We start from the raw sequence: 57,671 nt of genomic DNA, 5'->3' as shown, positions 1-57,671 counted from the left end.
CGCGGGCCTTTTCGATCTCCTGCTTGCCGGAGGTCTGCCGGGCCTGCAACGGATCCTGGGAAGAGTCGTTTTCCTGGGGCTGTGGCTCCCCCTCCTGCGGCTGCTGCTCCGGAGTCTCCCCCTGCGGCTGAGGCTGCGGTTTCTGGCCCGGTTGAGGCTTGCCGGATTGCGACTTCGACGGTTTCGACTCGGAAGGCTTCGATTTTGAGCCGGACTCCGCCGGTTTTGACTCTCCTTCCGCCGGTTTGGATTCCGAAGGTTTGCTCTCTCCCGGCGGCTTCCCCGACTTGTCCATCGGCGATTTCTCTCCGGGCTTAGACTCGCCCGGCTTCGAAGCCTTCTCGCCGGGTTTGTCGCCGGGTTTCTCACCCTCCTTCGGCTTGCCGTCCTCGGTCTTCCCGTCCGGACTCTCCTTGCCGTCGGGAGATTTCTCCCCCTCCGGCATCGGAGGCTGGTCGCCAGGCGGTTTTCCCGCATCCGACTTCTGCTCACCCGACTTCCCCGACTGCCGGTCATTCTTCGCGTTCCGCGAGGCGTCCTGCTCCTTGATCTTGTCGATCAACTTCTGCGTGGCGTCGCCGACCCGCTCCTGCTCCTGCTCGGTGCCTTCACCCAATCGACCGCGCTCGGTCGCCGCCCGCACGTCCTTCTCGCGACCGATCAGCTTGTCGACGTCCTTGATCAACTCCTGTATCCGCTTCTTCTCCGCTTCCAGCTCGTCCTTGCGGTCCTCGCTCTGCAGCAGATCCAGCAGCGCCAGCATGTGCTGCGTCACTGACTCCTGCTGCTCGATCGCGTCGCCGAGCTGCTCCTGCTTGAGCAACTGCACGAGCTGCTGCATCTGGTCGGGAATCCGCGACTCCTTGCTCCGGCCGATCGCCCTGACAAGGAGATCCGCCCGCGTCGGGTCGGTCTTGCGCAGATATTCCGCGAGCTGCAGCAGCGTGTTTTCAAATCGCTGATACCGGAGCGTGAGCGCTTCCTGATCCGAAGCCAGCGGGCGGGCTTCCGTTTCCGCCGGCGCCGCAGCCGGTTCCTGCGCCCGGACTGCCGACAGCGTCATCAGCAGACACAGACCGCCGCAGAGAAGCTGTCGCCAGATCATGAAAATCCTCCCCAGCGGGGTTACGCAGGGCTGCCGTCAAAAATCCGAATTCCGAAACAAATCCCAAACTCAAACGAAGACGAAGACGAAGAGAGGCAACCACGAATGACACGAATCTCCACGAATTTCAAAACGATCTTTCAGAACGACCTGATTGAAGTCGTCCTCTACTTCTCAGTGCCCTGCGTGTCTTCCGTGGTTCATTTTCCGAATTCTTCACTCTTTATCCGTGGCCATTCGTGTGATTCGTGGTTGCCGTCTTCTGTATTCTATTCCAGCGCCCGAAGCGCCGCCTCTTTTCGTTTCTGCCGCGTCTTTTCGATCAGCTCCCGCTCGGCCGCAATGATCGCCTTCAGCGATTCGATCGCTTCGTGGAACGTCTCCAGCTTCCGCATTTCGAGCAGGATCTGTTCCATGTGTTCGATCATCGTCCCCAGCTCCGCGATCGACTCGTCGACCGGTCCCGTCGGATCGGTCCCCTTCTCGTTCGCCAGTCGATACAGCCCGAGGGCCGCGTCAATGGCTGGATAGTCGGTCCGGGTGATCGCTTCCAGCGGCGCCACAATCTTGAAGTCGATCCGGTCGAGCATCTGCGGCGTGTCCGCCGAGTTGTTCACCAGCTCCTCGCGGATCTCTCCGAACGCCTCGTGGACGCCGGCCGTTTCTGTGGCGTTCTTTCGCACGCCATGCAGCGAGCGTTCGGCGCTGCCGATCAGCGATTGCTCCAGCGTCGTGATCTGCGCCTGGTCGGGTGTCGCAGCGGCGCGCAGCGCTTTCAGCTCGTCGATCCGGCCGCGATGCAATATCAGGTCCTTCTGCGTGTCCTTCGTCTCGCTGAGGATCTGCTCGAACCGCCGGCGGAGATTCAACTCCTTGCCGTACAAAATCGACAGCAGCTCCTCGACCGGCACGACGGTGAAGACAAACTTCTGGCTGCGAGTCTCGTGCGGACCATTGATGTCGTCCCCGTCTTTCGCGGCGATCGACAGCGTCAGCCGCTGCTGAATCTGCAGATCGAGCGGCAGCACGTCGAATCGGGCGTACGGCTCCGCTTCGCTCCGCGCAAGCGGAAACTCGCGGACGCCCGCTTCCGGCGGCGTTCCCAGCTCGCGCGGCTTCCACTCGGTCTCCTGATCGATCACGAACTCAAATCGGGCCGACTGCAGGCCGTAGTCGTCGGTGATCAACCCCGCGACCGGAATCCGCGCCTTCCGGGTAATCGAACTCCCGATCCCGCGCAGATTGGCCTCAACGACCGGCGGCTGATCCGCGATTCCGTTGACGGCCAGGCGGATCGGTTCCGTGTTGGCGATTCCGTCGACGTCTTCCAATGTGATCCGCAGCACCGCGTCCGGCGGCAGCGCGATCGGCCGTTCGAGAACCTTGCGGGAATCAGACGCCGCCATAATCTGTTCCGGCAGCCGGTCGTTGGCGTTCTGGGCCAGGACAAATCGCACGCTCCAGATGCGACCGTCTTCGGCAAAGGCATTCGCGGGCAGCTCAGCACGGAACTCTTTCTCTCCGTCCTCGGCCTTCAGCGTGATTTCCGCCGTCGGGTCGAGAATCGCCTTGTCATCCGGCGTCGAACCACCCGCGACGAGCGAAAGCTCGAACCGCCGTCCGCTCACATCCCCGTCGATCCGGACCGACTGCAGCGGCTTGTTGGCAAAGCCGCTCAGCACGAAATCGGTCTCGACCGGAACCGAAACCTGCGAGCCTTCCACCGTCACCTTTGTCCGTATGCCTTCGGCCGAACCGTTGTTAAGACCGGTGTACTCCGGATAACGGCAGGACAGCTCCACGCGATCCAGGCTGGGAGGATCGACCACTTCGGCCACGTACGGTCGAGCGGTGGTGAAGTCCCCCCCCGTGATCCAGATCTCGGCCGAGTCCAGCAATCCCGGCAGCGCGTGCTGGAACGGCTGGTCTCCCAGTCGCGTCAAATAAGCCCGCCCGCTCCCCCGCCCGCCGGCCAGCCGGTAATCGATCCGCACCCGATCGGGCGCCACTTTGCCTTCTGCCACGAGGACCTGCAGCACGAGGTCGGTCCCCCGTGCATGTCGAAGCCGACCGTCGACAAAACTGCGAACGCGATCCCCCGGCGGCGCAATCGCCTGCAGCACCAGCACCGTTTCGCGGTTCCAGTACAGATCCTGCAGCCCCAGATAGCCCCGGGCCCAGCGGTCCATCGCCGAGGCGTTGACCGCCAGCAGTCCCAGGATCGAAACCACCAGTACCGCTGCGGTGATCACCGCCTTGCGGAGCGGACGCTGATTGAAGACTTCGCTCAGGTTGACCTGCTCGGCGGCCCGGGAGGCGTCGCTCATCGTCCGTTCGAGCATCGCCTGCGTGAACGGAGAGCCCAGCTCGCCATAGCTCTCGGCGGCTTCCACCGCGGTAATCAGACGGTCGTCGAGCTGCGGAAACCGGCGTTCGAGCACCAGCGCCAGCGACCGGGGTCGATAGGACCGCAGGAAGCGAAAGACAATTGCCGCCAGACCGGTCGCCGCCAGACCGCATACCGTGCCGACCAGGACCATCGCCCGCAGCCAGCGCGGCGGTTCCAGCTTCATGAGCTGGAACCAGGCCCAGTCGAACAGGAAGCTTCCCCAGAAGATCGCCCCCGCCAGAACCAGCAGCAGCGCCACTCCTTCAATCAGCACGTAACTGCGGATTCTGCTCCGCAGCCGGCTCAGCAGAGCGGCAATTTCCGGCGGCAGCGTTGGTTGCGTTGATGCAGGCATGGCAGTCCGGTCAGGCCAGTTTCAGCAGCTTGCGAATCAGCCACTCGAGGCTCAGCAGGGCCACCAGCAGGTACATCACCCACGAACGGTCCCACAAGGTTCTCAGACGCTCGTCGACGAGGAACGGTTCCCCCTTGCTGGGAAGCAGGCCGGCCAGTTTTGTCGCCGCCTCGTCGATCGTCAGGTAGCTTCCTCCCGTTTCCGCCGCCAGATCGGTCAGCAGCCGGCTGTTCTGGCGGATGTTCTCATCTTCCAGCTTCGGCAGCACCACGGTGATTTCTTCGGTGATCTGGTCCCGGGACTCCGGAACCTCCAGCTCCAGCTTGTACACGCCCGGCAGACTGGCCCGGAAGTCTCCCGTGTATTCGCCCGGACGCGATGCATCCCGCGCCAGCTTCCGGGCCGGCACAAGCGGCCTCCCCGTCGGATCCGTCACGTCCAGCGTGACCGCGTCGCTTTCCAGCGGTTGAAACCGGGCATCCAGCAGCCGCGCCCGGACCCGCGCGGTCTGGCCGAGCACCAGTCGACGATTCTCGGGCAGCAGCATGCCTCGCCGCGTCCCCCGCTTCATCCGCCCCTGCCCCGCCTCGCGGATCGACTTGATCCAGAACCGGTCGTAGTCGTTCTCGTCGATCGCCCGCAGCCGCCACATCTCCGCGCTGCCGAGGTAAAACGTGCGTCCCTGTCCGTAGAACTGCGACGCCATCAAAATCTGCGCCTCCGCCGTCGAACGTGGATCGGCCAGCCGGGCGAGAATCGTCGCCCCGGCTTTCGCCCCGTTCGTCGGGAAGCAGCGATAGAATCCCGGGAAATCCTTCCATCTGGCCACAGACGTTACGGGATTGTCGGTGAGCTGCAGAAAGCCCGCCCGCTGTCCTTCGGGCGTAAACTGAATCGGCCACGGCTGGTCGTGCGGCTGATCGAACTGGGCCGCCGAGATGTACGAGGTCAGCAGCACCGGCGACATCTCCCGCAGCGGACTCAGGTCGTCCGCACCATCGGTCGCGTCCGGGTTCGCCGACTGCGCGAGCTGCGCGGTGTAGACCTCTCCCGCCACCAGCACCAGCCCCCCCGCTTCGTTGAAAACCCACTCGGAGAGCATCTCGCGCGACGCAGCCGGCACCTTCTTCCAGTCCGGATCGAAGGCGATGATCACGTCATACTCGAAGAGCTGCTCCCGGGTCTCCGGGAATGCGAACAGCAGGTTCCGCGACTCCTGGCTCGTGCCCGCTTCCGCGGTCTGCAGGTAAACGTCGACTTCGATCGATTTATGCCGGAACAGCATGTTTCTCACGAACTGATAATCGCGCTGCGGCCCCCCCGCAACCAGCAGCACCCGCGTCGGCCGGTCGAAGACGTTGACCGATACGCTCTGCTGATTGTCCTCGTGGTTGGCCTCGATCTGACCGCCGACCGTCTTCACGCGGACGACGTACTGCACCTTCCCCGCCTGCGTGGGATTCTGCGGGAATTTGACTTCAACCGGCACGCCGTCCTGGCCGAGCGTCGCTTCCTGCTCTTCCACCAGCGCCGGCTCCGCATCGCGGTCCGATTTCGCCAGCAGCTCCACCTGCACGGATTTGCCAACAAACCCCTGGGCCTGCAGGAACGCCGTGATTTCGAAGGGATCCCCGAGTTGCACATCGGTCGGCGTCTGAATGTCCGAAACCGCCAGATTGACCGGCGCCTCGGTGCTCCCCACGCCAATCGTCACCAGCCGCGTCTTGCTCGAGATCGCCCGATCATGAGCCGTCGTCGGATCAATCCCCGCGTTCGACGCTCCGTCCGAAATGACCACGATCCCCGACAGCGTCCGACCGGCGAGCTGCCGGATCAGTTCGTTGAGCGTCTCTCCCAGCCGCGACTCCAGCCCGCGCGGCTCCAACCAATCCGACCAGGTCGCGGCTGGCTCCGGCCCATTAGAGGTGGATGGCGCCATTCCTTCGGGAGGCGTCTCGGGAGTCCAGCCGAAGACCCGCTGCGGACCTTCCAGGGCGGAATCGAAGGTGTAGATGCTGACCTCGTGTTGCTTCCGCAACTCCGCCAGCACCGGCGTCCGCTCGAGCAGATCCTGTACGACGGCAGCCCGCGAAGGCCCCCCTGCCGGCGTTGACGAGCCATCTCCCGTCTTCGCCGGATGACGCATCGAGAGCGAGGTGTCCACCAGGAACGCCACCCGAGACGGATGATATGACAGCTTCTGCGTCCGGTCCTGCGGATTGAGCGCCACCACGAGCAGCCCGCCCAGCACCGCCAGCCGCAGTCCCGACAGCACGACGCGCCAGACGCGGGAGACTTCGACCGTGTCGCGGACGTACCACCAGACCACCCAGGCTGCAACGGCCAGTCCGCCGCCAACCAGCACCAGCCAGCCCAGCGGGCTTTCAGGCCAGTCGAATTCGCGCGCTGTGAGCGTTCCGGCTGTTTCCGCAGCCGCCAGCAGTCCGCCGGTGAACAGGCCTCCCATCATGCCGTTGCGCTCGCCAGGGGAGGATGGAAACTCAATCGATACGCCATCAGTTGTTCCGCAATCAGCAGCACCAGCAGCAGCCACAACAGGCCCCGCCGGATCTCCGAACCCGCCTCTTCCCCCTGCACCCAGTCGAGCCGTCCCGGCTCCTGAATCTGCACCGCCGGGTTGTCCCCCAGCCGCTTTCGCAGATTCGCCGTCGTCGCCAGCGTCAGGTCTCCTTCGCGCGGCGAAACATTGAACGTCATCAGCCGGTCCTCGCTGACCTGACTCTGATTCAACAGCCGCACCGTATAGATCCCCGGCTCGTCCGTATCCCGGAAGACGGCGCTGAGCTGCACCCCGCCGCCGGACCTCGTGACCTTGCTTTCCTCGGGAGCAGCCTGCAGCCGGATTGTCGACTGTCCATCCGCAAGCGGCGCCAGGATCTCCACGGCCTCCAGGTACTTCGCCGGATCGAGTTTAATCTGAATCGGCTCGCCGACCGCCTGCTGTCCCAACCCCCGGTCGCTCTTCGCCACATACTTCAGCAGGTCGAGCTGGAACACGACATAGCTCGGATTCACCGCCCAGTCGTTCCAGTCAGGCTGCGCCGTTGTCAGGCACGCGACCACCTTGCCGCGACCGCGCTGCTGCTCGAAGATCACCGGCTCGCCGGTCCGCAGCCGGGCCAGCGTCGTCACGTGATCTTTTCGTTGCACATCGTCCCGCACCCAGTCGTCCGCGACCGGAAAGAACTTCTTGATCCCCACGCTCTGCAGGAAGGGGTTGTCGTCGCCGGTCAGCACTTGAAAGATCGGATGCTCGGCCACGGCAAGGTCCGGTTCGGACGTCGTCAAATCCGCGGCCAAGTCCCGCGGAGAGGTCCCCAGCCGGACCGGAAACAGTCCCTCACCCTCGCGGTACAGTTCGCTGTTGTAGTACGCCGTCCGCACGGAATCCCCGGTGAACCACACCAGTCCGCCACCGGCAGTGACATAACGGTCCAGCAGGTCCGCGGCGTCCGCGGCCAGCTCGGGCACGTTCACCAGGTAAATCGCCCGGAAGTTCTCCAGCGGCCGTCGCCGCAGCCCGTCCGGATTCTCAATCGTCGTTGAAATCCCTGTGCTCGTCGGATCGGACGCCAGGGCATCGGCGATGTAAGCGGCCCCTTCCCCTGTCGGCGACCCGTCGACAATCAGCACCGGCAGCGACTCGGACACGTCCACCGCCAGATACCGGGCGTTATCCTCGGGCAGCACGTCCGGATCGAGCGAAACCCGCAGCCGGTGCCGGGACGCCGACGCCAGCCGTACGTCGAACTCGTGCTCGACTTCGCTCCGGGGTTCGATCTTATCGAAGACGATATTGATCGGAATCTTCACGCCGTCATCGAAGACCGCTGCGCGGACGTCCCGCACGAGCTGATCCCCCTGATTGCGGAGCTTCACCTTCAGCCGGAGCGGCACGCCCGCGGCGGCAACCTGCACCGCCCCCGTCAGGTCCGTCACCGACAAATTGTTCTGCGACTCGCCAACCGTCTTGACCAGGTTGACCGTCACGTCCTTCGCCGTGATCTCTCCCACGGCTGTCGACAGGGCTTTCTGGTCCTTCCAGTCCCGCTCGCGGAAGTCCGACACCACGTGCAGATGCTGCACCGTCGCCTGTTCCTGCGCCAGGAACCGGCCCGCCGCCTGCAGACCCTCCAGCAGGCTCAGCTCCCGATGCGTGCAGTGAAACGTCTGCGGATCGAGCTTGGTCGCCAGTTCGGCGACGAGCGCCTCGTTGACATCCCGCTCGGAAAAGAACGGCTGATCGGGACGCGACAGCAGCAGCAGCGAAAACCGCTGGGTATCGGGCCGCTGCGCCCCTTCCGACGCCAGTTCGTTGATGATCTTCAGCGCCTCGGCAAACGCCGTCGTTTCGCCCCGGCGTTCCCGCATCGACAGGCTGTCGTCGAGCAGCACCACATGGTGCGACTTGGTCCCGCGGAACAGCGACAACTGACCGGGGTCGAGAATCAGCCGGGCGATCAGCATCACGATCCCCAGTACGATCAATATCCGCAGCAGGAGCAGCAGGAGCTGTTCCAGCAGCAGCCGACGGCGGTTTCGCTGCTCGCTCTGCAGCAGAAATTCCATCGCCGCGAACCGTACCGTCCGGTACCGCATGCGGTTGATGAGATGGATGATGACCGGGGCCGCCAGAAGGGCCATCCCTCCAGCGACAAACGCAGGATTAAAAAAGTGCGATCCCAGCCAGGCATCCATTCTGTCGCTCAGACTCCTTTGCGCGCGGAAAGCATCAAGCGGAATGCCAGACAAATGCCACGTTTGTGTTCTCTGGCCCTCCGCTTTCAGCCCTCCACTTTTCAGCTCGTTCCACGTTTCGACCTCGTTCCCAGGCTCCCGCCTGAAAACGCACTCTTCCGAGTGCTCAGCCTCATCGTCTTCTCCACCTCACTCCTTGACTTCGTCACTCCCTCTCGATTCGCGTTCATTCGTGAAACTCGTGGTTCACTCTTCTCTTCGGCCTTCTCCGCGTCCTCCGCGTCTCCGCGGTAAAACTTCTTCTTGTTTCGGTCGGAACCTGCCAGCATATCACGCCACGCGTGCTATCGCTCTTACGCCGTGTTCCGCATCCCCAGCCGGTGCGTCAGGTAACTCCGCAGCACGGCGTCCAGGTGTTCGCTCGTCCGGATCGTCTGGTAATCAATCATCTGCCGGGCGCACGAATGCCGCATGTCCTCCAGGAACTTCTGCATCGCCGCCAGGTAACCCTCGCGCAACGACCGCGGGTCGCAGATCAGATCCCCCGCTTCTTCCATCCCTTCGAATTTCGTCGTGCCGACGTAGTTGAAATCCAGCTCAGCGTCGTCCAGCACGTGAAAGACCATCACGTCGTGACCGCGCGTCCGGAGCAGCTTCAGTCCCTTCAGCAGCCCCGCCCGATCGGCGAACAGGTCGGAGACCAGCACGATCAGCCCCCGCCGCGACTGCTCGTCCGCAATCTGCCCCAGGATCCGGCCCATGTCCGTCTTTTTCGCCGGGGCCTGGGCGTCGAGCGCTGTCAGAATCCCCTGCAGATGATTCTGCTTGCTGCTCGACGGCACCCGGCTGCGGATTCCCGCGTCAAACGTGACCATGCCCACCGCGTCCTGCTGACGGAGCAGCAGGTACGACAGACTGGCGGCGATCTGGCAGGCGAACTCGTACTTGGAGAGCTTCCCCGACCCGAACTGCATCGACTCGCTCAGGTCGACCAGCAGCGTCGTCCGCAGATTGGTCTCTTCTTCGTACTGCTTGATGTAGTACTTGTCGGTCTTGGACCAGACCTTCCAGTCGATCCGGCGGATATCGTCCCCCGGGACGTATTCGCGGTGCTGGACGAACTCGATCGACTGGCCGAAGTACGGACTGCGGTGCAGACCGGATAGAAACCCCTCGACCACGTTCCGGGCGAGGATCTCCAGCCGTGCGATCCGCGAGACCGCCTCAGGCGGCAAAAATCTTCTGGAGTCTCGGATCACGGGTCAGCTCGCCTTCCTTTGCCGGTGTCGTCTTCAGCAGCTCTTCCACCACGCGATCCGTCGTGATTCCTTCGCTCTCGGCGGAGAAGTTCGTCACGATCCGGTGCCGTAGGACGGGACTCGCCAGCGCCTGCACGTCCTCGGTCGACACGTGCGTCCGACCGTTCAGCAGCGCCCGCGCCTTCGCCCCCAGCAGCAGGAACTGCACCGCCCGCGGCCCGGCCCCCCAGCTCAACCACTCGCTGACGAACTCGGGAATCCCCTCTTCGCCGACGCGCGTCTGCCGGACGAGGGCCAGGGCATAGTCGATTACGTGCTCGGTCACCGGCACCTGGCGGACCAGCTTCTGCAGCTCCACAATCGAAGGACCATCCAGCACCGGCTGGATATCGTCGATCTGGATCGATGTCGTCCGCCGGGCGATTTCGCGCTCTTCGGAAAACGACGGATACTTGACGAACACCTTGAACATGAACCGGTCCTGCTGCGCTTCCGGCAACGAGTAGGTCCCTTCCTGCTCGATCGGATTCTGCGTCGCGAGCACGAAGAACGGGTCGGCCAGCGTGTGCCGCACCTGGCCCACCGTCACCTGCCGCTCCTGCATCGCTTCCAGCAATGCGGCCTGCGTCTTGGGGGGCGTCCGATTGATTTCGTCCGCCAGGACCATGTTGTGGAACAGCGGACCGGGAATGAACCGGAACTCCCGCTTCCCCGTCTCCCGGTTCTCCTGCAGCACTTCCGTCCCGGTAATGTCCGCCGGCATCAGGTCCGGCGTGAACTGAATCCGAGCGAACGTCATCGACAGACACCGGGCCAGCGTGCTGATCATCAGCGTCTTCGCCAGCCCCGGCACCCCTTCCAGCAGGCAGTGCCCCCGGCTGAACAGCGAGATCAGAAGCTGCTCAATCACCTCGTCCTGGCCGACGATGACCTTGGACATCTGTTCGCGGATCGATTGATAAGCCTTTCCCAGCTTGTCGATCGACTCCTGCAATTCGGCAGACGAGACGGTGTCGCTCATGGGGCTCCTGCTCTCCGCGACCGCGGGCCGGTCTCCAGGAATGAAGATTTGCACAAAGTTTAGGCATCCTAACGGCCGAGACCACCACTTGCGACCGTTCCGGGCACCTGCCAAAAAACTATGCAGACGCCGTGCCGCTCCATCGGAGATCCGCGCAAACTCCCGTCAGGCCGGCACGTAAGAAGACAGACGCAGCTCCGCAGGCAACCTCACCCGCCCGCCGACGTCAGTTCCTGCAGCCGGGTCGCCAGCCGGTCCGCCGCGTCCCGATGCTCTCCCGCCACGTCGTGCACGCAGTGGCTGTCATCGGGCTGAACAAACAACTGCAAGGCCGGAGCCGGGTCGCCGTGCGGCTGCAGTGCGATCCAGGTCGGGCTCCAGAGCCCCCGGCTCCCGGCGGCAGTCTGGAACGCGATTTCCGCATCCCCGTAGGGATCATCCAGCAGACTCCGCCAGGTGGTAGCCGCGGCATCCCCGCAGGCCTCGGCGATCGTCCCGGCCAGTCCCGCCAGCGAGACCGGCCGCCGGATCCGCTCCCCGACAAAGTCGCTCCATCCGGGGGCCGCTCCCAACGGACAGACCAGGGCCGGCACCTGCATTCGCTGGAGATCCGCATGCCCCGCCCGCTTCGCCATCGTCCGCCAGGCCGCTCCCTGCAGCGCCGCCACGATCAGCAGCACCGGCCGCTCCGCCGCCCGGGCTTCGAGTTCTGCGACCAGCGTCCCCAGCCAGTGATCCAGCAGCGAAACCGCCCCCGCATAAACGGCAGGATGCAGCGGCCAGTCGGGGCTGTCGAGATCCGGCGCGGGAATCCCCCGCTCGTCGCACTCGTCGACATACAGCGTGGCGAACCCCTCGGGAGGCTCGCACGGGACATCCACCCCGCCGCCATGCAGCCACAGCCGCAACGGCGTAGCACCCGACAGTAGCCGGACGCGGTCGACCCCCGCCTGCATCAGCCGGGCCACAGGAAAGTCGGCCGGAGCGACTTCGCGCCCCGTCCGCCCCGCGACGACCTGCGTCGCCCGGTCGAACCACCGCGAAGCGCCGGCCTCGACAATGATCTCAAACGGCTTGGCCACCGAGCGCCAGGCCAGCGCGGTCTGGACCGATGGCGCGACGCAGCGGTCGAGGGCGATCCCCTCCGCCGCCAGACGGTCGAACGCCGGCGTCTCGATCCATTCGTTGCCGAAGCAGCCCACGGCCCCGACGGCGAGGGTATCCCACGTGACGACGATCACATCCATCCGCGGAATCTTCCTCGGCCTCAAGCCGGCACAGCGCCCGGCGACTTCAGTTCGTGCACTGGGCGTACTGCCGACGCCAGCCGGGATTCCTCAGAATGCGTTCGAGCTGACCTTCGTGCAACTGGTCGAACCAGCTCCCGTCGAACTCGAAGACTTCGTACAGCCGCCGGCAGCGTTCCTGCAGCGAATCCGCGGCCTCAAAGGTTTCGTCCTCTTTGAGATACCGACTGGGGACAATCAGCACCCAGGATCGATCGCCGGTCCGCTCCCAGGTCGGTCGCACCCAGCGATACCCGTCTTCCCTCAGCTCGCTCTGCGTCATCACCCGGCCTCCTTGCCTCGACGTCAGACACCCGGATTCCTCTCCAGGCGATACGGGAGCGGATTATCAGGCGGGACCGCGGCGGGGTCAAGCAGAGTTCGCCGATTCGAGTCGCGAATCGGCAATAAGATGCGGTTGGCGCTCAGCGTCGCAGGAACAGTTGTGCCGGCCGCGCCCGTCCGCCTCCCCGGAGCCGGAAGCGTCAGCGCCCGGAGTCTTCGCCGTAATCACATCAAAACTACAACAATTCCCCAGATTGGGTGGCATGCCCAGAGTCCGCGATGGGCGTGTCATTCAATCAGCCGGTGGCTCGGGTTGGTCGTCTGCGATCGACCGGGGCGGCGCAGCCTTGGGAAGTCTCTCGCGCGACGAATCGGAACTCGCCCCGAAATCCGCCCCTCCCATCAAACCTCCCCCACCGCGCGGCACCGCTCCGCCGCAGTCGGCCAGTCGGCGTCACCCTGCGGCATCCGTGGCAGGAACGCGATCCAAAGGGTTACTTCGAGACGCGAATGACCCGGGCGGAGGCTTCACCGGCGTCAAATGCCTGCTCCAGCGCGGAGCGAGCCGCGGAAATGAGGTCGCCGCGAGGGGTTGGCACGTACTTGCGACTTTTGATGGCTTTTCCAAGATCGAACTCCTGGACTGAAAGTGTTTCCCACAGCGGGGTCAACTTCGGCCATTGAAGAATCGGCGCGAACAGCCCGTCGACCCAGTGCTTCGTGTGCAGGTAGTCCTGGCGCGGAGATCGTGTGTCGTTGAACGTAACCTGGCCGTTGTTGACCTCGAACGTCAATCGATAGTGGCAGCCAACCTCCGCATAGTAGACCTTCTCAACGCGCGTGACCGGCGGGGATGTCATCTCGATCTGCAGTCTCAGGGTGATTCCCGCGGGGAGTGCCGCCGCGGCTGCCGACAGCACTGCGATTCCCGGCGCATCCGGGGCGGCTGTTCCGGTCGGTGTCGGTTCGGGGCGGCCCTCCAGCATCGCCAGGCAGGCATTGCCCTGTCCGCTTTCTGCGTAGATCAGCGCGGTGCGTCCGTATCGATCCGCTTTTTTCGGGTCCGCACCGTGGTCAAGCAGCCAACGGACGGCGTCGGTCCGGCCGAGTTGAACAGCCCGATGCAGGGCCGTTCCGCCTTCTTCGTCGATCGCCGTCTCGAGATTCACCCCGGCGACTGCGAGTTCATCCAGCAGGTCCGGATGGTCCCAGACCTTCGGTGATCCGAGCACAAAGTACCATTGATCCTTCGGCAGCAGTGGCATCAACTTCCGAAACCGCGGCACGTCCATGAACAGGAATTGCCGCCACGCATCCCGCAGTGACTTCGGTCGGACGACCTTCTGCTTCACGACGGCTTCAAGGAGCTCGTCCGACGCCTCGGCGGCCAGAAGATCGACGACCGTCGGTTGAAATTCCCCTCCGGGTTCAATCAGTCTCTCCGCAACATCGCCGCCCCCCGCCGCCCAGGCCAGAAACGCCGGCACATCGTCCTGCCGTATGCACCGCAGCCATTCCGGAATCGCGAATTCCGGTGCAGGTTGGAGCTTTCTCCAGAGATCCGGGAAGCTCGCGCCCGCGATGACCGGGTTGCGAACAATCTCATCGAGAGCGACTTCCAGCGCATCCCCCGTTTCCAGGAGCGGCTCGAGCATCACGTCGGCGTCGAACAGACCAATCTTGCCTGTACGTTTCCCCGACAGAATGAGCGCCAGCGTGGTCGACCGATTGATCGGGTCGAAGGTCCCCTTGCGCAGCAGGGCGATGGGGAGAAGATGTGAAGAAATCCTCGTCCCGTTGCTCAGGTGCAGACAGGCCTCCAGGCTGTCCGGAGTGAACGGCGCGCTGAGTGTTCCGGTCAACGTCAGGAATCGAGCGACGCACCAGTTGTCCTCCATGCCGTCCCGAGTTCGGATGAGGTAGTTCTTCGACGGAACGCCGCCGTTGTACCGCAGCAGGAATTCCCGGTAGTCCGCCGGCAAAGCAATCTTGAATGTCGACTCGAATCGCAGAATGTCCTCAGCCCTCAACGGCGTTCCCGAGTCAGCCATTGTGACATCACCCGGCTCAAACTCCGCCCCCGCCTCCTGCGAACCGGCGTCAAAGTCGATCTCGCACTCCAGCTCCTGTCCGTGTTCCTGGTCCCACTCAACGGACAGGTACGCCGTCAGAGTGAAGCCCCGGCCCTCGGGATCCGCAGTCGAGAGCATCAGCGAGCCAGACTCGACGTGCCGCAGGATTCCGGCGTCGCTCGGTTCGCCGTCGTCATCAAGGTCGTAGTCCTCCAGTTCGGACTCATCCATCTGTCCCTGGTAGTTCTCGCGAAACGAGTCGAGCGTCTGCTGCCGCCACTCGTCCTGCAGACGGGGAAACTCCGCCCGCAGCCGCTCGACCGCCTGAAGGCCGGCGCGAATTGCGGTTTTGGACTTGGCGATGACGTCGACCGTGAGGTCGAACGTCGTCCAATCGCATTTCAGTCCGCGCGGCGAACTCCATTCCAGCGTCGTCGATTTGCGCTTCGATTCGGCGGAAAAGTCGCCGATCTCCTCCGCTGCGCGACGGAGCGCAGCGTCGCCAATGACATCGGGGGAAACGAAATCGGCGTACTGGGCTTCGAATCCCTGGAGCTTCGGCCAGAAGGCCAGAAGCTGACTGCTGCGGTCCTCCTCGGCGACCCGGCGGAGTTCCAGCGATTTCTCGCGGAACAGTCGCAGGAGTTGCTTCAGATGCTGGGCCGCCTTCTTCTCCTTCCCCTCCGTCTTCTGTTGAGTGATCTTGGGGATCTTCTCCATGATCTTGGTCAGCGTTTCGATCGCGTCGGCCTGCGTCTGATGCGACACCCAGCGAGCTCGCATGGCGTCGAGTTCCCGCATTCGCCGTTCGACCGTATATCCCGCCTCAAGCCGCGGATCGCCGTGGCGGTCGACGTCGGCCTGGAGCGCCTCGCGATGCCGTTGTGCAAACTGCTCCAGCAGGTCCCGAACTCGCTTTCGATCTTCGGTCTGTTGCGCTGGAGCAGCGGACGGGCTCTCGGAATCGTCCGGATTCGGGTTTCCTCTTCGGCCAGGCAGCACCTGGCCCAGCGACTTGCGCAGCGAGGCGACCATATCGAATGCATTCACCGACTTCGCGAGCGCGTCGATGTCGGGCGCTCCTCCCTCCCACATGCTCTGGAGGGCCTCGAACGGAGAGTTGCTGCGCGATGAACCGACGGCCTCGGCCAGGCCGTTGGCCCCGATCTCGCGCAGCGCCGCGACGGTCCGCTCGACTCGTTCGGTCTTACCAGGGCCGAACTCATAGACCCGATAGGTCCGCCAGTCGTCGACGTCGAGAGCGGGATTAGCATCGTCGAGAAAATCGCTGACGATTGCGACGGTCAGCCCGGCGGGGGAAAGGGCTTTGCCATAGACCCGGTAACGATCGACGTGCGACAGATTCGCCAGGTAGAGGCCCGACAACCCGCACCACTCCGCATAATTCTCAGCCGCATTCAGCATGTGACGCCTTTCATGATGGTCCCATCGGCGCGATGGGTCAGAAAAGAGATGACAGCGCATTGGCTTCAGACAGTTGCAGTCGATGCGTCCGTGGACCTGTCCCGCTCGCGCACGACGTCAGTCGGATTCCTTGTTCTTGAAGTCGAACGTTTTGTGGCCCTTGACCTTGATCAGGACGATCGGCATCGCCATCAGGCACGCCCCGGAAATGCCTGATTGCACGCACACGGCCGCCGTCAGCACGCCGTCGGCCCACGCTCCGTAGTACACCCAGCCCGCGACCGGATAAAACAGGAGGACCGCCGTTGTGACGCCGGGAGAGTAGATCCGCGTCGCGACGACTGGCAGCACGTGGAACAGTGTGGCGTTGATGATCATCAACGCCGGGAGGCTGAGGGCGAACCACGGCTCCCGCCATCCGACGGACGCGCAGCATACGCCGAGCACGCCGACCAGAGCGTTGACCAGATAAAAGGAACCCCAGTCGACGGGGAGGCCGAGGACGGAGCTTGCCCACCCGCGCCAGTTCAGTTCGTACTCCTCCAGGACATGGAGGCCGTAGGCGGTCAGGGCGATCCAGAGAAGATGCTCGTGCGACACAGATCTCTCACAACCAGATTTCGGATCTCGCGCAAAGGAACGCTGTGAAAATACTCGCCCGGAACGGCGAGCGTAAGAGTCTCTCCCCCTGCAGCTCGCCGGGAAAGAGAGCGTTTTGGTGGTCCCGGTCGGTCATCTTCTCGACCTGCCGGGGCGGCGCAGCCGCGCGATGCGCATCGCCTGACGAATCTATATTCACAGCCAAGCCCGTCCGGCATCCAACCTCCCGTCGCTGCGTGACACCGATCGGCCGCGGACGGCCAGTCGGCGCCACTTCGCGCCGTTCACCGGAACGCTGTGCCACTGTGACGGTCGTGTCGCCAGTGGCGAGGAGAGGGAATCGCGAACAGAGATATAGAGAATAGCCAGAGGAAGTTGTCTGGAGTCTCCGAGTTTTTCCGTCGACCCCGGCGGGATCTGCAGACGGTAGTTCGGGGTTGCGCGCAGCGACACCCCGGGAACGGAGGGGTTCTCCCACTCCCCCCCCCAAAAAAAGACGGCGGCAGAGCCCTTGCTCTGCCGCCGTCATCGTCGTCAGCCCATTGCGTGGACGCGTATCAATCAGCCAATCCCCGGCACCGGAAACGCCTTGCAGAACTCTTCAATCTCCTGCCGCGTCCGCGCCACGACCGCCTCGTCGTCCGCATGCTGCAGCACGCCGAGGATCCACGCGCCGACCTTTTTCATCTCGGCTTCCTTCATCCCGCGCGTCGTTAGCGCCGCCGTCCCCAGGCGAATGCCGCTCGGGTCGAGGGGCTTTCGCTGATCGTAAGGAATCATGTTCTTATTGACCGTGATTCCCGCCTTGTCCAGCGTCTGCTCCGCAATCTTGCCGGACAGGCCGATCGAGGTCACGTCGGCGAGCATCAGGTGATTGTCGGTCCCGCCGCTGGCCAGCCGTACCCCGGCAGACATCAGCGTCTCCGCCAGCGTCCGGGCGTTGGCGATGATCTGCCGGGCGTAATCCTTGAACGCCGGCTGCATCGCTTCCAGAAAACAGACCGCCTTCCCCGCAACGACGTGCTCCAGCGGGCCCCCCTGCAGGCCGGGGAAAACCGTCTTATCGACCGCCTTGGCGTGGATCTCCTTGCAGAGGACGAAGCCCGACCGCGGGCCGCGAAGCGTCTTGTGCGACGTCGAGGTCACAAAGTCGGCGACCGGCACAGGGCTGTTGTGCAGCCCCGCGGCGACGAGTCCCGCGTAGTGGGCCATGTCGACCATCAGGTACGCGCCGACTTCGCGGGCGATCTCGGCGAACGTCGCATGATCGATCTCGCGCGGATAGGCGCTCGCCCCGGCGACGATCATCTTCGGCTTGTGCTCGCGGGCCAGCCGGGCGACTTCGTCGAAATCGATCCGGTGATCGGACTCCCGGACGCCGTACGGCACGACCTTGTACAGCATGCCCGAGAAGTTCAGGCTCATCCCGTGCGTCAGGTGCCCCCCGTGCGACAGATTCATCGCCAGAATCGTGTCGCCCGGCTGCAGCACGCTGAAATAGGCCGCCATATTCGCCTGCGAACCGGCGTGCGGCTGCACGTTGGCGTGCTCGGCTCCGAAGAGCTGGCAGGCCCGGTCGCGCGCGATCGACTCGATCGTATCGACGTGCTCGCAGCCGCCGTAATACCGTCGACCGGGGTAACCCTCGGCGTATTTATTGGTCAGGACCGAACCGACCGCCTCCATGACGGCCGCGCTGGTGTAGTTTTCGGAGGCGATCAGCTCCAGACCGTCAACCTGCCGCGTCTGCTCGTGTTCAATGGCGGCGAAAATGTCGGGATCGGTCTGACTCAAGGCGGACATTGCGGCAACTCCTGAAGACGGCGGGCGCGGACGGCCATCGTCCGCGGGTTCCCCGGCCCGAACACCATCCGCCAGCCGTTCCGGCGGTACGGTATCTGCCCGGGGAATCACACTTTATAATTCTAGACGCCCTCGACTCGCCACTGATCCGCCCGTTGCATCGCGTTATGCCGATGGGTTTTCCGTCCTGCGTCCGTTTTTCCGGGCGCTTAACGTGTGATCTGCATGACTGCTTCCGACGCCGCCGAGCCTGCTCAATCACCACCTCCCTCTGCTCAGGGCGATGGCGTTCTGGCCGGCGAACGGGTGACCTTCACCGGCACGCTGGCCAGCCTGACCCATCGCCAGGCGGGCGAGCTGGTCGAGCAGCACGGAGGTACCGCCACCCTCCACGTCAATCAGCAGACGACGCTGCTGGTCGTCGGCGAGGAGGGCTGGCCGCTGGAGGAGGACGGGCGTCCATCCGTGAAGCTGGAGGACGCCCATCGGCTCCAGCAACGCGGGCAGAATCTACGTGTTCTCAGCGAGGCGGAGTTCCTCAAAGCCCTGGGACTCGAAGACCGTGGCCTGGAATCCCGCGAGCTGCATACCCCGGCGATGCTGGCCCAGATGCTCGGTCTGTCGGTTCACGAAGTCCGCCGGTGGGAGCGGGCCGGGCTGATTAAACCGGCCCGAAAGCTCTACCGGCTGTCCTATTTCGACGTCGGCGAAGTCGCCCGCGTCCGCAAACTCTCGGAACTGGTCGCCAAAGGGATTCCTCCCGCGGAGATCGCCGCCAGCCTCGCACGCTTGCGTTCCGTCTTTCCCGACGTCGACCGTTCGCTGGCTCAACTGGAAGTTCTCGGCAGCGGCGAGGCGCTGGTCTATCGCGACGAACGCGGCCTGATCGAATCCGCCAGCGGCCAGCGCGTCTTCGATTTCGACGAGTCCGTCCCCGCAGAACCCGAAGCCGATACCGTCCCGTTCCTGCAGCACGAAGCCCTCCAGCGGCAACGCGTCGGCTGGACCGCCGACGACTGGCTGCACGAGGCCGCCAACCTGACCGAAGCCGGCGAACTCGGCGAGGCCGAAGAAGCCCTCCGGATGGCGCTCGTCGATCGCCCCACCGACCCCGCCCTGCACTTCCACCTGGCCGAACTGCTCTACCGCCAGAACCAGCTCGGCGGCGCAATCGAGCGGTACTACGTGGCCGTCGAATTGGACCATCAGTTCCTGGAAGCCTGGACTCAGCTCGGCTGTCTCCTGATGGAATCCCGCCGACCGGGAGCCGCGGAAGAAGCCTTCCGCGTGGCCCTCGACGTCCACTCCGACTATCCCGAAGCCCACTTTCACCTGGCCGAGCTGCTTGAAGCGAGCGGCCGGACCGAGGAGGCCGCCGGTCACTGGCGGCGCTACCTGGAATTCGACCAGCGCGGCCCATGGGCGGAACGCGCCCGACAGCGTCTGGCGGCGGGAAACGTGACGGAATAGCGCACGTGAAAACACGCCCTTCGAAGACTCGGGGCATGCCACCCAGCGTATGGCTTCGAGCTTACTTGAGCGAATAGGCCTCCGACGCATACGGATCTGTGCCGTTGGCTTCGTTCTGGGACGTCCAGTACCCCACCGCCGCCGTCCCGATCACCAGCAGCGCAAACAGGCAGATCAGCAGCCGGGCCAGCATCAGCCCGGCGGCGCGATCCGCCTGCTCGAACTCGGGGAATTCGCTCGCTTCGAAATGGGCTTCCACTGTGGGAGTCGCAGTCGCGGACATCGCAGGTTCCTGGCTTCTGAAAGACTATGCGGATTCCGGCCGGACGCAGGTCGCGCCGGGCTGAAGTAGTTTCAACAGCATATCGTCGTGCGGATAGGGGTGCCCGATGTGCTGCCGATACGCCTCGGCGTATTCGGTCCCGATCTGCGTGCCGCGGGTGCCGCACCACCGCCGGCAGCCGTCGAGGTACTCGTCCAGCCCATGCTGCCGCCGCAGCCATTCCCGCTGACTGGCATGGCAGGCCAGCATCTCCAGCTTCCGTTCGAACACCTCCGAAACGTCGACCAGCAGGTCTACCGGCTGCGGCCGGCCGTACCAGTCGATCCCTTCGATCGCGTCGACGTAATACAGAAACGGAATCTTCTCCGTCGCCGGGGCGGGATCCCATTGCTGGGTCACATAGTTCGGACACGACGCATTGAAACAGGCATCGCGAACCAGCTTGCTGGTCACTTCGTGGTCGCTCATGTAATCGACCGGCGGAGCGGTGATGACCACATCCGGCCGCACCCGGCGGATGTATTCCGTCACCCGTCGACGGCTGGGATTGTCGTGCACAATCGACAGATCCCGGAACTCCAGGCAGGTATACTCGGCCCCGATCAGCACGGCGGACTGCCGGGCCTCTTCTCGCCGGACGGCTGAAATGGCGTCACAGGTGAGCTCCGCGCTCCCGCAGTCGCCGGGTGTCATGGTGGCCATGAAGATGTCATGCCCCAGCGCCTTGAGCCGGAGCAGCGCCCCGGCGCATTGCAGCTCGATATCGTCGGGATGGGCATGAATCGCCAGAATTCGCAGTTTGGCAGCGTCCGAGGTCACAACCGGCTCCGTCAGGCCTGAAAGGTTTCAGCCATGTTCACTTCTCAAACCGTGAAGTCAGGGTGGCCGGGGCTGGAGCGTCTTCGCGAAGCCCCGGAACAGCATGCACCGGGGCCGCCCGTCGGTCCAGCCCCGGCCACCGGTCGCTGGTTGAGATGTTGCGAGGAGTATACTTCGATCGCTCCCCTGTCGAAAACGGAAGAACTCGATTCCCGATCCCTCCTCCAGACTGGCATCCGGAATCGGGCTCGGCGAGCATAAGCCGACTTCTGCTGCAGACGCTCTCCTCCCGCTGACAATTTATGACCAATCCCGCCCCGCCGTCTTCCGCCGTTCCCACGGGCGATCCGTTCCGGAATGTCGCTCGCCTCCTGCGGCTGTTCGGACTGGTCGATCTCTGCGCCCTGTTCGCCGTCGTCGTGCCCCACGTCTGGCTCAGCGACGCCGCCCGCGCCGCAGGGCTGGAAGGTTTGCCGGCGGACCCGGTGGCAGGCTATCTGGCGCGATCGGCGTCGCTGATGTACGCCCTGCACGGGGCCACGGTATTCTTCATCTCGTTCGACGTTCGTCGGTACTGGCCGCTGATCCGCTGCCTGGCGCTGCTCTCTCCCCTCCACGGAGCGATCGTGCTGGGGCTCGACATCGCCGAGGGAATGCCGATCTGGTGGACCTCCCTCGAAGGCCCCGCCTTCGCCGCCACCGGTCTCGTGGTCCTCGGACTGCAGCGCCGCGCGGAATTGCAGGTGGTTCCGCCGGGGACGGCGGGCAGAGATGACCGGGCGGATTCGCCCCGCTAAGATGTCTGCATGGCCGCCATTGAAGTGCAGAACCTGACCAAAACCTATCGCGTTTACCGCAAACGCGATGGGTGGATGGCATCCGTCAAAGCCCTCTTCCGCCGGGAATACGTCACCGTCCAGGCGGTGCGGGGGGTCAGCTTCCACATTGAACCGGGCGAAATCGTCGCTTTTCTCGGCCCAAACGGCGCCGGCAAGACGACCACGCTGAAACTGTTGTCCGGGCTGATCTATCCCTCGACCGGTTCCGCGACCGTCCTGGGCTACGTCCCCTGGGAACGGGCTCACGCCTACCGCCGCCGGTTTTCCCTGGTGATGGGCCAGAAAAACCAGCTCTGGTGGGACCTCCCCGCTCTTGAATCGTTCCGGCTGCACCGCGAGATCTACCGGATCGATCCCGCCGAGTTCGACCAGCGACTCGACGAACTGACCAGCCTGCTCGATGTGAAAAAGCTCATCCGCCAGCCAGTCCGGGAATTGTCGCTCGGCGAGCGGATGCGGATGGAACTGATCGCCGCCCTGCTCCACGCCCCGGAAGTTCTCTTTCTCGACGAGCCCACCATCGGGCTGGATGTCGTTTCTCAGCGTCGTGTGCAGGAATTCTTGCGGGAATACCAGCAACGCCGACGAGTCACCGTGATCCTCACCAGCCACTACATGAAGGACGTCGAAGCCCTCTGCAAACGGGCGATCATCATCAACGAGGGGGAGATCAAGCACGACGGCCCCCTCGACGAAATCAACGAGCGGTTCGCCAGCCACAAGCTGATTCAACTGCAGTTCGCCGGCTCGGTCATTCCGCCTGGTCTGGAGCGCTTCGGGCGGATCATCGAAGAAGCCCCGCCGCGGGTGAAGCTGGAAGTTCCCCGGAATCAGATCCCGGAAATCCTCGCCGCTCTCCTCAGCCAGTACCCGATCGAAGACGTCGGCGTGCAGGAACGGCCGCTGGAAGAAGTGATTTCCGAGTTCTTCACTCGCAGCACTCCGACCGACTCCAACCGGGTTGAGGCGGCCTCGCGATGAACTCCACCACGCTCCGGACGAAGTGGTTCATCCTGCGGACGTCGATTGACGAGCGCCTCGCCTACCGGGGAGACTTCGCCTTCGCCACCCTCGTTCGGTTTCTGCCCATCGTGACCCAGGTGTTCCTCTGGGGAGCGATCTACCAGGCTCAGTCCGCCGGCGAAGAGCGCGTGATCAACTCCTACCGCTATTCCGATATGGTGGCCTATTACCTCCTGGTGATGGTCGGCCGGGCGTTTTCGAGCATGCCGGGACTGACCTCGGGGATCGCCCGCGACGTCCGCGACGGCTCGATCAAACGCTTCCTGACGCAGCCGGTCGATCTGATCGACTGGATGTTTTGGAACCGGGTGGCCCACAAACTGGTCTATTACGCCGTGGCGACCGGCCCGTTTCTGCTGGTGTTCTACCTCTGCCGGGACTACTTCCGACAGGAAGTCACGCCAACGCTCGTCGCCGCCTGGATCGCCTCGCTGATCATGGCGTTCCTGGTCGGATTTCTGATCGAAGCCCTGCTGGGTCTGCTGGCCTTCTGGTTCCTCGAAGTCAGCTCGCTGATTTTCATCTACATGTTGCTGAGCTACTTCCTGTCGGGGCACATGCTCCCCCTCGACTGGCTGCCGGAGCCGGTGGCCGGCTGGATCCAGTGGCTGCCGTTCAAATACCTGGCCTTTTTCCCCTCGGCCGTGATCCTGGGCCGGTATTCGCCGCCCGTGCTGGCGCGCGAGCTGCTGATTGAGGCCGGCTGGGTCGTAGTCCTCTACCTGGCAAACCGCTGGGCGCTGAAGCGCGGCCTGCGAAGATATAGCGCCTACGGCGGTTAGCCGAAAAGAAGTGGTCAGCAGCGGGTGGCGAGTGAAGGCGTCCTGGTAGAGTCTGTCGCGAATTCGCGAGGCCGCGTCTATGATTGCTCTAGAGGGACTGCCCTCCTCCCGCCCCGTTTGCCGCTGAGTGATGACCACCCCGCCCCCTGCTCCGCCGTTGCCGCTGAACGTCCGTGAGGACGAAGTCTACGGCAAAGTCTTCTGGCTGCAGTACCTCGCCAACACCGCCCTGGTGCTGGCCAACGCGCTGACGTTCCGGTTCGCCGAACTGGTGAGCTTTCTGGGAGGGACCGAGCGGATCGCCGGCGATATCGTCGCCGTGGGACTTGCCGTCGCCGTCGTCGTCCGGCTCTCTGCGGCCCACGTCATTGACGACTTCGGCACCCGGCGGATGTGGATTCTCTCGTCGCTGCTGTACCTCGTCGGCTGCGGTCTGCTGATCGTCGCCCGCGACATCGGCTGGGCGATCTATCTCGGCCGGATCGCCTATGTCGTCGGCCTGACTAGCATGTTCGCCTGTTCGATGACCAACATCCAGCACCGAGTGCCCGCCCATCGCCGGACCGAAGTCATCGGCAACCTCGGCAGCAGCGGGTTCATCGGCATGATTCTCGGCTCGAACATCGCCGACTGGTACATCCGCTTTCTGCCCCACGGCCACGTGCAATTTGCCGCGCTATTCGGCACCGCCGCAGTCGTGGGGGTGGTCTATCTGATCATCGTGCTGATCCTCACCGACGGCGACCGGCCGCTCCGGGAGCATCCCTCGGCGCCGGCCTTTCGACTGCTGTTCCGGCACTGGCCCGGCATGGTGGTTCTGGTCTCGATGATCATGGGACTGGGTGTCACCGTCACGACGGTCTTTCTCACCCGCTACGCGACGCATCGCGGCATCGAAGGGCTCGGCTGGTTCTTCAGCGCCTACGCAGTCTCCGCCTTCGCCTTCCGCATCCTGGCGCGAAACTGGAGCCGAACCATCGGCCGCCACTGGATGCTCATCCGCGGTCTGCTCGGCCACACCGCCGGCCATCTGCTGCTGTTGCCCGTCACGGAAGGCTGGCAGTTCATTCTGCCGGCGATCGTCTGCGGCTTCGGCCACGCCCTGCTCTTCCCGGCCGTCGTCTCGCTGGGTTCGGGAGCGTTTCCGCCCGAGTCCCGAGGCGCCGGAACCGCGATCATCCTGGGTTTCACCGACTTCGGCTCGCTCCTCTTCTCGCCAATCCTAGGGCGGATCATTGTGGATGCCGGGTTTACCGCGATGTTTCTAACCTCAGCCGCAACCGCCCTGCTGGCGGCGATCATCTACGTCCCGATCGCCATCCGGCACCGGGACGAAGAATCGACCCCGGTCGCCAGTCCGCCGGCGCTCGCGTTTGATACCGAATGAACGCCGGAGAGAAGATCATTTCACCGCGGAGACGCGGAGGACGCGGAGAAGAGGAAGACCGAGAAGACTTGAACGAGAGAACGGAGAGAAATACAGTAACAGTGCGGAATTGCAATGGATTTGGTTGGCATATTTGCCGCTGGAACTTGCAGGTTGCTGGGAAGGGAGCACTTCATGTTAGACCACGAAGTTCTCTCCGGGCGAATCTGCGGGGCCGCGATCGCCGTCCATCGAGAATTGGGGCCAGGCTTGCTGGAGTCCGCGTACGAAGCGTGCTTGTGTCATGAACTTGGATCACTCGGGATCGGTTATCAGCGACAACTTGAGTTGCCGGTGCATTACAAAGGGATGACGCTGGATTGCGGTTACCGAATGGACCTGCTTGTCGAGGATACGATCGTTCTCGAACTGAAGTCCGTCGACGCTCTGCTCCCGCTTCACACGGCCCAGTTACTGACCTATCTGAGGCTCTCGGGAAAACCCGTCGGGATTCTGCTCAACTTCAATGTGCCGGTCATGAAGGAAGGAATCCGCCGAGTCGTTTTGAAGACAAAGTCGTAAGCTTCTCATGAATCGTCTCGTGCAGTCACATGTTACCGACCGTCTTGGATTGACCTGAACTGGCCTTAATTCTCTCTCGTCTCTTCCTGACAAGCCATTTGTCTTCTCGGTCTTCCTCTTCTCCGCGACCTCCGCGTCTCGTATGTTGAATCCATCTACCCCGTGTGGTGTCATGGGACACGCGGCGGGGGCCGCTTCGGAGCGTAGCGACGAAGCGGCCCCCGCCGCGGCCGGCGACAGATCGATCGCGTCTGGGGCCTCAGAGCCCGCCGCGGAGCTGGATCGTCGTCGGCATGGTCGTACCAGCCCGAACAGCCGTTTGAGCCGGAAGCGTTCTCGAAACTCTCCGAGCTCGCATTTACGAGATTGGGAACACGCCATCGACCCCCGCATCCACATCGGCATCGACGTCTCCAAGGCACGACTCGATGTCGCCATGTCCGACTCCTCTTCCCTCCTGGCCGTCGACAACGACCTCAAGGGCTTCCTGAAACTCCTCAAGCAGCTCCCCCCACCCGACCGCTGCCAGGTCGTCATGGAGGCCACCGGCACCTATCACTTCGACGCCTTCCTCTGTCTCAACGATCACGGGTATCACGTCGCCGTCGTGCCCCCCATCCGCGTCCGCGCCTTTGCCACAGGGGCCGGATGGATCGCCAAAACCGACGCCATCGACGCACGCGTCCTCGTTCGTTACTCCAAGGTCGCCGAACTCCAGATCACCGAAAAACCCTCCGATTTCCAGCTCAAACTCCACGCACTCGTCACTCGCCGACGGCAGCTCGTCGACCTCCACGTCCAGGAGTCCAATCACTTCGAAGCCGCTCGCGACAAGGCCGTCAAAGACGACATCGAGCAAACCCGAAACATGCTCAAAATACGCATCACTGCCATCGAAAAACAGATCGACGATCTCTGCGACTCCGACCCCGATGCCAAACGCCGCGTCGAACTCATGACCTCCGTCCCAGGCATCGCCAAACGGACAGCCGCCGTGCTCCTCGGAGAACTCCCCGAACTCGGCGACGCCAACCGCCAGCAGGTCGGAGCACTCGTCGGCGTCGCCCCCTACAACCGCGACAGCGGCAAGTCCTCCAAACTCAGATCCATCCGCGGCGGCAGAGCCTCCGTCCGTTCCGCTCTCTACATGGCGGCACTCACCGCCTCACGCTGCAACCCCGTCATCAGACCGTTCTATCGCAGACTCAAAGACGCCGGTAAGCCAAGCAAGGTCTGCCTCACCGCCTGCATCCGCAAACTCCTGACCATCCTCAACGCGATGATCAAATCCGACACCGCCTGGAACCACGGACTCCAAAATGCGTAAATCTCACAAATCCACCTTGACCAACAACACAGCCGCTCCGCGGTAAAACTTCTTCCGGATCCTCGTCTGCGGCCGGACCGTTTCGAGCCTCGCGTCCGGACAGTACGATGCGAGCCTGTCGTTTCGTGTCGCTTCTGGAGGGACTTCGCCGTGTCTGCCGCTCCCCGCGTTGCTCAGAAATCCGTCGTCAAGGGCCGGATCAAGCAGTCGATCGTCTTCTGGTGCTTTAACATCGCCGGCGAGAACTGGGATCTCGACCGCATGTGCCAGGTCACCCGCGAACTGGGCTGCGACGCCCTCGAAATCGTCCCCCCCGAAGACTGGCCGACCCTGCAGAAATACGGCCTCAAATGCGTCCTCGCCCCGAACGGCATGCCGGGCGCCCCGTTCGTGAAGGGTTTCAATAACCCCGCTTACCATGCCGAGGTGATCGCGGCGACGAAGGCCGCCATCGACGCCAGCGCCGCGGCCGGCTGCCCGAACGTGATCGCCTTCACTGGCTACAAATGGCGGAACGCCGAGGATCCGACCAGCGGCGAGTTCTCCAACGAAGAATGCCTCGCCAACTGCGTCGCCGGGTTCAAGCAGGCCGTCGGGTATGCGGAAGAAAAAGGGGTTACGCTTTGCCTGGAGCACCTCAACACCCGCGATGACACGCACCCCATGAAGGGGCACCCCGGCTATCAGGGGGACGACATCAACCTCGTCGCCAAGATCATCCGGCAGGTCAATTCGCCCCGGCTGAAAATGCTGTTTGACATCTACCACGTGCAGATCATGCACGGCGACGTCATCCGCCGGATCGAGGAATTCAAGGACATCCTGGGTCACATCCACGTGGCGGGGAACCCCGGCCGGGCCGAACTGGACGACAACCAGGAAATCCACTTCCCCCCGATCCTGCGGAAGCTGATCGAGGTCGGCTACACGGGCTACGTCGGCCAGGAATTCATCCCGACCCGCGACCCGATCGCCGGGCTGGAAGAGGCCGTGCGGCTGTGTGACGTGTAGAAGTCTCGCGTTGGTGGTATCGGGTGGCCGGGGCTGGACCGCAGGGAAGCCCCGGCCTTCTCTTTCCGGGGCATCGCGAAGACGCTCCTGCCCCGGCCACCCGCCGAGCGTTCAGCAATGGTGAACGATCTGGAGATTCGGTAGACTTCACTCTTCCCCTCACAAATCCCTCTCCAGCCCCCGGAGCCATCCCGGATGGAACAGATCGCCTTCGGCACCAACAGCTTCGCCGATAACCCCGAGCCCCGCGTCCCCTGCGTGCTGCTGCTCGACGTCTCCGGCTCGATGAATGGCGATCCCATCGCCGAGCTCAATGAAGGGCTCGCCACCTACCGCGACGAGCTGGCGGCCGACAGCCTGGCGTCCCGGCGCGTCGAAGTGGCGATCGTCACCTTTGGCGACGCCGTGGAAGTCCCGACGGAATTCACGACCGCCGAGGGTTTCCTGCCCCCGCATCTGCAGTCCGGCGGCAGCACGCCGATGGGGGCCGCCATTCATCGCGCCGTCGACATGATCGAGGAACGCAAGCAGACCTACAAAGCCAACGGTATCGCCTACTACCGCCCCTGGCTGTTTCTGATCACCGACGGCGGCCCGACCGACGAATGGCGGACCGCCGCCGAGCGGGTTCACGCGGGCGAGGCGGCCAAGTCGTTTTCCTTCTTCGCCGTCGGCGTCGAAGGGGCCAACCTGGAAACGCTCGGCCTGATTTCCAAGCGGGCGCCCCTCAAGCTGAAGGGCCTCCGCTTCCGCGATCTCTTCCAGTGGCTCTCCAGCTCGCAACAGTCGGTTTCCAAATCGTCTCCCGGCGACGACGTTCCCCTGCAGAATCCGACGACTCCCGAAGGTTGGGCCTCGGTCTGACCGCTTCCGGTTTCGATCGATTGCGTTGTGAGAGGCGTCGCCGTGTGGAAGTCGGTCTACCAGAGCGTCCGGGGAACGTCGCACGAGCGGACGGGGAGCGTCTGCCAGGACGCCGGGTCAGCGCAGATCCTGCGCTGGGACGAAACCGACGCACTGCTCATCGTCTGCTCGGACGGGGCGGGTTCCGCCCGTTTCGCGGAAGTCGGGTCGCAGCAGGTCTGCCAGACGATCGTCGACGTCGCTTCGTGCATGGAAGATGGCGTAGAAGTGACCCTGGAACTGGCCGCGGAATGGCTCGGTCGAGCCCGCGCGGCCCTGGAATCGGTCGCAGAGACGCTCGACGCTCCGCTACGGGACTTTGCCTGCACCGTTCTGGTGGCTCTCGTTCTGCCGGAGCAGGCACTCTTCGCCCAGATCGGCGACGGAGCCATCGTCATTCGCGACGGTGACGGCTACGCACCGGTCTTCTGGCCGCAGGCCGGCGAGTATGCGGGGACGACCCACTTTCTGACGATGGACGCCTGGAGCGACTGCGTTGCGCTGGAAGTCCGCCATCACGGCGTCGACGAACTTGCCGTCTTCACCGATGGCCTCGAACGGCTCGCGCTGCAGTTCGCCGACCGGACCGCGCACAGTCCGTTCTTTCACCCGCTGTTCTCGGCCCTGCGGGGCTGCGAAGATCCCGCTCTGCTGGCCGGACCGCTGGGGGACTTCCTCTCCAGCCCGGCGGTCAATGACCGGACCGACGACGATAAGACGCTGATCCTCGCCACGCGGATGCCCGCCGATCATGCAGCGGACCCTGTTTGATCACAGCGGCCAGCCGCTTCGCGCCGGCAACGAGATTGCCTCGGGGGGCGAAGGGACCGTGTACGAAGTCGCCGGCGACAGTGCCACCGTTCTCAAACTTTACCGGCAGACGCTGACCCTCGACCACGCCGAGAAGCTGATCGAAATCGTCCGTTACTCCAGCCGGGAGCTGGAGAAAGTCGCCGCCTGGCCGCGCTCGACAGTCCACGACGGCCTTGGCGGTCCGGTCGTCGGCATCACCGCCCCGCGCGTCTTCGAAGCGTGTGAAATCCACAATCTCTACAGCCCCGCCGCCCGACGCTCGCGGTTTCCGGAAGCCACCTGGCGATTTCTGGTGCATGTGGCCGGCAACTGCGCGCGAGCGCTGGCGACGCTCCACGCGAAAGGAGTCGTCGTCGGGGATCTGAACCAGAAGAACATCCTGGTCCGCAAAGATGGTGTCGTGCGATTTCTGGACTGCGATTCCTTCCAGATCCGCTCCGGCCAGCGCGTGTTCGGCTGCCCGGTCGGGGTGCCCGAGTTCACGCCCCCCGAGCTGCATGGGCAGAAGCTGTCGGCCATCGAACGAACGCCGAATCACGACGCGTTCGGGCTAGCCGTGCTGATTTTTCACCTGCTGTTCATGGGCCGGCATCCCTTTGCGGGACGGTTCTCCGGCCACGGCGAGATGCCCCTCGAACGGGCCATCCGCGAGTTTCGCTTCGCCTACTCGCCGAACGCCGCCCAACTGCAAATGGCCCCGCCTCCCAACGTGCCGACGCTGATGGTCGTCTCGCCGGAAATTGGCCGGCTCCTTTCGCGGGCCTTCAGCCGAAATTCGTCCTCGGCCAGCGGTCGCCCCACGGCGAGCGAATGGGCCATCGCCCTCGACCAGTTCGGCAAGCAGCTCACGACCTGCGCCGTCGAACCGGGCCACGCGTTCCTCAAAGGAAGCGGCGGCTGCCCCTGGTGCGACCTGCTCAAGACCGGCGGCGGCGACTTCTTCGTTTCCGCGACAGTCCGCCGGCTCCTGGCGACGCAGACGCCGTTTGACATCGACGCCGCCTGGAGAACGATCGAGCGCTCACGCCGGCCGACGGCGGAGTTTCAGATGCCGATCGTCCGCTCGGTGACCCTTGTCGCGAAGCCGATCCCCGACCATCTGTTCGAGCAGTCGAACAACGCCGACCTGGTGCTGGCGCTCTGCGCCATCAGCGCCAGCCTGTCCGGCCTGGCGATGGGGATTCCCGAAACGCTGCTGGTGACGGGCCCGCTGGCGCTGCTGTTCGGCGTCATCTGGCTCCTGATGCGCACGGGGATGCCGTATCGCTACGAGCTGGCCCGCCGGGGAAATCGTTACACAAGCTGCCGCGATCTGGTGGCTTCGATTCAGGCCAACGGCGACCGGATCGCCCGCGACGCGAACTTTCGCTTCGCCGACGGGCTGATGCAGTTGCAGCGGCTCCACAACGACTACCGCCGGCTCGACAGCGAGAAGCAGGCCGAGTTCGCGCTGCTGGCCTCCGTCGCCGAGGCCCGTCAGCGGGACGAATTCCTCCGCCGGCACCGGATTGACCGGGCCCCGATCGACGGCATCGGCTCCGCGCGGGCGACGACGCTGGCCTCCTACGGCATCGAGACCGCGTTCGACCTGACGGAGGCCCGCATCGCGAGCATCCCCGGTTTCGGCCCGGCCCTGATCAACTCGCTTATGGACTGGAAAACGACGGTCCTGCTCGGCTTCCGGTTTGATGCTCAGCGCGGCATTCCGCGGTCGGATCAGGAAGGGGTGGACCTGAAGTACGCAATGAAGCGGCAGCGGATCGAGCGGGAGTTCAAAGCGATCCAGCGCGGCCTGCCGCAGATCGCCGACTTCTGCGACCAGGAACTGGCGAAGCTCGCGCCGCTGGCCAGCGCAGCCAACATCGACTTCGGCCAGGCGGCGGTCGATCTGAAACTCTGCCGGGACCTGCAACCCCGCCGAGTGCCAAAGCACCTGGCAATGGCGACGATCGTGGCGACGGGACTGGCCTGGGCCGCCGGCATCGCGCTCCGGCCGGGGCCGCCGCCGGTTCCACCGCCTCCAGCGGTAGTCGATGCTGCGGAGGATGAGGAGGGAGTGACGCGGGATTGAGCGGCAAACTTTCAGGGTGACCTGCTTGCCGGCTTGAGCAAACAGGTCACCGGCCGGCGGGCTCGAACACTCCATTCGCGGAATTGATGATGCCGAACGGCAGTCCGCGGTTCCGCTCATCAAGGTCATTGGCACCGCCGGCTGATGAATCGGGCAAGAGCGCTGCGGGCTCGCAGACAGTCCATCTGTTCCACCCAGTGCGAGCGGCAGCCGCCTCGTGGAGACGATTCTGACGGTCGTCGCAACGTGCCATCGGCAATCCCGCGACAGCTTCGAATTCCTTTCCGCCACCATGCTGGCCCACTTCGCCGAACAACCCACACAGTCACTGCTCTCCGGGGTGTGAACGGTCATGCACTCTGCTGAGGCCAAAGTCTTCGACAGGCCGTCACGGCAGGTACTGATTGATCATGCGGCGCGTGTACTGACGATTCGCGTACTGCGGGTCCAGTTCCCGGAATGGAATCGTCATACGGGCGGCAGGATTGACGTCGAGATCTTTGTGCAACACAACAAGAACAGCGCCCTGAATCCACGTCGTCGCGAATTCTTCCACGGGCATGCGGATGTTGCCTCGTGTCGGGTCTGCCAGATAAACCTCGCTGCCGACGACTCCTCTCACGACAACGAAGTGGTTTGCGGCCTTGGTCGCAATCGCCACGATCACCGGGACCTTGACCTCAGCAAGGGCCTGAATGCTGTCTAGTCTGCCGACGATGGAGCGGTACCCCCGCAGTTCCGAAATATTCTTCAAATCGGTAATCGAGAGTCCGTTCCTAACGCGGTCTTCGAGGTCGGCGGAGCTGAGATACCGATGAAGATCCCAGAGAATATCACCTTCGCCGGTAGAATCATTCCAATAGTACGTGAGCAACGTAGCGAGCGCGCCTGCGCCGCACGAGTAGTCGTATTTCTGCAGAACGACGTGCTCGTTGCGCATCGACACCCACGACACCGGGGCCAGCGACGTCGCAGTGCTGCAGCAACGACATCCGCAACGGTGGGGTTCGCCGGCTGATACTGTCGCCGAACTCGACCACAGCGCCGCGACTGTCATGCAGACGTTCACCAGCCACCTGCAAGAGACTATCCTGCCCATAATGACTCCATTCCGTCTCAGCGTGAAGATACGAGTTCCAGTGCCGCCACGCTTCAGCTCACCAGAATCCCTATTCATCCCCGGGCTTCGCGCCCTTCCCCAGCGGTTTGTCGCCAGGCCTGGCGAACGCGATCCCTGAAATCAACGGAAGGTCCAGACAACACCGAGCTGTACGTCGTTTGCGGCCGGAGTACATCCCACGGTGACGAACGGCTCGACAATCCGGCATTCGTTCGCCTTAGTCACGGCGAACCGGAGCGAGATCAGGTCCCGCTGACTGCCGGCAAATTTGTTGCCATTGACTTGCAGCGCGGGTTCGTAGGAACCGAAGAGCTTCGCGCTCAGTGACATCGTCTCATTCACGCCGAAACCCACGCCAAATTGATAGTCGCCACAAAATCCCCGCTCGACACTCTGCCCCGAAATCTCCGTTGCAAAACCGTACCGGATTCCGAATCCACCGAAGACCAGCAGCGGATCATACCGCCGAATCGCCAGTACGCTTGAGCCATACTGAAAATACCCGCTGCCAAAAGGTGCGTCCGGCACATCAAACAGGCTATGGGGATGGCCAGTCGGAACGACCAGCGCATTAGTCCATACAACCGTGCATTCACCCGTCATCGACGACGGGAGGGAGTAGTTCAGCGAAACCGTAGTGTCTCCGGCAGGCCTCCCTGCATCCGTGAAGGTCGCCGCTGGAACGACATCAAACTGCTCCGCCGTATAGCCGACCGGTACGAACACCTGAGCCTGCAGGCTGTCCGTCAGGCCGTAGCGAAAAGCGAAGGGCGAATACAACGTGCGGTCAGTCACCCGGCCCACGGTAGCGCTATCAGGTGCCACGATCAGCGGTACCTCGTACTCGTTAATCGCATATACCGCACCCACATCGACCATGTACTCGCCCCTCTTGAGCAGCACGGCCTCGTTTCGCAGGTACGTGATCGGCGGAAGAACCGGAGTCACTTCCTGACCGAAATGCCTTGAAGGGTCAATCTGCCGTCGCTCTGCGTCAATGACGTCCTCGGTGGGCCGCTCGGCCGCAGGCGCTGGCGGAACGGACCGCTCAGCGTCGACGGGTTGGGCAATCGTGTGCGCCACCTGTCTGAACACAGACTCGGGAGCCGCTGCGGGCCGGAACTCTTGAGCGAATACCGACAACGACGACACAAAGAAGAGAGCGGGGACGGAGAGTGGCGCGAGAGCCATCCAAGGTGGCATACCGATTCCTTTCACATTGACAGACAGCATGTTTCAAAGTGAAGACTGACTGCAGACATCGCCGCTCCCCCTCCACTCGAGCAGCAGCCTTATAGAGAGACCGTCACGATCGCATCGACTCCGCACTGTCGTCGCCGTTCAGCGATCGAGGGGTCGGCAGGTCATAGGCAGAGTTCATCCCGGCGCGACCGTCCCGCGCAGAGATGAAAACGGGAGTTCCTTCGGCAAGTCCCCGACCTTGCTTCATGCCATATTCAGAACGAGGACAAACCACTCCCCTGGGCAGACCAAGGACTCGCCGTTTCGTCCGTTGAAATTCGCCAGGCAGCACGGTCAGTCGTGCGACTGAGCCCCTCTCCTCGAAGTCCAGGAATGCCAAGTCGATGCTGGACGCCCCGAGAAATGCCCGATTTGCCGAAACTTGTGACGGATTCTTTCGCCAGTACTTTGCAATGCCAGTCATCAGCGTGTCCTTGATCGGATCCGTGCTTTTGCAGCCAGTCACACGTCTTGCCACTCTGATCTGGAAAGCGAACCGTACGGGGCTGGAAAGACTCGGTTGAGAATGGTCGCTCCTGGCTGCACTCTGCGACAAGAAGTGCGGCGCTATCCTGCAGGCTTTTCGTCAGCGAACACCAGGAAGCGTGTGGACTACCTAAGTAAAAGCGTTTAGATGCCGGCGGAAGCGCCTAGCGATATCTCTGTACTCCAGAGTGAGTGTTGCACGTGCTAAGCGACATCACCGAGCACGCAAGTGCAGAGGCATAACCTACATCTTTTAATTTAAGCAGCTTCTCCAGTTTGTTGCTTGACGGTTGTAGCGATTGTGATATTTTTGATGGAGACTCTGCAGAGTTGGGTTGTTTGGGGTATTGAACATTGGGCATTGAGAACTCGCCACGTAATTGCGGTGGGTACCTCGTACGGCGGGCGGGATGCGAGCCGGGTGCCACATGTTTGTGCCAGTTTGGGTCAGCGAGTATTGCGAGCTGTACCCGCTGTCGGTGTTACACAGTCTGCCAGCCACTTTCGGCTGGCGGAGTTCAGTTTTAAGACAAAATGGAGTTCTTGAGATGAAGTTTGTAGCAACGCTTTCGATCGTTCTGGCCACTGCCGTCGCCACACAGGCCGGCGAGCCGGTTTCTTCCAGCTCGCTGAAAAGCATCGGGCTGTCGAACCTTCGTCCGATGACTGATGTCCAGGGCCACGAAGTTCGCGCCAAGTTTGCGGTTGTGTTCGGGACCGGCACCGCGACCGCGTGGTCCGGCTTTACGAGCGCGACGTCGACGAACGGGTATACTGCCTCCGGCTTCGGGGGCCATTCGGGAGTCAACGTCTCCGGGGCATTCGCCAATGGAAGCGGGTTCTTTGCCGGCCCGGCCTATGCTGTGTCTGGCGGGTTCTCAGCGGCTCGCTGAGGCCGACTATCTTGGGGCCGACCTTCATTCGTGAAGCCTCGGCCCTGGACGGCAATGCTGTAGAGTGCCTCGGGGTGACTTCACCCCGAGGCACTCTCGCTCAGCAGGCGGACTGATGGATGAAGGAGTCTCAGGAACTCCTGCAACTACCAGTTCACACCAGTGCTGACGGCGAGGCCGTACAGAGACATCCCCAGCGGGCCATTGCCGCCTGCCGCGGTCACATCGGCGGGAGGTGGCCCCGACGAAGCGAAACTGCCTGCCACTGCCTGAGAATCAGAATTCGTATTCCAGTACTGGTACTCAAATGCGAGCCGCAGAAATGCGTCGCCGTTGATGCACTTCAGTTCGCGCTTCCACTGCGTACCGAGCTGAAACTCAGCAATAAAGAGAGTTGAGTCCGCTGATGCCGTAGCGCCATTTGCGGAAGCCGCAAGCGCGATCGGGGACGTAATCGAGGTTGCCGAGGACATTGCCGCACTAGACTGGTTTCCCCAGATCCACGAATACCGATTACTCCCGAAAACGCTCCAGTTGGAACATCCGATCTGGTGATCGAGCAAGTATCCGAACGTGAGCCCCGTACCGTCGAACTGGGACGCGCCGGAAGCAGTCGCGGAGAGCATCTGAGACGGATCGGGTAACTGATAACTGCCGACCGTGCTTGACTGTTGCCAGTTCACATACCGGCCGCCGAACGTAAAGAGACCGGTCGCGTCGCAGCAGTCCAGCGTGAACCGACTCCCCAGCTCGAAATCGAACACATAGGCATCCAGAGTTCCCGATGTGGACCCGAAAGTGGGCCCCGTCAGCGTGTTCGACTGGCTTCCATTTAGCTGCCAGTAGCGAAGCTGCCCAAAGAACGGACTGTCGCCGATGCCGGCGCCCGCCCAGATCCGTGGAGCCGCATAGAAGCCATTGGCTTTCGTGCCACCGACCGACTCGCCATTCAGCGTCGCACTGGACACATTTCCCGAAATGTTTGGATGCAGAAAAGTAGCTTCAACTCCGACGAAGGGCCTGAAATACCCGCCACAGGTCGAGTCGAAGCGGCCTCCGCTGCCGCCGGGACTGCAACAGGCGCTGTCGTTGGCACCTCCAGGAGCGCAGCAGGCGGCCCCTGAAATCGGCTGAACGAGCGGTTCCTGCTGCTCGCTGAAGACGGCCCCCGCATTCAGCAGAGCGTCTCCGCCAACAGATATCCAAGGACACAGCAGGCTCACAGTACCGGCCAGCAATGTCCTTAAAGCTATGCGACACATCAACGCACTCCTTTGAACTGAGTCGATCCGGAGTCGCCGTCGGCGCCTCCCCCTTCGGAACGAAATACCCTATCATGCGAACGTGGACTCAACCTTAGCAGCGTGTTGAAGTATTCCCCCTGACGCTGCCACGATCGAACGCGGTTTGTTATCTTCTCGCGGTCGGTCAGGCGCGGCGGTCACGGAGGGTTCCCGATGGCGATGGGACGGCGGAAGGAATCGCGGCAGGAGCCGCTGTTTGTCACGGCGGAGCAGCTGCCCCGCTCGCAGGGACATCCCTTCTACAAAGCGCTCAACGCGCTGCTCGCCGAAGCCGGCTTCGACCGCTGGATCGAGAAGCGGTGCCAGGCGTTCTACGAGCAGGTCGAGACTCGCGGGCAGCGCTCGATCCCGCCGGGCGTCTATTTCCGCATGCTGCTGGTGGGGTACTTCGAAGGGATCGACAGTCAGCGGGGGATCGCCTGGCGATGCTCCGACAGCCTGTCGCTGCGGGAGTTTCTGGGCATTCCGCTCGACGAATCGAGTCCCGAGCATTCGACGCTGTCGCTGACCCGCCGGCGGCTGCCGGTGGAAGTGTTCGAGGAAGTCTTTCAGTTCGTGCTGAAGATCGCGTCCGAAAAGAAGCTGCTCTCAGGCAAGACGGTGGGTGTCGACTCGACGACGCTGGAAGCGGATGCGGCGATGAAGTCGATCGTCCGCCGCGACACCGGCGAAGGCTGGAAGGCGTATGTCGTCCGGCTGATGCGGGAAGAAGGCGTGATTGCTCCCGACGAAGAACCGAGTGACGAAGACGTCCGCCGGTTCGACAAGAACCGCAAGAACAAGAAGGTCTCGAACGAGGAGTGGGTCAGCGAGACCGATCCCGAGGCGAAGATCGCCCGCATGAAGGACGGGACGACGCATCTGGCGTACAAGGCCGAGCACGTGGTGGACCTGGAGAGCGACCTGATCCTGGCCGCGGAGATTCGTCCCGCCGATCACGGGGATCAACAGACGCTGGTCGACAGCGTGCTGAAAGCGGAAGAAAACCTGCAGGCGATCGGCTGCGAACAGAGCATTGAAGAGGTGGCGGCGGACAAGGGGTATCACTCGGTCGCCACGCTGGAACTGTGCCAGTCGCTGGGCTTTCGGACCTACATCCCGGAGCCGAAGCGCAAGAGCGACTGGACGTGGACGGACAAGACGCCGGAGGACCAGCGGGCGGTGATGGGGAACCGTCAGCGGGTCCGGCGGGCGAAGGGGAAGCAGTTGCAGAAACGGCGGAGCGAAGTCTGCGAACGGACCTTCGCTCACGTCTGCGAGACGGGCGGGATGCGTCGGAGCTGGCTCGAAGGCCTGACAGAGGTGACGAAGCGCTACCTGATCGCGACGGCGGCGCACAATCTCGGGCGCGTGATGTGGAAGCTGCTGGGAGTTGGCAAGCCACGGAGACTGCAGGGGCGGAATGTGGCGGTTTGGGCGGTGTTCGGGGCGGTTTGGTCCGCGCTCGATTGGCTCCTGCGGAGCCAGACCGACCGAGCCGAGCAACCCGCCGGACTCGTCGCCCCCGCCCCAATCGTCGCCCGCCTGGCCGGGTGACGGAAAAGTGCTTTGTTCAACACGCTGTTAGTCGCCGCCCCCCTCCTCCCGGCTCGCTGCTCAGGAGACTGCCCCGCCGTGGGCAGCGACAAAGCCGCCGCGTGATAACAGGGACGGCGGCACTGCTGCACACAATCCGGAAAAGAGCTAGAAGTGACTGGCCCGGCTCTTCCCGCGCCACCCACTACACTTATCGTCTTGTCAAGAGCGAAACTGCGACTCGATTGTATTACGTCGATACGACTTTCCAGACCGTCACAGCGTAACCTTTATACGCGTCACCTTGATCTTGCCACACAGGTATCATTGCCTACTGCGGCTCTCCGAGGGAGCGTTGCCTCAGTGAGACTTGTCTGCTCGACCTACTATATCCAGCAGAAAGTATACCTAGGTCTTTCTGATACACCGTCAGGCGGAGCTTCTGACGCTCCGCGTATCGCCGGCAGTCCGGCGGGCGACGAGAGTACCCGTTCCCGCCCACGCGGCCCTTGGTAGAAGTACGCGCGTGATTCTCGACCTGTCGTAAAATGTAGCATCGCCTTTGCAGGCGGGGCTGCCGACGCAGCCGAGGTAGAGTCAGGCTTCTCACCTGATTCGAAGTGTCGTCGCTCGTTCCAGGCACGGTTGCAACGGCCCACGCAAACGTCGACCGAGCGCTACCTCCAGCGCACAATGCAGTATCTCAACCTAAGCAAAATTACTTAAGCGTGTGTCTCTGCTCCAAGTATGGTGTCCAGCGCGTGATCTTTCTGCAGGCGACATGACGTGAGTCTCAGACGATGCCGATTTTAAGAAAATCGGCTTCCTCCGACGAGTGATATGTGTTAAAGGAAAGAAGCACTAAGGAGGACAGCAGTGACGCGTCAGGGAAACCCTGACCTCGAAGAGAGGGTTTCCCGGATTGACCGCGATGACTGATTGCCGACAATCCAACAGCTTGCACCCCGTCCCGTCGCTGCTTGGCGAGGTGTGAACGGTGAACTCGCTCGTAGACGCCGTAATCTGCTGGAGGTGTCTCTTGTCGATCCATTCGATGCAGCACTTAAAACGCCATGCGTGGTTGGTCCGAACGGCCTCTGGTGGGCGCGGGACAGTCACGCGTGCGCGGCGTCTAAATCACCGGCCACGATTCTGAAACACTTCGATGGTCGTTCCTACAGCGCCGCCGGTCGCCGGTGGTTGTGTCGGCGGATGTAGGAGCGGACGTTTCGCATCAGTTGCGGCATCGTCGAGCATTTGTGGTTCCGTGTCACGTTGGCGTGTAAGTCCTCCCACGTTCGTTCGATCCGGTTGTGATCCGGACAGTACGGCGGCAGGAAGTGCAGGCGCAGCCTGCGCCCCAGCGGCGTCGCCAGACTCTCCCGCACCAGTCGGGTCGTATGGATCGCGTAGTTGTCCAGGACGACATGGATCTTCTTCGCCTGCGGATAGCGCTGCGTCAGCTCCCACAGCAGCAGTACGAACAACGCCGTGTCCTTCCGGTCGCCTTCGATCGCGATCAACTCCTTCGTCCGCGCATCCTGAGCCCCCGCCAGGTAACGCTTCTCGTTCTTCCCCGGCGTGAGAACCTGTTTCTGCTGCCCGCGGAGCATCCAGTCCTCGCCGATCTTCGGATTGAGATGGATGTCGATCTCGTCCTCCCAGACCGCCACTTCGCCCGTCGGCAGATGCGCCACCAGTTCCTCGATCTGCTCCAGACACTGCTGTTTTTCGGCCTCCGGCCACGGACACTCGACCGTTGGCTTCGGTCGTCCGCGCCGCGCCCCGATCAGCCGCAAGGCCCGGCTCATCGTCGACAGGCTGATCTTCACACTCGTCCGTCGACGGAGCGTTGTGATCAGCATCTCCCGCGTCCAGGTCGGCCGCTTCCAGCCGTCCTGCAGCGGATCGCCGGCCACGACCTCCCGCAACTGCGTCAGGTACTCCTCGGTCAGTTTCCGTGGCCCGTTGCCGCCCCGCCGGTCGAACAAACCGATCTCGCCGTCCTTCCCGTAACGCTGCTCGGTCCGATACACGGTGCTGCGACCGACCTTGAGCGAGCGGGCAATCCAGGTGGGAGAACGTCCTTCCAGTCGATGGATCACGATCAGATACCGCGTTCTCAGCCCGGCGTCCTTCAGAAACTTCAACTGCTCGGACAACCGCTGCTTGGCGCGCTCCGCCCGGGGTGAAAGAATGCCTTCCATGGGGAACTCCTTCCTTGGTTTGGAGTTGTGATACCTCCAAGGTAAGGGTTCCCCATCTCGTTTCCACTGCAATCCCTCCGCTCTGCCGCGCGCCTCACATTCGTGGCCGGTGATTTAGATATGCGAGACGATGTCGTCGGCGTCACTGCCTTTTGACTACAAGAGAGTACTCATGCGAACGGTGCCTCTTTTTAAACGCGTGGAAGGCAGCAAATCCGCTGGCGGGACCATCGTCAGTATCGTAACTCGTTCGATGAAGCCGGAGTTGGTTCTTCGCGTGATAAGTGTGCTGGGGAGTTCGAAGATCGGCGCGAGACTCTTGAGTTCGGTGGATGAAATTGCGGAGAGTCCGTGGGGAGGTCCAGTCACGTGTGTGATATTGGATTTTCGGGATCTTGGGCTCATCGACGCACAAGGACTGCCGGAAGTCAGGATCTGCGAGTGGCCCTTGCCTGTCATCTGCCTTGTGGAGGAAGCGTCGATCAGCGAAGCCGTATCGGCCATGCAGGCAGGAGTTCAGTCGTATCTTGGAGAGTCTGTGACTGACCAGGAGTTGCTGGAGGAAATCCAGTCTGCGATGCGGAGGGACGGATTGCGAGTGCCGGCCGCTGCGTATTCGACAGAGTGGTCGCAACGATTGTCGCTGCTGACCAGTCGAGAGACAGACGTGCTTCGTATGGCGGCTGACGGATGGACGACGAAAGAAATCAGCCGGCGTCTGGGGATCAGCTCGCGAACGGTAGATGCGCATCGAGGCAACATCTTGAAGAAGTTGAGAATCCCCCGTCTCTGCGAGGCGATTCAGCCGTTCATCGTCCTTTCGAGTTCGGTAGAGCATTTGCAGAAACCTGGGACAAATGGAAATCCGAAAGACGGGTAACAGCGGAATGGCGCCCGCTAGGAATACGGGACGCCGGATCTCGAACTATTGCATTCGGATTGTGACCGATGATTGTCACCCGGGCGTTCAACATCACGTCACCGGCTCGCGTCTTCTGAGCAATTGGCTCTGGACGGAGTCGGGCCGCCCCGCTTCGCCAGATCGAAGTCTCGCTGCCGATTCTCTCGACTCGAAGACGCCCTTTTCCTTTGGTGCATTTCCAGCAAGGCAGGCCAAGCACTGCTGCCCCGCATATCGTCCGGCAACGGCCCCCGACGGCGCCCCCCCGCTGTAGCCTCAGGACGTCCGTCAGGAAGACCGAAGTCATCAGGTGGCGGAGCATCCGGCATGCGGAGAGGCAACCATTGGGCAACTCTCAAGATTGCGAGCTCTGCCCCCATTCCGTGTCCCGGAATGCTTCGTTCGTCTCTGCGACTCCCGCGATCGCGCAGATTGAAGACCTCCTCTAGGCCGCAGTTGCCGCCGCAGTGCCCGCCAAAGTCGCAGTGATGCCCGAATCGTCGACATTCGCATTCTTGGCCTGGCCGAATCCGGCGGCATGATCGCCTCTCCCCCGTCGTGATTCTTCACGTTCGTGAGGATCTGCTCTGCGAGATGTGACGCGGCACGGAACTTGCCTCAATTCCCGCAACGTTACCGCCTGCAAGCCGCTCTTCGCCGGAAGAACTGCATCCAGTTCGACTGCGCGATCTCGCCTTGGAATCTCTCTTTGTTCGATACTTCCTGCTTTCTCTGAAAGGTCTGTGAATGGCTTTGCGTCGAGGTTTTACTCTGATTGAACTCCTGGTCGTGATCGCGATTATCGCAATCCTGATTGCCCTCCTGCTGCCGGCGGTTCAGCAGGCGCGCGAGGCGGCTCGCCGCACACAGTGCAAGAACAACTTGAAACAGCTCGGCCTGGCCTTGCACAACTATCACGACACGGCGTTGACGTTTCCCCCGTCCGCAGTCGGCCGCTGCACGACGCCGCTGCTCAACACGAACGGGCTGTCATTCCTGCTGCCCTACTTCGACCAGGGTCCGCTCTACAACACGATGAACTTCAGCGGCGCCTTTTCCACCTACGTGTCGATGGGAGTCGGGGCCGCCACCAGCGATCCCACGACCAACGGCAACGCCGCCGCTGTGAAAACTGTTCTCACGGCGCTGGTCTGTCCGTCGGAGTCGGGGGCGGTGCTGATGGCCGAAGCGACGGCGCACTATGGAATTTCCGCGACGAACACCGGAACGGGCGGCGCGAAGACGTCGTACGATTTCATTACCGCGCCCTACTACAACACGTGCGAAAACTGGGCGACCTATTCCTCGACGACCCGTCGCATGTTCGGCGATTCCAGCAAATGTCAGATCTCGGCGATCACCGACGGATCGAGCAATACGGTCGCCATCGCAGAGACAACTTTCACCGTCTACAACGGTCGAAATGCCGCGTGGGGATACCGCGGCTGGGTCATGCCGGGCATCGATCTGGCAGGACAGCGCATCAACGACTGGACCTACACCGGTCAGCCGTCGATCGTGGGACGACTGGGAAGCTGGTCCCGCCCCGGCAGCCTTCACACGGGCGGCATCCACGTGCTCATGGCCGACGGCGCTGTCCGGTTCATTTCCGAAAACATCGACACGTCGACCCGGCAGCGCCTGGCGTACATCGCCGATGGCGCCGTCGTGGGCGAGTTCTAAACGCGGTCCCGGAGGCCGAGGGCTGTCGCTTTCCCGTTGCGTCCGTGCGGCCGGGTAGAACGTGCCGGAGATCGCGAACGGCAGCGGGCGTTGAGCAAGTCCGGAGTGGAGGTCAGAGGCTTGGCCTCCCTCCGGCAAGCTCGCCGAACCGGTTTCCATGGACGTTTTCTTGCTTACCACTCCGTATTTTGAGGCTGAGTCCGCCAAAATGTTGTCAGCGTCGCGTCTGTCATGCCAGTTGCGAGTCGGCCTCGTTCTACTCTCGCTGAGTCTGTCGGGGTGCCAGGGCGGAAGTTCGCTTCCACCGATTCCCGAGACGGTTCCGGTCTCCGGGGTTGTGCTGCTGGACGGGAAGCCGCTGGTGGCCGCCTCCATCCTGTTTGTTCCGAGTCAGGGGACCAAGGGCATCGAGTGCTCCGGGGTCACCGACGACGACGGACGATTTGAGTTGAAGCACCCACACGGCCCGACCGGAGCGCCGGCGGGGACTTATGGGGTTGTCGTCAGTCGGCTGGTGGACAGTCGGGGGCTGGCCATTCTGCCGAATCCTGATGTTCCCCCGGCCGACCTGGGAGCGGTGGAGTCGCTGCCGCCCCGTTACAGCAGCTTCGACCAGACCACCCTCAAGGCCGAAGTCCCTCATTCCGCCGGCGAGCTGAAGTTTGAACTGAAGAGCCGCTAAGGCGCCCGATCGTGCGCCGATCGGCGACTGAGCAGCCCGCGACGCATCGAGGTCTGCGCCGTGCCCCGGTCATTGAGCGAGCCCGAACAGCATTCTGAATGAATGGGGCTGTATCATGGTGCCGCTCGGTCAAGAAATAAGCACGTCAGCGCCAGCCAGGTCCACCCGACCACGACGCTAAACCAGATGCCGGCTACCGGTCCAGAGGCGGGAAGCAGGGCTGGAGCGGCGAACCCCGCGATAATGAAAACGCCGGAAATGAAGGACAGACCTGCCATCCAGAGATTCCTTCGACGTATCATCGCCATCGCCACGACGAAGCAGCTCACCGCCAGAGCCAGAAAGCCAAAAGCCCCGGCGGCGAAATGAATCAAACCGGGAGTGCTCACAGTCGTCGGAAACCCGTCGGGCGTGCCGACGGGGAATCCGTCCACCGGGTCTGCTGGAAACACCGCGCCGACAACCATGCCGAGACCGAAGCAACTGAGGATCCAGCCGACTGCGCGCGACTGCGGTCGCAAGACGCTGTGAAGACCTGTCGCTGCGGCGATGACAAGAAGCCCGCTCAGCGCGAGATTCGCGGTCTGCACCCAACCACCCGCGCCGTTCGCAAGGACGCTCAACGAATGCCTGGCCAGGTCGAATCCGTCGCGAACGAACGCTTGAGCCAGGCCGACAGCGAGATAGAACGGCCCCGCCGCCACGCCGCAGCGGAGTAACGAACGGGAGTTTGTCCCTGAGTTGGATTGCATCATACTTCCACCGGGTTGAGATCTTGCACTGAAGAGTGTAGTTTTATACTGATGAGTGCAACACCGCAACCCCGACCAGAGGATCCTCGCGTCGTCCGCTCGCGAACGGCCGCGATCAAGGCCGCCAGGACGTTGTTCCTGCAGAATGGCTACACGGGAACGACGATGGAGGAGGTGGCGGCGCTCGCCGGTCTCTCGAAGCGCACTCTGTACAACAACTATGCAGACAAAGGAGCGCTCTTCACGCAGATTGTCACGGACGCCTTCGCCTACGCGGATCAGTTCGCTCACGGGCTCGCGACAGAATTTGAAGGCATCACGGCCGCAAACCTGCCCGCGGCCCTTCACGGGCTGGGACGTCGGCTGGCGCTGGCGATTCTCCGTCCCGAGGTCATCGCCCTCCGACGACTGTTGATCGGAGAGTCGCGGACGTTCCCCGAATTCCCCGAGAAGTACTTCAACGCCGCTCCCGGACGAGTGCTCCTGTCGCTTGCCTCAGGCTTCGAGCGGCTTAGACATGTCAAGTTGCTGGCGGCGGCGGACTCGCGACGCGCGGCAGAACAGTTCGCGTATCTTGTGGTCGGAGCACCGCTTGATCGGGCAATTTTACTCGGAAAGATCCCTGCCAAGGAGCACATCCACGCGTGTGCGCGAGACGGGGTGGAGACGTTCTTAGCACGTTACACGATAGTGCCGCCAAAAGGCTGAGATCGCCACCCTCGCAGACAGAGGATGGCAAGTCGATGGAGAACGCACGCGTCGCTGGAGCCACACGAAACCTGAATGCTGATCCTGAGCAGGCGGTTGAAGAATAGCTTTCGGTCGCCGAGATCGTTTCGGCCGGGATGGAGATCGAAGGAGTTTGGAACGCGATGACGCGAACAGGCAAACATTGAATTGACCGGCTGCCGGAGGACGAGCCACAAGAGGCATCGATCGGCCAACACTCAATTCTGCTGGTGACGTAGGCGAAGTTGGGAATGGATTCGATCGGCGTGGACCTGCCAATTGGTCCGCATTCCGGAATTGTCGATGCTCCACTCCTCGGCCCCGGCGACTTCCGGCCAAACGTCCGGGATGCAAATTCGGATCAGCCCGTCGCGTCGCGACATCCGTTTTTCACGTTTCCTGAGTCGTCGCGTCCACTTAACGTCGCTGCGTGAGAACTTCTCTGCCCTGCGGCCGCTGTGTTTTCCCGTTGCGGCCTCTGCGAGAGATCCCCTGTTCCCGCCCCCGTCGGTTCCGCTCCGCTCCCGATTCCCCTACAATCGCCGGCATCCATTTACTCACTCCTGCCGCTGGATGCCTGATGCCTCGTCGTTTTGTGACGGACCTCAAAGACGGTGAACTGGTCGAAGAGGTCTACTTCATCGCCGACCGCCAGTTGCGGGCCAACCGCAACGCCGCCCTCTACCTCTCGGTCGATCTCCGCGACAAATCGGGCATGATCAACGGCCGGATGTGGAACGTCACCGAAGAAGGAGTCTCGGGGATTCAGGGCGGCGGATACGCCCGCATCCGCGGCAAAGTCCAGCTCTTTCAGGGGGTGCTGCAGCTCATCCTGAGCCACATCGACCCCGTCTCCGCCGACCTGATCGACCCGCTCGATTTCGAGCTGGTTTCCGCCCAGCACATCGAAGAATGGCTGCAGAAGGTCCGCCTGCACCTGCTGAGCTTCGAGAACCCGCACCTGCGGTCCCTCATGGAATGCTACCTCCTCGACGACGCCCTCGTGCAGGCGCTCTGCTCCGTCCCGGCGGGGGTGAAGGCCCACCATGCCTACGTGGGCGGGCTGCTGGAACACATGCTGACGCTGATGGAGTCGGCCCGGCGGATCTGCGAAGTCTATCCGCAGCTCGACGAAGAGCTGCTGCTGACCGGCGTGTTCCTGCACGACCTCGGAAAGACTCGCGAACTGAGCACCGAATCGGGCTTTACGTACACCGACGAAGGGCAGCTCATCGGGCACCTGGTGATCGGCGTCGAGATGCTCAACGAGAAGATCCGACGAGTCGAAGAGCTGACCGCGGAACCGTTCCCCGCGGAACTGACACTCCGTTTGAAGCACATGATTCTCAGCCATCACGGGTCGTACGAATTCGGCAGTCCGCGGCTGCCGATGACCCCCGAGGCGATGGCGCTGCACTGTATCGACCTGCTCGACGCCAAGCTGCACGAGTTCCAGCGGGCGATCGACGACGACCCGAACAGCCAGTCGGCCTGGACGCTGTTCCTGCCGCGGCTGGACCGCAAGATCTTCAAGGGCAAACGGAGCTGACGTGACGGAATACAGCCGGCAGATCCTGGACTTCTTCCGCAGCCCGGAAGGGCGCCCGCAGCGGACCAAGGAGCTGGCCCGACTGCTCCTGGTTCCCAAGAAGGAGCAGGCCGCCTTCAAGGAGGCGGTCGAGCAGCTCGTCGCGCAGGGACAACTGCAGCGGGCGTCAAACGGACTCCTCCGGCCGCGGAAGGCGGAGAATCTGCTGCAAGGGACGATCCGCCGGACGCGAACCGGCGGGGCCTATTTCACGCCGGCAGACCCGACGATCCTGGGGCCGGGGGAATCGCTGTTCATCGCGGCGTCCGATGTCGGGACGGCGTTCTCCCGCGACGAGGTGCTGGTCGAACCGATCAGCCGCCGCGGCATGGGGGGCCAGCGGTGCGGACGGGTGGTCGAAATCCTGACGCGGGCCACAAACGCTTTCGTGGGAACCTATCACGAGCGGAAGGGCCAGGGTTACGTCCTGCTGGACGGCGGCCAGATCGACGAGCCGATCGCCGTCGGCGATCCGGGGGCCAAAGGAGCGCAGCCGGACGATAAGGTCGTCATCGAGATGCTCCGCTATCCGTCCGCCGGCGAGCCGGGTGAAGGGGTGCTGACGAAGGTCCTGGGGCAGCGCGGCGAACCGGGGGTGGACCTGCTGTCGGTGATCCACCAGTTCGAGCTGCCGGACGAGTTCCCCGAAGAGGTGCTCGAAGAGGCCCGGCTGCAGGCGCAGAACTTCGACGAAGACAACCTGCAGGGCCGGCTGGATCTGACGCACGACACGATCATCACAATCGACCCGGTCGACGCCCGCGACTTCGACGACGCGATTTCGCTGGAGAAAGACGCCAAAGGACACTGGCGGCTGGGGGTCCACATCGCTGACGTCGCTCACTTTGTCCGCGAAGGGTCGGTTCTGGACCGCGAGGCGAAGCTCCGCGGAAACAGCGTCTATCTGCCAGACAAAGTGATCCCGATGCTGCCGGAGGTGATTTCCAATGCCCTCGCCAGTCTGCAGCAGGGGAAAGTGCGGTTCACCAAGAGTGCGTTCATCGAATTCGACCCGCAGGGTGTGCCGCTGCACGCCGACTTCGCCAACTCGGCGATCAAGGTCGTCAAGCGGTTCGCCTACGAGCAGGTTAAGCCGATCCTCGACGATCCCGAGGCCCATCACGCGACGGCGAGCGCCAAGGTCCGTGCGCTGCTGGCCCGGATGCACGAGCTGGCGATGATCCTGCGCCGCCGGCGGTTCGTCCGGGGCGCCCTCGAAATGGACATGCCCGAAGTCAAACTCGACTTCAACAAGCAGGGGACGGTCGCCGGGGCGCATCGGACGGTCCATGACGTCAGCCATCAGATCATCGAAGAATTCATGCTGGCAGCGAACATCGCCGTCGCGCAGGCGCTGACGAAGCAGGGCGTGCCGTCGCTCAAGCGGGTGCATGCGTCACCCGACGAGAAGAAGCTGGCCCTCCTGGCGGAGTTCGTGAAGTCGCTCGACCTGGAAATTCGGCCGCTGCCGGGACGGGGCGATCTGCAGGAATTGTTGAAGTCGGTCAAAGGGGAGCCGACGGAGTTCGCTGTCAGCTATGCGGTGCTGCGGAGCCTGAAGCGGGCCGAGTACAGTCCGCAGGACATCGGCCATTACGCGCTCGCCGAGGACGATTACTGCCACTTCACCAGCCCGATCCGCCGATACCCGGACCTGACCATTCACCGGCTGCTGAACGACGTCATCGCGAAGCGGAAGCCGCGCGGTCCGAATGAAGCCGACCTGCTGGCCCTGGGTCTGCAGTGCTCGGAGACCGAACGGCGGGCGGAGCAGGCCGAGCGCGAACTGGTCAAAATCAAGCTGCTGTCGTACCTCTCCTCGCGGATCGGTCTGGAACTGGAAGCCACGGTCACCGGCGTCGAGACGTTCGGCCTGTTCGTGATGGGAATCGAGCTGCCGGCGGAAGGGCTGGTGCACATCAGCTCCCTCCGGGACGACATGTACGACTACGACAAGAAGTCGCACACCCTGACCGGTCGGCGGCACGGGACGGTGTTCCGGTTAGGCGATCTGGTGAAGGTGCGCGTGGCGGCGGTCAACGAGCAGAAGCGGATGCTCGATTTCCGTCTGGTGGAGAAGGAAACCGGAATCGGTTCGAAGAAGCATCCGGCCGGCCGGAAAAGTCACCCTCCCGAGGCAAAAGCAAAGCCCAAACGACGTCCGAACACCGGTCCGACGAAGAAAGGGCGGAAGCGACGCTGATCCGCAGATTTCACCGCTTTCGAGCTTCGAAGTTCGTATTTGTTTCGAATTTCCTGCTTCGAGTTTCGGATTTTCGCTGGTGCTTACGAAACGGAGATCAACCGGTTGAAAACTCTTCTCCGGTGTGGTTGGCAGTTGACGCGGGCATCTCTATAATTCCGATGTCAAGGCAAAACTGCAGGCTCCGTCAAGACGACGGGGCCTTGAAACCCAGACTGGCTGACAGCCGCGGAGACGTGTCGTCAATGGGGACCGCGACCGCTGAGCCGAAAGGCTCGCTGCTCGAAAAGCTCAATCTTTTGTGGGCGCATCGTCTCATCACGTCGTCGATCGGACGCAAGTTCGTGATGGGCGTGACCGGGCTGCTCCTGTGCGGCTTCCTGGTGGGGCACCTCGCCGGAAACCTGCTCCTCTTCTCGGGGCAGCACGAGTTCGACAAGTACGCGGCGTGGATTCACAACAACGAACTGACGCCGCTGGCCGAAGCGGGCCTGCTGGTGCTGTTCCTGGCCCACATTTACCTGGCGTTCGTCACGACGCTGGAAAACCGCGAGGCCCGCAAGATCGCCTACGCCAGGAAGGAATCGAAGATTCCCGAGCGGAGCCTGGCGTTTCCGCCGAGCAACTGGATGTTCCTGTCGGGCTCAATTGTGCTGCTGTTCGTGCTGCTGCACCTCGCCGACTTGCGGATGGGCGTCCGCCCGGACATCGCCTATCCGCAATGGAACGAAGAAGCCCCGCCGATGTACGTGATGACGGTTCGAGTGCTGAGCAATCCGGTGAGCCGGGTGATTTACATTCTGGGGACGGTGTTCCTGGGCTTCCATCTGTCGCACGGATTTTCCAGCGCGTTTCAGTCGCTGGGACTGTCGCATCCGAAGTATACGCCCCTGATCAAAGCGATCGGGATCCTGTTTGCGGTGGTGATCGGCGCCGGGTTCGCCGCGTTGCCGGTGCTGGTGCCGGAGCTGGCGCCGCGCGAGAAGGTGGTTGCGCCGGCGGAACCGCATCCGTAGCCGCTTGTTCCGTCGCAACGGGCGTCTGAAGCATTGGACGCAGCTCGTCGCGAATGCCTGGTGCCAGTCGACAGAAACGGTGAGTTGAGAGGACTGCAAACGTCATGGCGACTCTACTCGAAGCCGGGACCGGTGTCCTCGATGGACGCTGTCCGACGGGGGACATCGCGAACCGCTGGGAAACGCACAAGCGCGAGCTGAAACTGGTCAGCCCGAACAACAAGCGCCGGCACACGGTCATCGTCGTGGGAACGGGGCTGGCGGGCGGTTCCGCCGCCGCGTCGCTGGCGGAACTCGGCTACAACGTCCTCTCGTTCTGCGTGCAGGACACTCCCCGCCGGGCGCACAGCATCGCCGCCCAGGGGGGGATCAACGCCGCCAAGAACTACCAGAACGACGGCGACAGCGCGTGGCGGCTGTTCTACGATACGGTCAAAGGGGGCGAGTGGCGGGCTCGCGAGTCGAACGTCTATCGCCTGGCCCAGCTCAGCACCCAGATCATCGACCAGTGCGTCGGCCAGGGAGTCCCCTTCGCCCGCGAATACGGCGGCACGCTGGCCAACCGCTCGTTCGGCGGAGCGCTCGTCTCCCGGACCTTCTACTGCCGCGGCCAGACCGGGCAGCAGCTCCTGCTGGGCGCGTATCAGTCGATGATGCGGCAGGTCAACGCCGGCAAAGTCAAAGTCTTCCCGCGACGCGAGATGCTCGATCTGGTGGTCATCGACGGCAACGCCCGCGGGATCATCGTCCGCAACCTGGTGACGGGGCAGTTTGAGTCGTACGTCGGCGACGCAGTCGTGCTGGCGACCGGCGGATACGGCAACGTCTACTACCTGTCGACGAACGCCAAGAGCTGCAACGTGACCGCGGCGTGGCGGTGTCACAAGCGGGGGGCGTACTTCGCCAACCCCTGTTACACGCAGATTCATCCGACCTGCATCCCCGTCAGCGGCGACCATCAGTCCAAACTGACGCTGATGAGCGAAAGCCTCCGCAACGACGGCCGCGTCTGGGTGCCGACGAAGGCCGGCGACACGCGGTCGCCCGACCAGATTCCTGAGGACGAACGGGACTACTACCTCGAACGCCGCTACCCCGCCTACGGCAACCTGGCCCCGCGCGATATTTCGTCGCGGGCTGCCAAGGAACGTTGCGACGCCGGCTTCGGCGTGGGGGAATCGAAGCAGTCCGTGTACCTGGATTTCGCGGCCGCGATCAAGCGGGACGGCGAAGCGGTGATCCGCGCCAAATACGGCAACCTGTTCCACATGTACGACAAGATCACCGGCGAAAACCCGTACAAGGTGCCGATGCGGATCTATCCCGCAGTGCACTACACGATGGGAGGTCTGTGGGTCGACTACAACCTGCAGAGCAACGTCCCCGGTCTCTACGTGCTGGGGGAAGCCAACTTCTCCGATCATGGAGCGAACCGGCTGGGTGCCAGCGCCCTGATGCAGGGACTCGCCGACGGCTACTTCGTCATTCCCTACACGATCGGCGATCACCTGGCGAGCAAGAAGCTGGCCAAGGTCTCGAACGATCATCCGGCCATGAAAGAGGCGATGGTCGAGAGCCGGGCGCGGACCGAGCGGCTGGTGAAGCCGAACGGCACCCGGACGGTCGAGCAGTTCCATCGGGCGCTCGGCAAGATCATGTGGGACCATGTCGGCATGGCCCGCACGGCCCAGAGCCTGACCGAAGCCATCGAATTGATCCGCCAGCTCCGCGAAGAGTTCTGGCAGGATGTGAAGGTGCTGGGGACCGGCGACGCGTTCAACCAGAATCTGGAGCATGCCGGCCGCGTCGCCGACTTCCTGGAGTTCGGCGAGCTGCTGGCGCTCGACGCGCTCAACCGCGATGAATCGTGCGGCGGCCATTTCCGCGAAGAGCACCAGACGGACGAAGGCGAGTGTCAGCGAGACGACGCCAACTTCTGCTACGTGGCCGCCTGGGGCTTCAACGGCGTCGGCAACCGGCCGACGCTGAACAAGGAGCCGCTGGAATTCCACGACTGCCCGCTCGGAACGAGGAGCTACAAGTAATGATCGCTTCCGCCAAGCAGAACCTGAATCTGACGCTGAAGGTCTGGCGACAAGCGAACCCGTCCGCCCCGGGCCGGTTTGAGACCTACGAGCTGAAAGGGATTTCCCCCGACGTCTCCTTCCTGGAGATGCTCGATATCCTCAATCAGCAGCTCATCATGCAGGGCGAAGAAGCCGTCGCGTTTGATCACGACTGCCGCGAGGGGATCTGCGGCACGTGCGGCGTCATGATCAACGGCCAGGCTCACGGTCCCGAGAACGAGACCACCACCTGCCAGCTCCACATGCGCAAATTCAAGACCGGCGACACGATCGTCATCGAACCCTGGCGGGCGCGGGCCTTTCCCGTGGTCCGGGATCTGGTCGTCGACCGCACTGCCTTTGATCGAGTGATCCAGGCGGGCGGCTACGTGTCGATCAACGCCGGGAATGCGCCGGACGCGAACTCGGTGCCGATCCCGAAGACGATGCAGGATAAGGCGATGGACGCCGCGGCCTGCATCGGCTGCGGCGCCTGCGTCGCCGCCTGCAAGAATGCCTCGGCGATGCTGTTCGTTTCGGCGAAGGTCTCGCACCTGGCCCATCTGCCGCAGGGGCAGCCGGAGCGGCCGCAGCGCGTGATGGCGATGGTTTCGAAAATGGACCAGGAAGGTTTCGGAGGCTGCACGAACACGGGCGAATGCGAAGCCGCCTGTCCGGCCGGCGTCAAGCTCTCGAACATCGCGCTGCTGAACCGCGAATACATCAAGGCCATGCTGACCGCCGACGAAACCGCGTCGAGCGACGAATAGCTGCGGAGCGGAAAGCTCAAAGCGGAGAGCAGAAAGCCAGACGGGAGAGGACGTTCCTCCTGCTGGCTTTTCGCACTTCCGCCAGCGACGATACACTGAATTTATCGTGCCAGATTGGAAAGCGACGTCCTTTCTCTGGCCTTCCGCTTTCCGCCCTCCGCTTTAAGCCCCCACCATGCCTGACTCATTGCGCCGAACTCCGCTGACCGACTGGCACGCTGCGCATGGCGGGCGCATGGTCGAATTCGGCGGCTGGAAGATGCCAGTCCAGTACACGGGGATCGTCGAAGAACACACGGCGGTCCGGACGGCCGCGGGGCTGTTCGACATCTCGCATATGGGCCGGCTGATCTTCCAGGGACCCGGAGCGGGCGAATTTCTGAACCAACTGGTCACGAGCCGCGTCGACAACCTGGCGGTCGGTCAGATCCGCTATGGCCTGGTCTGCAACGAGCAGGGGGGCATTCTCGACGACGTCCTGGTTTACCGGCTCGATGACGCGTGGGGACTGGTGGTCAACGCCAGCAACCGGGAGAAGATCCTGGACTGGATCGCGCCGAAGCTGGCCGCCCTGCACGTGCGGATGATCGACACGACGACTGAGAGCGCCATGCTGGCGCTGCAGGGGCCGCGGGCACTGGAAATTCTGCAGAGACTGACGACGGCCGCAGTCGGGGACCTGAAGTATTACCGCGGGATGCCCGCAGAAGTCGGCGGATTGGACGCCTATGTCAGCCGGACCGGATACACGGGCGAAGACGGCTTCGAGCTGGTCGTGACGGAAGGAGCCGTCGAGCTCTGGAACAAGCTGCTGGAAGCGGGCAAAGATTGCGGGCTGATTCCCTGCGGTCTGGGGGCGCGGGACACGCTCCGGCTGGAAGCGGCGATGCCGCTGTACGGGCACGAGCTGAGCGAGTCCATCGATCCGCTGACAGCCGGCCTGGATTTCGCCGTCAAACTCGACAAGGGGCCGTTCGTCGGGCGGGAGGCGTTGATCGCCATCCGGGACCGGCAGGACCGGCCGGTTCGCGTGGGGCTGGAGCTGGAAGGCCGGCGGATCGCCCGCGAGCACACGCCGATCCTCATCGACGGCCAGTCGGCCGGGCAGGTCACCTCGGGAACGTTCTCGCCGACGCTGCAGAAGGCAATTGCGATGGGCTACGTCCCGGCGGCGGCGGCGGCGGTCGGCACGTCCGTTACGGTCGATATTCGCGGCAAACACGAACCGGCCCGAGTCGTCGGGCTGCCGTTCTACCAGCGGCAGTCACGCTGAACGGGCCGGCGGGCCGATCACAGAAAACGCGTCACGGACGGGCCGGTTCAGGACCAGGAAAGCAGTCATGGCAGAACGCGAATACAGTCGGTACGCCCAGAAGGCCATCAAGCGGTTCTACGACAACCGCGACCAGATCGACGAGCAGCGGCTCAGCGAACTGGTGACGAATCTGTACCTCGCCGAGGGCGAGAAGAAGTCGAAGAAACTCTGGGAATCGGCCGGCGAACTGATGGAACGGCTGAACGTGCCGCCGTCGCGGATCGAGCACATTTTGACGAAGCGCGACCCGGCGATCCTGGCGGAGGTGGTCCAGGACATCCAGAAGGGTCTGATCCGCCCGGCGCCGAAGCCGAAACCCGGGGATGCGCCGGCGGCCGAGAAGTAAGAAGTTGTTACCGCGGAGACGCAGAGGACGCGGAGAAGAGGAAGACAGAGAAGGCAAGAAAGTAGTCGGAAAGAGAGAGAGTGTGTGTGTGTGTGTGTGTTATCTCGTTCCCAGGCTCCGCCTGGGAACGCCCTCTTCCGAGGCTCCGCCTCGTCGTCTTCTTCGCCCGAATTCGCAAGTGTCGCAGCTCTGTCTTCCCCCCGCCGCTCCCAAGCAAAACTCGCGATCTCTCCGCAGAGGCGACCGGATCGCCATGCGCTCCGGCCTATTCCTTGACGACGTAGCCGTGTAACTCGGAGACGAACGGTCGACACCAATAGGGCAGCGGCTTGCGTGGGATTCCCTGTTCCTTCCAGCAATCCTGCCAGGATTTCAGTTGTTCGACGCAGAGGCTTCCCGTTTCATAGACCTGCAGGGTCCACGCTTGGCCGTGAAGCGAGTCTTGGTCTTTCCAGTGGTTGGGAATGGCATTCTGGCCATCCTTCGTAGTGAGGTGCATCACTGCGATGTTGAAGTCGATCTCCTTCGCCAGTTTCTTCTGATTCACGTGCGATACGAGGAATCGCAAGGAGTCGTCTTTGACGGGTTCCACCTTTGAGGGCGAGAACCACCGGCCAGTGACCGTCGTGATCGTTCCCAGTGGCTCGCCCAGTCGGCCAATGAGCTGGACTTTGTCGTCGATGTCTTCGACGCTGACGCTCACGGGCGGCGACTTGCCGTCGGCCGGCAGGTTTGGGCTTGCTGCTGCCACGACCAGCAGGAACGCGATTGCCAGGGCGGTTGCGGTGAGGCGGCGGCTGGTCATGGCTCTGCCTTTCGTGAACTGAACATCGCGCATCTGGCGGCCGGGATGCAGCCTGCTTTTCATCGGAAAAGGAATACAGTGCAAAGTGAAAACTGAAAAATGTAAAGTGCAAAAGGCCGCGCAGGGCCGGTTTGGGCGCAGTGTTGGCGCGGCCTGCCGGGAGAAGTATGCACGGGGGGAACACTGCCAAAGCACGGAGAGAAGACGGGGAAGGCATGACCGCAAATTTGACGAGGTGACACGAATCTGAAGACGAGGCGGAGCCTCGGAAGAGGGTGTTCCCAGGCAGAGCCTGGGCTGCGCGAAATCCGTCGTTTTCAGGGGCAATTGGCCTCGGCGAATCGTCGCGTTTTTGTTCCACTGGGCTTTTTGTTCAAGGAGGAACGTCATGACCTGCGAAACCAGCGAAACAGCCGTCGCCCGGTATTCGTCGCCGGCGGGCAAGTTGGTGCGGTTCTTCGAGCGGAGTCGCAATCGGTGGAAGGCGAAGTCCGGCCAGTGGAAGCGAACCTGCAAGCTCCTGCAGAACCAGACCCGCGCCGTCGAGAAGAGCCGCGCGATGTGGCGCACGCGGGCCGCCGCGGCCGAACGCCGCGCGGCGGACCTGGAACGTGAGATCGCCGCCTTAAAATCCGGGCGCTGACCGGGTCGCCGACGCAGCCCCTGGCCCCCTCCCGGACGCCGTCCGACCGGCCCATCATGCGTATTCGGCAGCGGCCATCGGCCTGACGTTGCAGTTCTGTCTGGCCGGAGCGGTCAGCTTTCGCGGCTGCCGGGCGGTGGTCGAACTGCTGCGGGACAGCCTGCCCCAGTTCCGGGGGGCTCCTGCGGCCAATACTGCGGAAGCGTGGCTGCTGCGGCTGGGACTGCACGAGTTGCGGCGGCCCAAGGAATTCGCCGCCGACTGGGTGTTCCTCGTCGACCACACGCTGCAACTGGGGTCGCGGAAGTGTCTGGTCATCGCGGGGCTGCGATTGTCGGCGTGGAAAGCGCTGACGGCGCCGCTGACGCACCAGGATCTGACGCTGCTGGCGCTGCAGCCGGTCGAAAAATCCAGCGGCGAGATCGTCCAGCGGCAGCTCGCGGCTGCGGCCGGGCTGGTCGGCGTGCCGGCCGCCATCCTCAGCGACGAGGGTTCGGATCTTCTCGGCGGCGCTCAGCGTTTCCGCGAACAGCACCCGACGACGCAGGTGCTGCACGACATCGCCCACAAGACGGCGATCGTGCTCAAGCACGAACTGCTCGCCGATCCGCGGTGGATCGCGTTCGTCAAACACTGCGGGCAGACGCAGCCACGGGTGAAGCAGACGGAACTCGGACACCTTGCTCCCCCCACGCAGAAAGTCAAAGGGCGTTACTTGAACTTGGGGCCGCTGATCGGCTGGGGCGCCCGCATGCTGCGGCTGATCGACACGCCCGCGGCCGAACGTCCCGCGGGTCTCGACCTGACGCGGCTCGAGGAGAAGTTCGGCTGGATCCGCGACTTCCGGGAGGCGCTCGTGGACTGGAACGACTTGCAGGCGGTCAAGGACCACATGCTGGAGTTCCTGCGCGTGGCGGGCTACCACGCCGCCGCCGGCGAGACGCTGCGCCGGCAACTGGAGACGGTGGCCCGAACGCCTGCCGGTGAGCGTGCGGCGGCGCGGCTGGTGGAGTTCGTGAGCGAGCAGTCGAGCGGCGTGCTCCCCGGACAGAGTCTGCCGGCCAGCAGCGAAGTGCTGGAATCGCTGATCGGCAAGGGCAAGCGTTTGCAGGGCCAGCACAGCCGCGGCGGCTTTACGAAACTGATTCTGGGGATGGCCGCGTCGGTCGTGCGGATCAGCGAGGAAAAGATCTGCGAAGCCCTGAACGCCGTGCGGCATCGCGACCTGCTCGCGTGGATCGACGACCACTTAGGCAAGTCGCTGACAGCCCAGCGCCGCCAGGCCCTCCCCGTCCTTCCAGGAACAAAAGCCGGATCAACCGGGACCGCCAACAATTGACGATTTCGCGCAGCCCAGGCAGAGCCTGGGAACAAGACAATCTCTCTCTCCCTTCGGCATTTCTCAATCCATCGTCTTCTCCGTCTTTCTCTTCTCCGCGTCCTCCGCGTCTCTGCGGTGAATCCTCTTCTCCTCACTCTTACTGCTTAGGCGGCAGGGCGTCGCGGACGACGGCTCCGTGTTCTTCGCTCAGGATGAGAATCGAGAACTTCGCCGCTGCATCCAGGTCGTTCGTATTCAGCGAGGCGTAGTCGAACCGGCCGCGGAGGTCGGTGTAGCCGTCCTTGTAGAACTTCACCTCACCCCCCGCCGTCTCTGCGGTGAATCCTCTTCTCCTCACTCTTACTGCTTAGGCGGCAGGGCGTCGCGGACGACGGCTCCGTGTTCTTCGCTCAGGATGAGAATCGAGAACTTCGCCGCTGCGTCCAGGTCGTTCGTATTCAGCGAGGCGTAGTCGA

The 57,671-nt window shown here is 63.1% G+C and carries 47 protein-coding genes (2 of these 47 only partly in view); 26 read left to right on the top strand and 21 right to left on the bottom strand.

Features of this window, described 5'->3' with window-relative positions:
• The 11 genes from SH412_RS13305 to SH412_RS13255 all read right to left on the bottom strand — a co-directional run.
• A protein-coding gene (locus SH412_RS13305) for a hypothetical protein (RefSeq protein WP_336524003.1) crosses the window boundary here: on the bottom strand, positions 1–1,105 show its 5' portion. It extends 779 nt beyond the left edge of the window; 1,105 of the gene's 1,884 nt are visible here — the first part of the coding sequence; it begins with the start codon at positions 1,103–1,105; its stop codon lies off the left edge, out of view.
• Positions 1,106–1,374: 269 nt separating this feature from the next.
• Positions 1,375–3,849 carry a hypothetical protein gene (locus SH412_RS13300; RefSeq protein ID WP_336524002.1) on the bottom strand — a complete coding sequence of 825 codons (2,475 nt, stop codon included), beginning with the start codon at positions 3,847–3,849 and terminating at the stop codon, positions 1,375–1,377.
• Positions 3,850–3,859: 10 nt separating this feature from the next.
• The gene (locus tag SH412_RS13295; protein ID WP_336524001.1) at positions 3,860–6,319 is read right to left on the bottom strand and encodes a hypothetical protein; all 2,460 of its coding nucleotides are present in this window, start codon (positions 6,317–6,319) and stop codon (positions 3,860–3,862) included.
• Positions 6,316–8,568 (bottom strand): BatA domain-containing protein, encoded by a 2,253-nt coding sequence (locus SH412_RS13290; RefSeq protein WP_336524000.1) that lies wholly within the window; start codon positions 8,566–8,568, stop codon positions 6,316–6,318. The genes SH412_RS13295 and SH412_RS13290 overlap by 4 nt, the downstream gene beginning before the upstream one ends.
• Before the next feature lie 353 nt (positions 8,569–8,921).
• On the bottom strand, positions 8,922–9,803 hold the full coding sequence (locus SH412_RS13285) for a DUF58 domain-containing protein (protein ID WP_336523999.1): 882 nt from the start codon (positions 9,801–9,803) through the stop codon (positions 8,922–8,924).
• Positions 9,793–10,848 carry an AAA family ATPase gene (locus SH412_RS13280; protein WP_336523998.1) on the bottom strand — a complete coding sequence of 352 codons (1,056 nt, stop codon included), beginning with the start codon at positions 10,846–10,848 and terminating at the stop codon, positions 9,793–9,795. The genes SH412_RS13285 and SH412_RS13280 overlap by 11 nt, the downstream gene beginning before the upstream one ends.
• Before the next feature lie 209 nt (positions 10,849–11,057).
• Positions 11,058–12,095, bottom strand: coding sequence for an alkaline phosphatase family protein (locus tag SH412_RS13275; protein WP_336523997.1), 1,038 nt, complete (start codon positions 12,093–12,095; stop codon positions 11,058–11,060).
• Between the two features lie 46 nt (positions 12,096–12,141).
• Positions 12,142–12,417 (bottom strand): hypothetical protein, encoded by a 276-nt coding sequence (locus SH412_RS13270; RefSeq protein WP_336523996.1) that lies wholly within the window; start codon positions 12,415–12,417, stop codon positions 12,142–12,144.
• A gap of 496 nt (positions 12,418–12,913) precedes the next feature.
• Positions 12,914–15,916, bottom strand: coding sequence for an ankyrin repeat domain-containing protein (locus SH412_RS13265; protein WP_336523995.1), 3,003 nt, complete (start codon positions 15,914–15,916; stop codon positions 12,914–12,916).
• Between the two features lie 117 nt (positions 15,917–16,033).
• Positions 16,034–16,516 carry an HXXEE domain-containing protein gene (locus SH412_RS13260; RefSeq protein WP_336523994.1) on the bottom strand — a complete coding sequence of 161 codons (483 nt, stop codon included), beginning with the start codon at positions 16,514–16,516 and terminating at the stop codon, positions 16,034–16,036.
• Positions 16,517–17,077: 561 nt separating this feature from the next.
• Entirely contained in the window at positions 17,078–18,319 is a 1,242-nt protein-coding gene (locus tag SH412_RS13255) for a serine hydroxymethyltransferase (protein WP_336523993.1), read from the bottom strand.
• 225 nt (positions 18,320–18,544) lie between these two features.
• Between SH412_RS13255 and SH412_RS13250 the strand changes: the two genes are divergently transcribed.
• Entirely contained in the window at positions 18,545–19,789 is a 1,245-nt protein-coding gene (locus SH412_RS13250) for a tetratricopeptide repeat protein (protein ID WP_336523992.1), read from the top strand.
• Between the two features lie 61 nt (positions 19,790–19,850).
• Here SH412_RS13250 and SH412_RS13245 read toward each other — a convergent pair whose 3' ends face one another.
• On the bottom strand, positions 19,851–20,072 hold the full coding sequence (locus SH412_RS13245) for a hypothetical protein (RefSeq protein ID WP_336523991.1): 222 nt from the start codon (positions 20,070–20,072) through the stop codon (positions 19,851–19,853).
• A 24-nt stretch (positions 20,073–20,096) separates the two neighbouring features.
• Positions 20,097–20,891, bottom strand: a complete 795-nt coding sequence (locus tag SH412_RS13240) for a PIG-L deacetylase family protein (protein ID WP_336523990.1) — start codon at positions 20,889–20,891, stop codon at positions 20,097–20,099.
• 302 nt (positions 20,892–21,193) lie between these two features.
• Between SH412_RS13240 and SH412_RS13235 the strand changes: the two genes are divergently transcribed.
• From SH412_RS13235 to SH412_RS13190, 10 genes are all read left to right on the top strand, one after another.
• Positions 21,194–21,688, top strand: coding sequence for a hypothetical protein (locus SH412_RS13235; RefSeq protein ID WP_336523989.1), 495 nt, complete (start codon positions 21,194–21,196; stop codon positions 21,686–21,688).
• A gap of 9 nt (positions 21,689–21,697) precedes the next feature.
• On the top strand, positions 21,698–22,711 hold the full coding sequence (locus tag SH412_RS13230) for an ABC transporter ATP-binding protein (RefSeq protein WP_336523988.1): 1,014 nt from the start codon (positions 21,698–21,700) through the stop codon (positions 22,709–22,711).
• Positions 22,708–23,535 carry an ABC transporter permease gene (locus tag SH412_RS13225; protein ID WP_336523987.1) on the top strand — a complete coding sequence of 276 codons (828 nt, stop codon included), beginning with the start codon at positions 22,708–22,710 and terminating at the stop codon, positions 23,533–23,535. The genes SH412_RS13230 and SH412_RS13225 overlap by 4 nt, the downstream gene beginning before the upstream one ends.
• Positions 23,536–23,665: 130 nt before the next feature.
• Positions 23,666–24,922, top strand: a complete 1,257-nt coding sequence (locus SH412_RS13220) for an MFS transporter (RefSeq protein WP_336523986.1) — start codon at positions 23,666–23,668, stop codon at positions 24,920–24,922.
• 174 nt (positions 24,923–25,096) lie between these two features.
• The gene (locus SH412_RS13215) at positions 25,097–25,483 is read left to right on the top strand and encodes a GxxExxY protein (RefSeq protein WP_336523985.1); all 387 of its coding nucleotides are present in this window, start codon (positions 25,097–25,099) and stop codon (positions 25,481–25,483) included.
• A gap of 142 nt (positions 25,484–25,625) precedes the next feature.
• Positions 25,626–26,810, top strand: coding sequence for an IS110 family RNA-guided transposase (locus SH412_RS13210; protein WP_336519166.1), 1,185 nt, complete (start codon positions 25,626–25,628; stop codon positions 26,808–26,810).
• 150 nt (positions 26,811–26,960) lie between these two features.
• The gene (locus tag SH412_RS13205; RefSeq protein ID WP_336523984.1) at positions 26,961–27,821 is read left to right on the top strand and encodes a hydroxypyruvate isomerase family protein; all 861 of its coding nucleotides are present in this window, start codon (positions 26,961–26,963) and stop codon (positions 27,819–27,821) included.
• 195 nt (positions 27,822–28,016) lie between these two features.
• Positions 28,017–28,685 carry a vWA domain-containing protein gene (locus tag SH412_RS13200; RefSeq protein WP_336523983.1) on the top strand — a complete coding sequence of 223 codons (669 nt, stop codon included), beginning with the start codon at positions 28,017–28,019 and terminating at the stop codon, positions 28,683–28,685.
• Positions 28,686–28,727: 42 nt separating this feature from the next.
• Entirely contained in the window at positions 28,728–29,495 is a 768-nt protein-coding gene (locus SH412_RS13195) for a PP2C family serine/threonine-protein phosphatase (protein WP_336523982.1), read from the top strand.
• Positions 29,476–31,608: a helix-hairpin-helix domain-containing protein gene (locus tag SH412_RS13190; RefSeq protein WP_336523981.1), complete on the top strand. Its 2,133-nt coding sequence runs from the start codon at positions 29,476–29,478 to the stop codon at positions 31,606–31,608. Before SH412_RS13195 ends, SH412_RS13190 begins: the two co-directional genes overlap by 20 nt.
• A 388-nt stretch (positions 31,609–31,996) precedes the next feature.
• Here SH412_RS13190 and SH412_RS13185 read toward each other — a convergent pair whose 3' ends face one another.
• Both SH412_RS13185 and SH412_RS13180 read right to left on the bottom strand, forming a co-directional pair.
• Entirely contained in the window at positions 31,997–32,548 is a 552-nt protein-coding gene (locus SH412_RS13185) for a C39 family peptidase (protein ID WP_336524161.1), read from the bottom strand.
• Positions 32,549–32,848: 300 nt separating this feature from the next.
• Positions 32,849–33,931, bottom strand: a complete 1,083-nt coding sequence (locus SH412_RS13180; RefSeq protein WP_336523980.1) for a hypothetical protein — start codon at positions 33,929–33,931, stop codon at positions 32,849–32,851.
• A 1,073-nt stretch (positions 33,932–35,004) separates the two neighbouring features.
• On the opposite strand from SH412_RS13180, the gene SH412_RS13175 reads away from it, so the two are divergent.
• Complete coding sequence (locus tag SH412_RS13175) at positions 35,005–35,349, top strand: hypothetical protein (RefSeq protein ID WP_336523979.1); 345 nt, start codon at positions 35,005–35,007, stop codon at positions 35,347–35,349.
• A gap of 146 nt (positions 35,350–35,495) precedes the next feature.
• Here SH412_RS13175 and SH412_RS13170 read toward each other — a convergent pair whose 3' ends face one another.
• Entirely contained in the window at positions 35,496–36,317 is an 822-nt protein-coding gene (locus SH412_RS13170) for a hypothetical protein (RefSeq protein ID WP_336523978.1), read from the bottom strand.
• A 489-nt stretch (positions 36,318–36,806) separates the two neighbouring features.
• On the opposite strand from SH412_RS13170, the gene SH412_RS13165 reads away from it, so the two are divergent.
• A complete protein-coding gene (locus SH412_RS13165; protein WP_336520611.1) occupies positions 36,807–38,189 on the top strand; it encodes a transposase in 1,383 nt (460 codons plus the stop codon).
• A 1,154-nt stretch (positions 38,190–39,343) separates the two neighbouring features.
• Here SH412_RS13165 and SH412_RS13160 read toward each other — a convergent pair.
• Positions 39,344–40,375: an IS630 family transposase gene (locus tag SH412_RS13160; RefSeq protein WP_336518647.1), complete on the bottom strand. Its 1,032-nt coding sequence runs from the start codon at positions 40,373–40,375 to the stop codon at positions 39,344–39,346.
• Between the two features lie 172 nt (positions 40,376–40,547).
• On the opposite strand from SH412_RS13160, the gene SH412_RS13155 reads away from it, so the two are divergent.
• From SH412_RS13155 to SH412_RS13145, 3 genes are all read left to right on the top strand, one after another.
• Positions 40,548–41,255, top strand: a complete 708-nt coding sequence (locus SH412_RS13155; RefSeq protein WP_336523977.1) for a response regulator transcription factor — start codon at positions 40,548–40,550, stop codon at positions 41,253–41,255.
• A gap of 768 nt (positions 41,256–42,023) precedes the next feature.
• Positions 42,024–42,959, top strand: a complete 936-nt coding sequence (locus tag SH412_RS13150) for a DUF1559 domain-containing protein (RefSeq protein ID WP_336523976.1) — start codon at positions 42,024–42,026, stop codon at positions 42,957–42,959.
• 208 nt (positions 42,960–43,167) lie between these two features.
• Positions 43,168–43,641 carry a peptidase associated/transthyretin-like domain-containing protein gene (locus SH412_RS13145; RefSeq protein WP_336523975.1) on the top strand — a complete coding sequence of 158 codons (474 nt, stop codon included), beginning with the start codon at positions 43,168–43,170 and terminating at the stop codon, positions 43,639–43,641.
• Between the two features lie 113 nt (positions 43,642–43,754).
• Here the strand turns inward: SH412_RS13145 and SH412_RS13140 are convergent, their stop codons facing one another.
• Positions 43,755–44,396 carry a DUF998 domain-containing protein gene (locus SH412_RS13140; RefSeq protein ID WP_336523974.1) on the bottom strand — a complete coding sequence of 214 codons (642 nt, stop codon included), beginning with the start codon at positions 44,394–44,396 and terminating at the stop codon, positions 43,755–43,757.
• 48 nt (positions 44,397–44,444) lie between these two features.
• On the opposite strand from SH412_RS13140, the gene SH412_RS13135 reads away from it, so the two are divergent.
• The 8 genes from SH412_RS13135 (at position 44,445) to SH412_RS13100 (ending at position 54,426) form a co-directional block, all read left to right on the top strand.
• Entirely contained in the window at positions 44,445–45,101 is a 657-nt protein-coding gene (locus tag SH412_RS13135) for a TetR/AcrR family transcriptional regulator (protein ID WP_336523973.1), read from the top strand.
• Between the two features lie 601 nt (positions 45,102–45,702).
• On the top strand, positions 45,703–46,671 hold the full coding sequence (locus SH412_RS13130; protein WP_336523972.1) for a 3'-5' exoribonuclease YhaM family protein: 969 nt from the start codon (positions 45,703–45,705) through the stop codon (positions 46,669–46,671).
• A 1-nt stretch (position 46,672) separates the two neighbouring features.
• Positions 46,673–48,913: a ribonuclease R gene (gene rnr, locus SH412_RS13125; protein WP_336523971.1), complete on the top strand. Its 2,241-nt coding sequence runs from the start codon at positions 46,673–46,675 to the stop codon at positions 48,911–48,913.
• A gap of 245 nt (positions 48,914–49,158) precedes the next feature.
• Complete coding sequence (locus SH412_RS13120) at positions 49,159–49,929, top strand: succinate dehydrogenase cytochrome b subunit (RefSeq protein WP_336523970.1); 771 nt, start codon at positions 49,159–49,161, stop codon at positions 49,927–49,929.
• A gap of 104 nt (positions 49,930–50,033) precedes the next feature.
• The gene (locus tag SH412_RS13115) at positions 50,034–51,974 is read left to right on the top strand and encodes a fumarate reductase/succinate dehydrogenase flavoprotein subunit (protein WP_336523969.1); all 1,941 of its coding nucleotides are present in this window, start codon (positions 50,034–50,036) and stop codon (positions 51,972–51,974) included.
• A complete protein-coding gene (locus tag SH412_RS13110; RefSeq protein WP_336523968.1) occupies positions 51,974–52,765 on the top strand; it encodes a succinate dehydrogenase/fumarate reductase iron-sulfur subunit in 792 nt (263 codons plus the stop codon). Before SH412_RS13115 ends, SH412_RS13110 begins: the two co-directional genes overlap by 1 nt.
• Positions 52,766–52,940: 175 nt before the next feature.
• Positions 52,941–54,038 carry a glycine cleavage system aminomethyltransferase GcvT gene (gcvT, locus tag SH412_RS13105; RefSeq protein WP_336523967.1) on the top strand — a complete coding sequence of 366 codons (1,098 nt, stop codon included), beginning with the start codon at positions 52,941–52,943 and terminating at the stop codon, positions 54,036–54,038.
• A 67-nt stretch (positions 54,039–54,105) separates the two neighbouring features.
• The gene (locus tag SH412_RS13100) at positions 54,106–54,426 is read left to right on the top strand and encodes a hypothetical protein (RefSeq protein WP_336523966.1); all 321 of its coding nucleotides are present in this window, start codon (positions 54,106–54,108) and stop codon (positions 54,424–54,426) included.
• Between the two features lie 265 nt (positions 54,427–54,691).
• Here SH412_RS13100 and SH412_RS13095 read toward each other — a convergent pair whose 3' ends face one another.
• Positions 54,692–55,231 (bottom strand): hypothetical protein, encoded by a 540-nt coding sequence (locus tag SH412_RS13095; RefSeq protein WP_336523965.1) that lies wholly within the window; start codon positions 55,229–55,231, stop codon positions 54,692–54,694.
• Positions 55,232–55,619: 388 nt separating this feature from the next.
• Between SH412_RS13095 and SH412_RS13090 the strand changes: the two genes are divergently transcribed.
• Complete coding sequence (locus SH412_RS13090; RefSeq protein WP_336518717.1) at positions 55,620–55,874, top strand: hypothetical protein; 255 nt, start codon at positions 55,620–55,622, stop codon at positions 55,872–55,874.
• An 88-nt stretch (positions 55,875–55,962) separates the two neighbouring features.
• Positions 55,963–57,213: a hypothetical protein gene (locus SH412_RS13085; RefSeq protein ID WP_336518718.1), complete on the top strand. Its 1,251-nt coding sequence runs from the start codon at positions 55,963–55,965 to the stop codon at positions 57,211–57,213.
• Positions 57,214–57,352: 139 nt separating this feature from the next.
• On the opposite strand, the gene SH412_RS13080 is transcribed toward SH412_RS13085, so the two are convergent.
• Positions 57,353–57,511: a hypothetical protein gene (locus SH412_RS13080; RefSeq protein WP_336523964.1), complete on the bottom strand. Its 159-nt coding sequence runs from the start codon at positions 57,509–57,511 to the stop codon at positions 57,353–57,355.
• 44 nt (positions 57,512–57,555) lie between these two features.
• A protein-coding gene (locus SH412_RS13075; protein ID WP_336523963.1) for a hypothetical protein crosses the window boundary here: on the bottom strand, positions 57,556–57,671 show its 3' portion. The gene runs 6,295 nt beyond the window's last position; 116 of the gene's 6,411 nt are visible here — the last part of the coding sequence; the start codon falls outside the window, past its right edge; the stop codon is at positions 57,556–57,558.

It is taken from the genome of Planctellipticum variicoloris, from assembly GCF_030622045.1.
GTDB lineage: Bacteria > Planctomycetota > Planctomycetia > Planctomycetales > Planctomycetaceae > Planctellipticum > Planctellipticum variicoloris.
Note: the sequence above shows the minus strand (reverse complement) of the source record. Positions and strands in the feature narration are given on the sequence as shown.

Bases quoted from the DNA above. Each gene is read 5' to 3' on its own strand.
- SH412_RS13300 (WP_336524002.1), bottom strand. From the start codon at position 3,849: ATGCCTGCATCAACGCAACCAACGCTGCCGCCGGAAATTGCCGCTCTG.
- SH412_RS13295 (WP_336524001.1), bottom strand. From the start codon at position 6,319: ATGATGGGAGGCCTGTTCACCGGCGGACTGCTGGCGGCTGCGGAAACA.
- SH412_RS13290 (WP_336524000.1), bottom strand. From the start codon at position 8,568: ATGGATGCCTGGCTGGGATCGCACTTTTTTAATCCTGCGTTTGTCGCT.
- SH412_RS13280 (WP_336523998.1), bottom strand. From the start codon at position 10,848: ATGAGCGACACCGTCTCGTCTGCCGAATTGCAGGAGTCGATCGACAAG.
- SH412_RS13275 (WP_336523997.1), bottom strand. From the start codon at position 12,095: ATGGATGTGATCGTCGTCACGTGGGATACCCTCGCCGTCGGGGCCGTG.
- SH412_RS13270 (WP_336523996.1), bottom strand. From the start codon at position 12,417: ATGACGCAGAGCGAGCTGAGGGAAGACGGGTATCGCTGGGTGCGACCG.
- SH412_RS13265 (WP_336523995.1), bottom strand. From the start codon at position 15,916: ATGCTGAATGCGGCTGAGAATTATGCGGAGTGGTGCGGGTTGTCGGGC.
- SH412_RS13255 (WP_336523993.1), bottom strand. From the start codon at position 18,319: ATGTCCGCCTTGAGTCAGACCGATCCCGACATTTTCGCCGCCATTGAA.
- SH412_RS13250 (WP_336523992.1), top strand. From the start codon at position 18,545: ATGACTGCTTCCGACGCCGCCGAGCCTGCTCAATCACCACCTCCCTCT.
- SH412_RS13245 (WP_336523991.1), bottom strand. From the start codon at position 20,072: ATGTCCGCGACTGCGACTCCCACAGTGGAAGCCCATTTCGAAGCGAGC.
- SH412_RS13235 (WP_336523989.1), top strand. From the start codon at position 21,194: ATGACCAATCCCGCCCCGCCGTCTTCCGCCGTTCCCACGGGCGATCCG.
- SH412_RS13230 (WP_336523988.1), top strand. From the start codon at position 21,698: ATGGCCGCCATTGAAGTGCAGAACCTGACCAAAACCTATCGCGTTTAC.
- SH412_RS13225 (WP_336523987.1), top strand. From the start codon at position 22,708: ATGAACTCCACCACGCTCCGGACGAAGTGGTTCATCCTGCGGACGTCG.
- SH412_RS13220 (WP_336523986.1), top strand. From the start codon at position 23,666: ATGACCACCCCGCCCCCTGCTCCGCCGTTGCCGCTGAACGTCCGTGAG.
- SH412_RS13215 (WP_336523985.1), top strand. From the start codon at position 25,097: ATGTTAGACCACGAAGTTCTCTCCGGGCGAATCTGCGGGGCCGCGATC.
- SH412_RS13210 (WP_336519166.1), top strand. From the start codon at position 25,626: ATGTTGAATCCATCTACCCCGTGTGGTGTCATGGGACACGCGGCGGGG.
- SH412_RS13200 (WP_336523983.1), top strand. From the start codon at position 28,017: ATGGAACAGATCGCCTTCGGCACCAACAGCTTCGCCGATAACCCCGAG.
- SH412_RS13190 (WP_336523981.1), top strand. From the start codon at position 29,476: ATGCAGCGGACCCTGTTTGATCACAGCGGCCAGCCGCTTCGCGCCGGC.
- SH412_RS13185 (WP_336524161.1), bottom strand. From the start codon at position 32,548: ATGCGCAACGAGCACGTCGTTCTGCAGAAATACGACTACTCGTGCGGC.
- SH412_RS13180 (WP_336523980.1), bottom strand. From the start codon at position 33,931: ATGCCACCTTGGATGGCTCTCGCGCCACTCTCCGTCCCCGCTCTCTTC.
- SH412_RS13175 (WP_336523979.1), top strand. From the start codon at position 35,005: ATGAAGTTTGTAGCAACGCTTTCGATCGTTCTGGCCACTGCCGTCGCC.
- SH412_RS13165 (WP_336520611.1), top strand. From the start codon at position 36,807: ATGGCGATGGGACGGCGGAAGGAATCGCGGCAGGAGCCGCTGTTTGTC.
- SH412_RS13160 (WP_336518647.1), bottom strand. From the start codon at position 40,375: ATGGAAGGCATTCTTTCACCCCGGGCGGAGCGCGCCAAGCAGCGGTTG.
- SH412_RS13155 (WP_336523977.1), top strand. From the start codon at position 40,548: ATGCGAACGGTGCCTCTTTTTAAACGCGTGGAAGGCAGCAAATCCGCT.
- SH412_RS13150 (WP_336523976.1), top strand. From the start codon at position 42,024: ATGGCTTTGCGTCGAGGTTTTACTCTGATTGAACTCCTGGTCGTGATC.
- SH412_RS13145 (WP_336523975.1), top strand. From the start codon at position 43,168: ATGTTGTCAGCGTCGCGTCTGTCATGCCAGTTGCGAGTCGGCCTCGTT.
- SH412_RS13140 (WP_336523974.1), bottom strand. From the start codon at position 44,396: ATGATGCAATCCAACTCAGGGACAAACTCCCGTTCGTTACTCCGCTGC.
- SH412_RS13135 (WP_336523973.1), top strand. From the start codon at position 44,445: ATGAGTGCAACACCGCAACCCCGACCAGAGGATCCTCGCGTCGTCCGC.
- SH412_RS13130 (WP_336523972.1), top strand. From the start codon at position 45,703: ATGCCTCGTCGTTTTGTGACGGACCTCAAAGACGGTGAACTGGTCGAA.
- SH412_RS13120 (WP_336523970.1), top strand. From the start codon at position 49,159: ATGGGGACCGCGACCGCTGAGCCGAAAGGCTCGCTGCTCGAAAAGCTC.
- SH412_RS13115 (WP_336523969.1), top strand. From the start codon at position 50,034: ATGGCGACTCTACTCGAAGCCGGGACCGGTGTCCTCGATGGACGCTGT.
- SH412_RS13110 (WP_336523968.1), top strand. From the start codon at position 51,974: ATGATCGCTTCCGCCAAGCAGAACCTGAATCTGACGCTGAAGGTCTGG.
- gcvT (WP_336523967.1), top strand. From the start codon at position 52,941: ATGCCTGACTCATTGCGCCGAACTCCGCTGACCGACTGGCACGCTGCG.
- SH412_RS13100 (WP_336523966.1), top strand. From the start codon at position 54,106: ATGGCAGAACGCGAATACAGTCGGTACGCCCAGAAGGCCATCAAGCGG.
- SH412_RS13095 (WP_336523965.1), bottom strand. From the start codon at position 55,231: ATGACCAGCCGCCGCCTCACCGCAACCGCCCTGGCAATCGCGTTCCTG.
- SH412_RS13090 (WP_336518717.1), top strand. From the start codon at position 55,620: ATGACCTGCGAAACCAGCGAAACAGCCGTCGCCCGGTATTCGTCGCCG.